This window comes from Aeromonas molluscorum 848 (genome assembly GCF_000388115.1).
Taxonomy (GTDB): Bacteria; Pseudomonadota; Gammaproteobacteria; order Enterobacterales; family Aeromonadaceae; genus Aeromonas; species Aeromonas molluscorum.
In genome coordinates this window covers 57,462-115,132 of the sequence record NZ_AQGQ01000001.1, presented here as the reverse complement: position 1 = coordinate 115,132, position 57,671 = coordinate 57,462, and the positions used below count along the sequence as shown (strand labels likewise).

The window sequence follows — 57,671 nt, the reverse complement described above, 5'->3', positions numbered from 1 at the left end:
CTGACCGAAGACAAGCTGGCCATCTTGCAGTTCGGCGGCGGTTGCAACGGCTGCTCCATGGTCGACTACACCCTGAAAGAGGGGATCGAGAAGCAGTTGCTGGAGAAATTCCCGGGCGAGCTCAACGGCGTCAAAGATGCGACCGAGCACAGCCGTGGCGACCACTCCTACTATTGATAACGACGGCATGAATGCTCCTGTGTTCATGCCCGTGATTAAGTGAAGCGCACAACCCCCTCTGCGCCCACGATGAAAAAAGCCCCGCCAAATTGGCGGGGCTTTTTACTACCGGATGATCAGGATTCAGCCAGAGATCACTCGTCGCGCTTGTCACGGCTGAGCAAGGCGATGGCAGCCTCTTTCGGATTCCGACCCTGATAGAGCACCTGGAAGATCTGCTCGCAGATGGGCATCTCGACCCCATAACGGGCCGCCAGCAGATGCACTTCCTTTGTGTTGCGATAGCCTTCCACGACCTGACCTATCTCGGCCATGGCGGTATCCACCTCTTTACCGGCCCCGAGCGCCAAACCGAAGCGGCGATTGCGGGACTGGTTGTCGGTACAGGTCAGCACCAGATCGCCGAGCCCCGCCATCCCCATGAAGGTCTTGGCATCGGCACCCAGGGCAGCGCCCAGACGCTGCATCTCGACCAGACCCCGAGTGATGAGCGCGGTTCTGGCGTTGGCGCCAAAGCCAAGCCCGTCCGAGAGACCGGCACCGATGGCGATGACGTTCTTGACCGCCCCCCCCAGTTGCAGACCGATGAAGTCCGGATTGGTATAGACCCGGAATGAACGGCCACAGTGGAGCAGATGGGAGAGATCGTCGGCAAAATCGTCATGGGTCGAGGCGACCGAGATGGCTGTCGGCAGCCCGGCGGCCAGCTCCTTGGCGAAGGTAGGGCCCGAGATCACCGCCAACGGCATGGCATCTCCCAGCACTTCCCGCGCCACATCCTGCAACAGGCGGCCGCTGTCCGGCTCCAGCCCCTTGGTGGCCCAGGCGATACGGGTATCGGGGCGCAGGAAGGGTTTGAGCTCGGTCAGCACCTGGCCAAATACATGGCTCGGCACCACCAGCAGCAACACGGGGGCGGCCTGCACAGCCTGCTCCAGATTGGCACTCAGTTGCAGCATATCTGGGAAAGGCACATCCGGCAGGAAGGCCTTGTTGCAACGATCGGCTTCCAGCACGGCGACATGAGCCGGATTATGGCCCCATAGCAGAGTCGGATGACCGTTACGGGCCAGAGAAATGGCAAGGGCGGAGCCATAGGACCCCGCCCCCAACACCGAAATCGCGATCGGGTCGGCCATTGATCAGGCTTCCGCTGTTGCCTGTTGCGCCTGAGCCTGTGCCATATGCTGGGCAAACAGGGCATCGAAGTTGACCGGAGCCAGGTTCAGCTGCGGGAAGGAACCCTTGCTGACCAGGTTGGCCACGGCTTCGCGGGCATAAGGGAACAGAATGTTCGGGCAGAATGCGGCCAGGCAGTGTGCCAGCTGTGGCTCAGGCAGGTTGCCGATGCTGAAGATACCGGCTTGCTGCACTTCACACAGGAAGGCGGTCTCGGTTTCCAGTTTGCAGGTGACGGTCAGGGTCAGTACAACCTCGTAAACACCGTCAGCCAGGACACTGGTCTTGGTGTCCATGTCCAGCTTGACGTCCGGTTGCCACTCTTTCTGGAAGATGTGCGGCGTGTTCGGCGCTTCGAAAGAGACATCCTTGGTGTAGACACGCTGGATGTGGAATTCAGGTTGTACTTCCTGGTTGTTGATTTCGTCAGCCATTCTTTTGATTCCTTTGATAAAAATGTTGGGCGCACGCCCTTAATCAGCGTTTTTTGGTCACCGGCAGATTGTCTGCACGCCATTGGGCCATGCCACCGCTGAGCACATATACCTGCTTGAAGCCGGCCTTGCTCAGCTGGCGGGCCGCGCCACCAGCGGTCATCCCCGACTCGCACACCACTATGATGGGGGCATCTTTATGCTTTTCAACCGCGCCCAGATTATTGGCCTGGATCTGGCTGGCGGGCAGGTGTTGAGCACCGGCCAGATGGCCCTTGGCATATTCGTCCTGGCTGCGGGTATCAACCACGATGGCATTCTCACGGTTGATAAGCAGTGTTGCACCGTGGTTATTCACCGTTTTTACCGGAGAGAGGCTAGCGCGCACTGTGGTGTAGATCAGGGTGCCTGCCAGACCCAACCACGCCGCCGACAACAGCGGGTTGCGGGTCGCAAAATCCAAATACTCTTGCATCTTTTACTATCCAAAGACCGAGACAAGTGGCCGAGTATACATGGGCCCCCTGTGAAGATCAGCCATCTTGGCGGCAAAGCGAGAGCGGGCTCCCATCAAGACGCCGCGCCAGGCCACCTCTCCCTCGAGGGAGCAGAATCCGGACAATGATGGGGGCATGGTGGCCATCTTCGGCAACGAGATAACCCTCGATAGACAAGCTGACAACATGCCGAAACGGCCCGGTAACAGTGAAAAACCAAGAGGGAGAGACGCTTGGGGATCAGGTGACTATTTCGGCAGATGTAGTAATATTACGCTAGTTTCGATTCCCCAGTTCATTCCTATCCGAGAGGACATAGCTTTATGTCAACAGCGAAGAAACCCCTGGTTTTGGTCATCATGGACGGTTGGGGCTACAGCACCAAGCAAGAGCACAATGCCGTTGCCGCCGCCAAGACCCCGAATCTGGACCGCCTGGCCCATGACTATACCAGCACCCTGATTTCCGGTTCCGGCCTGGATGTGGGCCTGCCCGATGGCCAGATGGGCAACTCCGAAGTGGGCCACGTCAACATTGGTGCCGGTCGCATCGTCTATCAGGAGCTGACCCGCATCTCCAAGGATATTAGCGAAGGCACCTTCTTCAACAATGTTGAACTGGGCAAGGCCGTCGACAGCGCCGTCAGCAACGGCAAAGCCGTGCACATCATGGGCCTGATGTCTCCGGGTGGCGTACATAGCCATGAAGAGCACATCATGGGCATGATCGAAATGGCTGCCAAGCGTGGCGCCGAGCAGATCTACTTCCACGCCTTCCTGGATGGCCGCGACGTACCGCCGCGTTCCGCCCAATCCTCCATCGAGCAGTTCGACGCCCTCTTTGCCCGCTTGGGCAAAGGCCGCTTCGCCTCCATGATCGGCCGTTACTTCGCCATGGACCGCGACAACCGTTGGGATCGCGTGCAGCAAGCCTATGACCTGATGACACAGGGCAAGGGCGAATTCACCGCCGACAACGCCAGCGACGCCCTGGCCGCCGCCTATGCCCGCGACGAGAACGACGAGTTCGTCAAGGCCACCCGCATTGGCGCAGCCGCTCCCATGCAAGACGGCGATGCACTGATCTTCATGAACTTCCGTGCTGACCGTGCCCGCGAAATCACCCGCGCCTTCGTCGATAGCGATTTCACCGGCTTTGCCCGCGAAGCGACCCCTGCCCTGAACTTCGTGATGCTGACCGAATACGCGGCCGACATCAAAGCCGTCTGCGCCTATCCGCCCACCGCCCTGGTCAACACCCTGGGTGAATGGCTGGCCAAGCAGGGCAAGACTCAGCTGCGCATCTCCGAAACCGAGAAGTACGCCCACGTCACCTTCTTCTTCAACGGTGGCGAAGAGGCTTGCTTCCCCGGTGAGGATCGCGAGATCGTCGCCAGCCCGAAAGTGGCCACCTATGACCTGCAGCCGGAGATGAGCTCGGAAGAGCTGACCGACAAGCTGGTCGGCGCCATCAAGAGCGGCAAGTACGATGTCATCATCTGCAACTACCCCAATGGCGACATGGTCGGCCACACCGGCGTGTTCGATGCCGCAGTCAAAGCCTGTGAAGCCGTTGACCACTGCATCGGCCGCGTCACCGAGGCCCTGGCTGAAGTCGGCGGCGAATGCCTCATTACCGCCGACCACGGCAACGCCGAGAAAATGCTGGACGAAGAGACGGGTCAGGCTCATACCGCCCACACCAACCTGCCGGTTCCACTCATCTATTTCGGCCGCAAGGCAGAAGTGGCACAAGACGGTAAATTGTCCGATCTGGCCCCGACCATGCTCACCCTCATGGGTCTGCCTGTGCCGCCGGAAATGACTGGCAAGCCCCTGATGATTCTGAAATAATCCTGCCCCATGCGGGGATGCGGATATTTTTCACTCAAAACCAGTCGCGTCTGCCTGTTGGCAGGCGCGCTGTTTTTTGCGTTTGGCCCGGCCCCAGTGTCGGCGGCCAACGAACTCGGTCAGATGCAGTCCCAGATAAAGGATCAGCGCAAGACCATCAAGCTCAGCAAGGGCGAACTCGCCAAGCTCAACAACCAGTTGAAGCAAGATGAGCAATCCATTTCCGCAGCGGCCGCCAAGCTCAACGAAACCAAGCGGCAACTGCAGCAGAATCAGCGCAAACTGGTCAAACTGCAACAGAACAAGAGTCAGTTGGAGCAAGAGGCCAAGCATCAGAAGCAACTGCTGGCCAAACAGGCCGAGAGCGCTTTCCAGGCCGGTAATCACGACTATCTCAAGCTGCTGCTCAATCAGCAGGATCCGGCCAAGATCAGCCGCTCCCTCGACTATTACGACTACCTCAACAAGGCCCGCATCGAGGCCATAGATGCCCTGCGCGCCACCCGTACCAAGCTCGCCAAGAACCAGCAAGCCACCCAGCAGACCGAACAGGCACTGCAAAGCCTGCTCGGCGAGCAACAAGAGCATCACCAGACCCTGCTCGCCAGCCAGCAGAGTCGCGCCAAGGTGCGCAACCAGCTACAGCAATCGGTTCAGAACGATGAGCTGAAGCTCGACAAACTGGTCAAGGCTGAACATGCCCTCAAAGCCAAGCTCGAAGAACTCAGACGCAAGCGGGAAGAGCAAGAGCGTCGGGAACGGGCCGAGCGGGAACGTCTCGCCAAGCTCAAGGCCGAGCAGGAGCGCCAGCGTCGTCTGGAGGCGCAACGCCTGGCCGCCGAACAGAAAAGAATTGCAGAACAACAGCGGAGCGCGGCCCAACAACGGCAAGTCGGCGAACAGCAACGGCTCGCCGCACAGCAGCAGCAAGTCGCCGCACAACAAAGCAAGGTGGCACAGCAGCAAGCCGCCGCACGCAGCAGCGCCAAGGCAAGCACTGGCGCCTACGGCGGCCTCAGCACCGGCGGCAATCTACGCTGGCCGGTACAGGGCCCGATCCTCATCTCCTACGGCTCCCAGCGCACCGCTCAACTCAAGTGGAAAGGCACCCTGATCGGGGCCAATGAAGGCACCCAGGTCAAGGCGGTCGCACCGGGTCAGGTGGTCTACGCGGACTGGCTGGACGGCTTCGGCATGCTGCTGGTGATAGATCACGGCAAGGGCTACATGAGCCTATATGGTCATAATCAGTCGCTGCTACGCCAGACTGGCCAGAAAGTGGAGCAGGGGGAACCCGTCGCCCTGGTCGGCGACAGCGGGGGTCAGGACAGACCTGGCCTCTACTTCGAGATCCGCTACCAGGGCGAGGCGATCAACCCTAGCAAGTGGCTGGCTCGTCGCTGAGATCGATGCATCCGTACCAACAAAGAGCCCGCGACTGCGGGCTCTTTGTTGTCGGTCACTCACCAGGCAGGCCTGGGCGAAATGTTGAAAAATGACTGAATGGCGAGACTCAGGGGAACACTTGAATGCCGAGGGTCTCCAGCAGGCCCTGCTGCTGGTACTCACTGATCTGGGCTCCCTTGAGATCAACCCGGCGCAGATCCAGGCCGGGCAGGTCGCAGCCACGCAGGTCGCAGTCGGTGAGCCTGACGCTCTGCCAGTCAAATTGGCCAAACTCCCCATGGCTCAGATCCGACCCCACCAGGGAGGCGCCGCTCAGGTTCGCGTTCTGCCAGCGATTGTTGCTTAGCTCACAGCGCTCCAGTAGACAGGACTCCAGATTGGCAAAGCTGAAGTTGTTGCCGGTCAGATAAGCCTCGCAAAAGTAACTCTTGGGGGTGATCTGGTTGGCGAAGCTGGCCTGGGCCAGATTGATGCCCACCGCTTGGCAGTCGCGCATCGCCAATCCCAGGCACTGGCTACGGCTGAGATCCGCCAAGGTCAGATCGCAACGCAGAAAACTGGCCTCCCGCAGATCGCAACCCTGCAGCTGGCAGTGCTGCTCCGTCTCCCTGTCGTAGAAGCGACACTCCACGAAGCGGCACTCCCGCAGATCCAGCCAGGAAAAGTTGCACCCCAGGAAGACACAGTGCTCGAATTGTTCCCCCTCTACCTCATCGGCCTCGAACCTGTGCCCCTGGAAGGTCTTGCCCTTCACCATGATTCTCTCCTTCTCACCGGCGTCATATGCTGACTTTTTTGCGCAAAAACGATAATGTTACAGGTAACATTATCCCGGGATCCCATCATGAACGACAGCCGTAAACGCCGCCCCACCCTGCAGGACATTGCCGATCTGACCGGAGTGACCAAGATGACGGTGAGCCGCTACCTGCGCGATCCCCAGGCCGTGGCCGACGCCACCCGGGAGCGGATCGCCGCCGCCGTCGAGCGGCTCGGCTACATCCCCAACCGGGCCCCGGACATTCTCTCCAACGCCACCAGCCGTGCCATCGGCATACTGATACCCTCCCTCTCCAACCAGGTGTTCTCAGCCCTGGTGCGTGGCATAGAGTCGGTGACCCGGCCCGCAGGCTATCAGACGCTGCTGGCCCACTACGGTTACAGCCCTGAGCGGGAAGAGGAGCAGGTGGCCTCCCTGCTCTCCTACCATGTGGACGCCCTCATCCTGTCGGACAGCCTGCACACCACCCGGACCCGCAAGATGATAGCCACCGCCGGTATCCCCGTGGTGGAAACCATGGATCTGCCGGAGCAGCCCATCGATCTGGTGGTCGGCATGGATCACAGAGCCGCAGCCCGGGCCATGGTAACAGAGATGCTGAGTCGAGGGCGCCGCCGCCCCATCTACCTGGGAGCCCGGCTCGATGTGCGTACCCGGCTGCGGATGGAGGGTTATTACCAGGCCATGGCGGAGGCTAATCTGCCCGGTCGCCACCTGCTGACCGAGCGCGCCTCCAGCTTCACCCTGGGGGGCGAGCTGCTGGATCAGGTCCTGGCCGAGTACCCGGATCTCGATGGCCTTTACTGCACCAACGACGATCTCGCGGTCGGGGCCCTGTTGCGCTGCCAGGCGCTGGGCATAGCGGTGCCGGAACGGCTCGCCATCGCCGGCAGCAATGCCCTGGACATTGGCCGCGCCATGAGCCCCAGCCTAGCCAGTATCATTACTCCCCGTGAAGCCATAGGACGCGAGGCCGCCACCTTGCTGATGGCAAGGCTCGCTGGCAACCCCGTGCCCCAGACCCGGATCGATCTCGGCTTCTCCCTCTATCAAGGTGAAAGCCTGGGCTGACCCCCTTCGCCTCCTCACCCGCAGCAGGTGCCGGCCAAGCGTGGCCGTCGACAGCCAGAACAAGCGAGGCCACCCTAAGGTGGCCTCGCTTGTGGGTGCCGTCATGGACCCGGGAACATTGGCTCTTGAACAACTGCGGCTTAGCGTGTCACCAAGGCGACCGCCTCAAGGGAGAGCCGGGTCACCTCTTCCCAGTTGCCACTCTTGACCGCTGCCGCTGGCAGCATCCAGGAGCCGCCGACAGTCGCGACGCATTTGAGCGCCAGATAGTCGTCCACGTTGTTCGGGCCAATGCCACCTGTGGGGCAGAAGCGGATCTGCGGCAGGGGCGCGGCGATGGCGGCGAGTGCCTTGGTGCCGCCGTTGGCTTCGGCCGGGAAGAATTTGAGATGGTCATAACCCGCTTCCAGTGCTTGCATCACCTCGGAGGCGGTGGCCACCCCCGGGATCAGCGGCACCGTGCCGCTGGCTGCATGAGCCAGCAATGCCGGTGTCATGCCCGGGGAGATGACGAAGCGGGCCCCGGCAGCCACGGCGGCATCGAATTGCGCCGGATTGAGCACTGTCCCTGCCCCCACCATGGCTTCCGGCATCTCCCTGGCTATCAGGGCGATGGCTTCCAGCGCCACCGGGGTACGCAGGGTGATCTCGAACACGGAGATACCACCTGCCAGCAGCGCCTTGGCCATGGGCAGAGTCTGATCCAGTTCGTTAATGACCATGACAGGCACCAGCGGAGAGGCGGCAAACACCTCGGCCGGGGTCAATTTCCAATTTTTCATCGTCTTTTCCTTATTCGGCTCGTCATTACTCGAAAATGGTGGCGCCGCACTCGGCGCTCGATACGGTGCGGCGCATCACGCTGAACAGTTCACGGCCCCACCCCTCTTGTTCAAGGGTGAGATCAATCTCGGCCTGGGTCCGGCCAGTCAATTCGGTCAGGCAGTCAAGGCGGCCAGTCTCTGCATCCAGACGCAGCATATCGCCGTCCTGCAACAGGCCGATGGCGCCGCCATGCAGCGCCTCCGGCGTGACGTGGATGGCGGCCGGTATCTTGCCGGAGGCGCCGGAGAGGCGACCATCCGTGACCAACGCCACCTTGTATCCCGCCTTCTGCAAGTTGCCGAGCACAGGCATCAACATGTGCAACTCGGGCATGCCGTTGGCGGCAGGCCCATTGTGACGCACTACTATGATGGCATCCTCATTGAGCTCACCCGCCTGATAGGCGGCGGCCACGGCATATTGGGAAGAGAAGATCCGGGCCGGTGCCTCGACCACACGGTACTCGGGCGCCACGGCGGAGACCTTGATGACGGCGCGCCCCAGATTTCCGTCGAGCACCTTGGTGCCGCCACTGGCCTGGAACACCTGGCCGGTCGGTGACAGCACGCTGGGGTCAGTGCTCTCGCCCACCGGATGCCAGGTCAACTTGCCGTCGTTCAACTGTGGCGCGGTGAGGTGATCCTGCAGGGTACCGAAGGTGGGGGTGGCGTCCATGTTGAGCAGATCCAGCTCGGCCAGACGGCGCATCAAGCCGGGCACGGCACCCGCCTGCTGGAAGGCGTTCACGTCGGCCGGGCCATTGGGATACATGCGAACCAGCAGCGGCACCACATCGGAGAGATCGCTCAAATCATCCCAGGTCAGCACCAGACCCGCGGCGCGGGCCAGAGCCACCATATGAATGCTGTGGTTGGAGCTGCCTCCGGAGGCGAGCAGAGCGACCAGACCATTGACCAGGGTGCGGGCATCCAGCACTTCGCTCAACGGACGGTAGACGGGCGAACCCGGGATCAGGGCGCTGATGCGGCGAGCCGCCTCTGCGGTGAGGGCGCGGCGCAACTCGCTATGGGGATGGACGAAGGCGGAGCCCGGCAACATCAGTCCCATGGCCTCGAACACCAGCTGGTTGGTATTGGCCGTGCCGTAGAAGGTGCAAGTACCAGGCGCATGGTAGGCGCCGCACTCCATCTCCAGCAGCGCCTCACGGCCCACTTCGCCTGCGGCATACTGCTGGCGCACCTTGACCTTGTCATCGTTGCTGATGCCGCTCGCCATGGGGCCGGCGGGCACGAAGGCGGTGGGCAAGTGAGCGTGGGAGAGGGCACCCATGATCTGACCCGGGGCTATCTTGTCGCAGATGCCGAGCAGCAGGGTCGCATCGAAGGTATTGTGGGACAGCGACAGGGCGGTGGCCTGGGCGATGAGATCCCGGGAGAAGAGCGACATGTCCATCCCCGGCTGCCCCTGGGTCACGCCGTCGCACATGGCGGGCACGCCGCCGGCGACCTGGGCGCTGTGGCCAAGGGCCGCCAGGGTTGCCTTGATCTCGTCCGGATAATCTTTATAGGGTTGGTGGGCGCTCAACATGTCGTTGTAGGCCGTGACGATGCCGACATTGGCGCGAGTCATGTCGAGGATGCGCCCCTTCTCATCCGTACTGCAGGCGGCCACGGCGTGGGCCAGGTTGCCGCAGGCCAGGGCGGCGCGGGTCTTGCCTTGCTCGGCCTGACGGGCGATGCGGGCCAGGAAGCGCTCACGACGGCTGGCGCTGCGCGCCTCGATCCGGGCCGTGACCTGGGTGATTACCTTATGGGTCATGCTGTTTCCTCCAGGGCGTGAACGGCGCGTGCGATCACCTGATCCAGGCTGCCGTCTATGTCGATACGATGAACTCCGACTTCCCCGTCCGGGCGCTCCAGGGTATCGAATTGGCTTTGTAACATGGACTCCCGCATGAAGTGGCCATGGCGGGCCTTCATCCGGGTCAGGATGAGATCGTAACCACCGTCGAGGAACAGGAACTTGACCGCCTGATTGCCCTCGCGGATCTGATCACGGTAGCAGCGCTTGAGGGCGGAGCAGACGATGATGCCCACTTCGTTCTTCTGCTCCAGGCTGTAAGCCGCATCGCGGATCCGCTCCAGCCAGGGGGCACGATCCTCATCGTTGAGCGGGTTGCCACCGGCCATCTTCTGGATGTTGGCTCTGGGGTGCAAGTCATCGCCATCGATGAACTTGGCTCCCAAGGCTTCGGCCACCTGGGCCCCCACGGTAGACTTGCCGCTTCCGGACACGCCCATCACGATAATGCTCTTACCCGCCATTGTTTGACCTCTATCCCATTTTTCAAAAAACGTGCTGTCGATGGGTTCTAACTTACCACGTTACCGGTAACATGTTACCGGTAACAACGAGAATTGTGAAGTCTGCCACAGACTGAGCATACCCAGAGACACCCGGACTTCTGCAGTTAAGTCCTGGCTATATACATAAATAAATCAACCACATATAGCCTGCCGATGGATCGGCAAGGTGTCGATACTGAACTTGGTATAAGGAACGCATAAGAATGTCTGACCTCTCCCTGATCATGACGGCCGCGGGATCCATCCTGCTGCTGCTCTTCCTGGTGATGAAGGCCCGCCTGCACGCGGTTGTCTCACTGATCTTGGTCTCCATGGTGGCTGGCCTCGCCGCTGGTATGAACCCGGCCGACATCGCCGCCACCATACAAAAAGGCATGGGCGGTACCCTGGGCTTCGTCGCCGTGGTGGTTGCGCTTGGCGCCATGTTTGGCAAGGTGATGGAAGTCACCGGTGCCCTGGATCGCATCGCCCATACCCTGCTCAACAAGTTCGGGGTGGACAGGGCCAACTGGGCCATCGCCCTGACTGGTTTCGTCTGTGCCCTGCCGCTGTTCTTCGATGTGGCCGTGGTGCTGCTGATCGGGGTGGCCTTTGCCATCGTCCGCCATGGCGGCGGCAGCGTGGTGAAAATTGGTATCGCCCTGCTGGCCGGCATCGCCACCTGTCAGGCGTTCCTCATTCCAGCACCTGGCCCCATTCTGGTGGCATCGCAGCTGGGGGCCGATTTTGGCTACATGATACTGTTCGGGCTGATCGCCGCCGTGCCTGCACTGATCCTGGCCGGCCCCCTGTTCGGCAGCTTCATCAGCAAGCTGGTCGATGTGCCCTTGCCGCTGGATGCCCAAAGCAGCATTCATGATCACGGCGACAAGCTGCCCTCCTTCGGCCTCGCGATGGGTCTCATCGGCCTGCCGCTGCTGCTGATCGGCCTCAAGACCATCGTCAGCCGCTTCGTCGAGGCAGGCTCCAGCCTCCATGACTGGCTGGAGTTCATCGGCCACCCCTTCACCGCCATCATGGTCGCCTGCCTGGCCGCCTTCTATCTGTTGGGAATGCGCCGCGGCATGAGCCGAGACGAAGTGATGAACGTCTGCTCAAGCGCCCTTCAGCCCGCCGGTATCATCATCTTGGTGACCGGGGCTGGCGGTGTCTTCAAGCAGGTGCTGGTGGATTCCGGCGTGGGGGCCGCCTTGGGCAACATGCTGGCCGGATCGGGTCTGCCCATCGTCGCGCTGGCCTTCATACTGGCCGCCGCAGTGCGGGTCATCCAGGGCTCAGCCACCGTCGCCATGCTGACTGCCTGCGGCCTGGTACTGCCCATGCTGGAGCCCCTGGGGCTCAACGGTGCCCAGCTCGCCGCCATCACCATCGCCATCGGTGGCGGCTCCATCGTGTTGTCCCACGTCAACGACTCCGGATTCTGGTTGGCGAACCGTTATCTGGGGCTCACCGAGAAGCAGACCTTGCAGACATGGACCTTGATGGAGACCATCATCGGCACCACGGGCGGCGTGGTTGCCATGATCATTTTCAGCCTGCTTTAAGCACAAGCATGTCAATAAAAGGCCTCCATCTTGAGGCCTTTTTCACCTTTCTGATGATTGTTGCTTTGGCTGAAGGGGTGAGATTGCTAGAATCGCCTATTCGTCGCCCCGAGTGGAACGCTTAACTCAGTGATATCAGGTTTCTCTATGCATTCATCGGCCCATTATCGACACCTGCTGGCGAACTTGCCCCAGATTGCCGTCGCCGCACAACAGTTCCAGACACTTTACAGTGCCCGGGATTTCAAGAGCCGGATCCTTTCGCTCATCCAGCACGCCCGCCAACGCATCTATCTGGTCGCCCTCTATCTGCAAGATGACGAGGCTGGCCGCGAAATCATGGCTGCCCTCTACGCTGCCAAGCAGCGCAATCCCGCCCTCGACATCAAGCTGTTCGTCGACTTTCACCGTGCCCAGCGCGGCCTGATCGGCAAAGGCAAACAGGGGGGCAACCATCTGATGTATCAGGAGATGGCTGCCCAGCATCCGCACCAGATCGAGACCTACGGCGTACCGGTCAAGGGGCGCGAGCTGCTGGGGGTACTGCATCTCAAGGGCTTCATCTTCGACGACACCCTGCTCTATTCCGGTGCCAGCCTGAACGACATCTATCTGCATCAGCAGGAGCGTTACCGCTTCGACCGCTATCACCAGATAGAGAGCACCGAACTGTGCCGCGCCATGGTCAACTACGTGGATGACCAGTTCGTCGCCAATCCTGCCGTACAGCGCCTCGACAGGACAAAGATCCCGACAGCCAAGCAGCTCAAGGGCCCCATCCGCCGCTTCAAGATGAGCCTGCGCCAGAGCCAGTACCGTTTCAATACCAGCAAGGCCGATGCCCAGCAGATCGCCATCACCCCGCTGACGGGTCTGGGCAAGCGCAACAACCTGCTCAACCGCACCATTCGCAATCTGGTGCGCGCCACCGAGCGGGAGATCTTTATCTGCACCCCCTATTTCAACCCGCCCAAGGAGCTGAACAAGGACATCGAGTCCCTGCTCAACCGGGGTTGCAAGGTGACCTTCGTGGTGGGTGACAAGACGGCCAACGACTTCTTCATCCCCCCGGGCGAGAAGTTCAGCACCATAGGCGGTCTGCCCTATCTGTATGAGACCAATTTGCGCAAGTTCGCCGAGCGCAATCAACATCACATCGATGCGGGGCGGCTCAACCTCATGCTGTGGCGCCACGAGCGCAACTCCTATCACCTCAAGGGCATCTTCGTCGACGAGGAGTGGGCCCTGCTCACCGGCAACAACCTCAATCCCCGCGCCTGGGCACTGGATCTTGAGAATGGCTTGCTGATCCAGGACAGGGATCATCAGCTGGCCGAGCAGTTTGCCGCCGAGAAGGCCAACATCCTGGCCAATACCAGCCGCATCGGCAACTTCAGCCAGGTGGAAGAGCCCAAGGACTACCCGGAACAGGTGCGCAAGCTGCTGGCCCGGATCCACAGGGTCAAGGCACACCTGTTGTTGAAACGCATTATCTGATCCCCTGCCCATCCTGCGCCCAACACCAAAGGCCTGCCGTTTTCGGTAGGCCTTTGTCATGGCGGCTGGCCACTTGTCGCTGCAACGCGGCTTGCACCGAAACCTCAATAGCCCCTATCATCTGGACATATTTACAGTATTCGCGGGCATCTAATTGATGAAATTGGATAAAATTCCTCTCGATAGCCTGAAGGGTGTCGGCAGCAAGATGCAGGAGAAGTTCGAACGGCTCGGACTTGCCACCGTGCAGGATCTGCTGTTCCACCTGCCCCACCGCTACGAGGATCGCACTCAGGTGTGGCCTATCGGCGATCTCATGCCCGGCCTGCATGGCGCGGTCGAGGGTGAGATCCAGGATACCCAGCTGGTGATGGGCCGTCGCCGCATGCTGGTGTGTCGCATCAGCGACAGCACCGGCTCCCTCACCCTGCGCTTCTTCAATTTCACCGCAGCCCAGAAGAACAGCCTGGCCCAGGGCCGCCTCATCCGTTGCTTCGGCGAGACCCGCCCGGGCAAGTTCGGTCTGGAGATGACCCACCCCGAATACAAGCTGCTCGGCGAGGAACAGGCCGGTCAGACCGAAGAGGCGCTCACCCCCGTCTATCCCGCCACCGAGGGGCTGCGTCAACTCACCCTGCGCAATCTCACCGATCAGGCTTTGCTATTGCTGGCGCAACACGGGGTAGAAGAGCTGCTACCCGCCGGTCTCTACCCGCAGCAGACGGATCTGGCTGCCGCCCTGCAACTGCTGCACAGGCCACCCCCCTCGGTCGCCCTGGATCAGCTCGACAGTGGTCAGCATCCGGCTCAGCGCCGTCTGGTACTCGAAGAGCTGCTGGCCCACAACCTGTCGATATTGAAAGTACGCGCCCAGGCCCAGACCCAGCGGGCCCACGCCCTGGCGCCAGCCCCCGAGCTGGTCAAGCAGCTGCTCGATGCCCTGCCCTTTAGCCCCACCGGTGCCCAGAGCCGGGTAGTGGCCGAGATAAGCCACGATCTGCAGCAAAGCCATCCCATGATGCGGCTGGTGCAAGGGGACGTGGGCTCGGGCAAGACGCTGGTTGCGGCCTTGGCGGCGCTACAGGCCATCGGCAGCGGTTGCCAGGTAGGCTTGATGGCGCCAACCGAGCTGCTGGCCGAGCAACACGCCATCAACTTCAATCACTGGCTGGCCCCTCTGGGTATCCAGGTCGGCTGGCTGGCCGGCAAGCAGAAGGGCAAGGCAAGGGAGGCTCAGCTCGCCGCCATTGCCGATGGCAGTGTGCGCATGATTGTCGGCACCCACGCCATCTTCCAGCAGCAGGTGGTATTCGAGCGCCTCGGGCTGGTCATCATAGATGAACAGCACAGATTCGGGGTGCACCAGCGCCTCGCCCTGCGCGAAAAAGGGGAGCGGGAGGGAGTGCATCCCCACCAGCTGATCATGACCGCCACCCCGATACCCCGCACCCTGGCCATGACCGCCTATGCCGACCTCGATACCTCCATCATCGACGAGCTGCCGCCGGGTCGTACCCCGATCACCACGGTCGCCCTGCCGGACAGCCGCCGTGGCGACGTGATTGATCGGGTCAAGCTCGCCTGCGAGGAGGGCAAGCAGGCCTACTGGGTCTGCACCCTGATCGAGGAGTCCGAGGTCCTCGAATGCCAGGCCGCCGAGGATACAGCCACCGAGTTGCAGACACTGCTGCCCGGCCTGCACATCGGTCTGGTACACGGCCGGATGCGTCCCGTCGAAAAACAGCGGGTCATGGAGGAGTTCAAGGCGGGCATATTGCAACTGCTGGTCGCCACCACTGTCATCGAGGTGGGGGTGGATGTACCCAATGCCAGCCTGATGATCATCGAGAACCCGGAGCGACTCGGGCTGGCCCAGCTTCATCAACTGCGGGGCCGGGTTGGCCGAGGATCGGTCGCCTCCCACTGCGTGCTGCTCTATCACGCCCCTCTCTCCAAGACGGCCCAGAGCCGGCTCGGGGTATTGCGGGAGACCAATGACGGCTTCCTCATCGCCCAGCGGGACCTCGAACTGCGCGGCCCCGGGGAGCTGCTAGGTACTCGCCAGACCGGACTGGCGGATCTCAAGATAGCCGATCTGGTGCGCGACCAATCGCTCATTCCCCAGGTGCAGAAGCTGGCTCGCTATCTGATGGATCAGCATCCGGGCCATGTCGAACCCCTGATCCGCCGCTGGCTAGGCCTGCGGGATCACTACTCCAATGCCTGAACCCGGAGAGCCCCACACCAGGGGCTCCCTCTGCTGCCACTTAATCTGATGCCAAGGAGGCTGTGACTCATGAATGCCTGGTTACGCGCCCTGCTCTACTTTCTCGCTTTCCTGTTGCTGTTCGTCTGGATGGGGTTGGGGCTGTTCGATGCCCAGCGCGCCAAGGATCCCATCGCCAACTGGCTCAGCCGCCAGACCGGTGAACCCGTTGCCATCGGCAAGCTGGTATTCAACCCGCTTCATCCCTACACCCTGCTGGCGGAGCAAGTTAGCTATGGCGAGGCAGTCAAGTTTGACAAGGTCTATATCGAGGTCGACAGCATAGACTGGCTCAGCCGGGATGTGCGCCTTGCCCATCTGGACCTGATCAAGCCCAGCATTCGCTGGCCACTGCCTAACCAGCTGCCAAGCCTGCCGCTGCGCTCCCTCATTGTGCAAGACAGCAAGATAGACGGCCTCAACCTCATCAGCGATGAACTCAAGCTGCAAGGGGCCAGCGCCACCCTGAGCAACTGGCAGCTGCTCAGCCCGGGCCAACCGGTGCTGGCGGATCTCTCACTCAACATCAACCGTCTGGAGACGCCCAAGCTGACCCTGACCCGCCTGGCACTGGCTGGCAAGCTGCAGGGCCAGGTAGTGACCACGGATCGACTGGTAACTCAGCTGTTTGATGGTGTCGCCGAGGCTGCCGTGGTGCTGGACTGGCCCGCCCGCAGTCTGCGCCTGCAGGATCTCAAGGCCAGGGGATTGCGCATCGAGCTGGCCGATCTTGGCGACCAACCCTGGCCCCTGCGCCGGGTCAGCCTGGATCGCGGTGACTTCCAGCATGTCAGTCTCAACTCCCTGACCGACGAATTTTCCCTCAATGACTTCAATGGCGAACTGAGCCAGTTCGAGTGGCAGGCAGGCACCTCGCCCAGCGGCCAACTGCTCGGTAGTCTGGGGGATGCGGGGCGTGGTTTGTTCCAACTGGAGAATATCGAGGGGCAGCTGAGCTTCTCCGGCCAGCAGATCAACGCCACCCTCAAGGGGGAAGGTTATGACGGCAGCTTCGACACCATGTTCAGCCTGGATCCCGAACGCCAGCAGCTGCGTCTGCGCCAGCTGACCCTGACCGGCATGGACATCAGCCTGCCACAGGGGTGGTGGCAAGCCTGGCAGACTGCGCGGCCGACCCGGCTCGAGATAAGCCAGCTTCATTTCGACAGGCTGAGGGTGCTCTCCTTCGATGATGCCCTGCCACTCTCCCTGAGCGGCTGGAACCTGAACCTGGAGCAGCTGGCCCTGGATGGCCGACACCCCCTGGCCCTGAACGAACAGGGGCTGCTCAACAGCGACTGGATAGAACTGGCCTGGGACGGCCTCTCGGCCCGCAACGGTCAGTTGGCCCTCAGCGCGACTCCCGGGCTCTGGCAGCTGAGCAAGCTCAGCAGCCAGCTGCCCGATGAGGGCAGCCTGACGGTCAGTGGCCAGTGGAGTACTCAGGCGCAACCCACCTCCAGCCTCACCCTCAAGGCAGTGCAGCTGGATCTGGAACAGTGGGGCAAGTTGCTCCACAGCCCGCTCTCGTTTGCTGGCAAGGCAGATCTCGACTTGAACCTGCAAGTCAGCTTGCCAGACTGGCGCACCAGCCTGAACGGCACCCTGAGTCTGGATGCCAGGGATCCCTTCTGGGACAAGGTGAAACTGGATCCCCTGCTCGATGAGTGGCTCGCTCAAGCCGCTCCCCCGGGCCTGAGCCAGGACGCGCTTTGGCAGGCCATGCAGGGGGGGGATACTCCCTTCTACCAGGGGGTGCTGGCCGCTAACATTCAAGGTGGCAAACTGCAACTGACCCGAGGCGGCGCCTCTACCATTACCCACTTGCTCGCCTTGAGCGGCGGTCTGGATCTGGGTAGCGAGCGATGGCAACTCGACGTAGGCGTCCTCAATCGAGAGGGGTGCGCCGAGCTCATCGGCCAATGGCGCGGACCGCTCGCGGCCCCCGAGCTCGCCTGGCAGTTCAGCGCAGGCAAGGCAAGCTGCGACTGGCAGGCTGGGGTCAGCTACCCCGCTCAGGGCCGCGACACGCCAATCCATCGCCCCCCGGCGCCCTCCCCCGGCAAACCGGCCGCGGCGGGCTCAAGTGACTGATCTTTGATGCCGACTCTTCTACCATGCCCATCAATACAAAGGCCTCCCTTGGGAGGCCTTTTGACGGCTGCAACGATGGTGGCGCGCTAACTGCGCTTGGACGGCTGCACCACATAGCGGCCGAGAAACTCGGCGGCGAGCTGGCTGCCGCTGAACAGTTTGATCTTGAGGCTGAACTTGGCTGATTTCCCCTCCCGCAGCGGTTGCAGCACGGCGGGCATCCCCTCACGGGCAACTCTGGCCTCCGGCTCCTTGGTGACGGGGCGGTAATACTTGATATCACCTTCCGCCAGCACGGTATCGCCGACCAGCCCCTCTTCCTTCAGCTGCAACCAGATCAGGCCCCAGCCCGCCAGCACGCACTGGCTGTAGATACTGCCGGCGAACATGGTGTCATGGACATTGAGATTGGCGGCCAGATTGGCCTTGAGATGGAAGGTCTGGCCATCATAGTGGGTGATGTGCACACCCATCTTTTCGCTGATGGGTATACCACGCGCCCAGCGGGTGGTGAGGTCCTGGCACCATTGGGGTCTGTATTCTATGGTCTGCAGCGGGCTCAGGGATTTGATCATTTGGCGGTGAGGAATACGACCGAAAGAGACCGGGCCCTCACCCACCTCAAGAAAACCACATCTGCGATAAAACTCTACCGCCTCCTGGCGGGCATTCATCACCAGCCGTTTGACCTTCTCTTCACAGGCAAGTTGTTCCAGATCCGCGACCATACGCATCCCCAATCCCTGACCACGGTACTCGGGCAGCATGGCCATGAAGCGGATCTGGGCCTCGTCTCCACCAACGAACAAGCGGCCCACGGCGATGGGCGTACCATCGGGGGCCAGCATCATGCGATGGATGGCGACTGAGTCATATTCGTCTCGCTCGGAACCAGGGGGGAAGTTGAAAGGCTTGCGCAGCAGTTCCCAGCGCAGCTTGTAGTAAACATCCAGCTCTGACTCTGTTTGAGGGGTTACCACCCGGTACATAGCTACATCCTTGAGTTACACTGGTCGAAAGCCATCTTGCCGTGCAATTTCATGGACTTCAATCTACAGACGTATCAGGCCGAACAGTTATTGCATCTGGGAGTCAGTCCGAGCCGCCGCATTTGCGTCCAGCAAAATAGCGATCATCGCTGGCTGGAGATAGATGGCGTGGTGCAATCCGCCATGGTGCGTGCCGCCCCGCAACGGCTCTGTCTCCCCCACCAGCAAGCCATCGCCGACCTGCTGCCGACGAAAGCCGAGCGCATACTTGAACTGGGCCTTGGTGGCGGCGATATCGGCCGCCACCTGCTGGCTCGCTGGCCAGAGGCACAACTCGACAGCGTGGATCTCGACGCCGAGGTGATAAGCCTCTATCGCGACTTCTTCATGACGACGGGAAGTGCGGAGCGCCAGTGCCTGCATCAGGCCGATGCCCTCGCTTTCCTGCTCGAACAGGGCGCTGACTACGATCTGGTCCTGGTGGATCTGTTCAGTCAGGACGGCAACCCGCCCCTTCTTTTCACTCCCCACTTCTATCAAGCCCTGGCGAGTCGACTGCGCGGTGAACTCATCATCAATCTGCTGCCCAGAACCGGGCGAGAGCTGGATCAGGTATTACTGTTGGTCGAACGCTGGATAGGCCAGACAGCGTTGAGAGGGGTGCCGGGTTGCATCAACCAGATAGTCCATGCCCGCAAGGCTTGAGCACCCGAGCCTACACCTGCAGCCAGAAGGTGACGGGGCCGTCGTTGAGCAGTGCCACCTTCATGTCCGCGGCGAACCGTCCGGTCTCGGTCCTTAGACCTGCGACTCTGGCTTGGTCGATAAAGTATTCATAGAGCCTCTTGGCCTCGTCTGACCTGGCGCCACCCGAGAAGCTGGGCCTCATCCCCTTGCCGGTGTCCGCCGCCAGGGTGAACTGGGATACGACCAGCAGGCTGCCACCCACCTGAGCAACATTGAGATTCATCTTGCCCTGCTCGTCACCGAAGATGCGATAGCCGCTCACCTTGTGCAGCAGCTTGTCGGCCTTGTCCTCATCATCACCTTGCTCGACCCCGAGCAATACCAGAAAGCCCTGATCTATGGCGCCAACGACCTCACCCTCAACGGTAACGCTGGCCTCGCTAACCCTTTGAATCAATGCAATCACCCGCGACTCCTTTGCCTGGTACAGGTTGAAATGAAACGACCGCCTCGGGGCGGTCATCCATGTTACCAACAACAGGCTGGCTCAGCCCAGCTCCTCAATCACCGGCTTCTCATACTCCCCGAGACAGGCAGTGGTCTCGGCGCCGAGCAGAACAACCAGCCAGCTCAGATAGACCCAGACAAAGAGAATGGGAATAGTGGCCAGGGCACCATAGATGGCCTGATAGGAGGGGAAGTTGGTGATGTAGAGCGCGAAGCCACGCTTGGCCAGCTCGAATAACACGGCGGCCACCATGGCGCCGACCAACGCGTGGGAGAGCCGAACCTTGCAGTTGGGTACCACAGTATAAATAAGCAAAAAACCAATGACGGAGAAGAGGAAGGGCAGACCCCGCAGCAGCCAGTAACCGACCCCGAACAGCGCCTCTCCCTGGAAGATACGCAGCGAAATGATGTAGGAGGAGACGGCAATGCTGGCCCCGATGAGCACAGGGCCCAGGGTCAGTATCATCCAGTACATGGCGAATGCCTGGCCGAGTGGCCTGCCTCGGGTGGATCGCCAGATGTAGTTGAGGTTCTTGTCGATGGCCGAGATCAACATCAGGGCCACCACCACCAACGCCCCTATCCCCACGGCGGTGGTGTTGGTGGCATTGGCTACGAAGCCATCTATGTACTGCTTGAGGGCATCCCCCGCCGTCGGCACGAAGTTGGCGTAGACGAACTGCTCCATCGCCTGCTTGAGCCCTTCAAACACCGGAAACGCAGACATCATGCCGAACACCACGGCTATCATGGGCACCAGGGAGAGCAGAGTGACATAAGCAAGATAGCCTGCGGTGACCGTCAGCCTGTCTTGTTGAAAACGGCCCCAGACGAAGTGGGCGAAATGACGGCCATCGTGGCGCAAGAACGCAGAAGCGTGCGCCAGCTGCCGACGAAAGTGATGCTGCATATTAACTTCCTACGAGACAGATTCTGCCCCCTATTGTGTCAGACTCATCGCCAGATTGCCCGATCCCAGCAAAATGAGTCCTGTTTCCTGCCTCACTGCGCCGCCCCTTGTGGTTGCTTGCAGGATGGCCGCCACCTCAACATCACCAGCCGTCTTCTGAAGCCATCCCCGGCATTCGCCCATAAAAAAATCCGAACACCAGGGTGTTCGGATTTTTATTCATCCACCATCAAGCCAAGTTATCGGCCTGATGGGAGAGAGATCAGGCGCGACCGGAGCGCTTGCGATCCATCTCGGTCAACAGTTTCTTACGAACACGTATTGCCTTGGGAGTGATCTCGACCAATTCATCGTTGTCGATGAATTCGAGGGCCTGTTCCAGGGTCATGCGGATCGGCGGAGTCAGCACTTGAGCTTCATCGGTACCGGAGGCACGCATGTTGGTCAGCTGCTTGCCCTTCAGGCAGTTCACTGTCAGATCGTTGGAACGGGAGTGAATACCGATCACCTGGCCTTCGTACACTTCGGTAGCGTGACCGATAAACAGACGACCGCGGTCTTGCAGACCAAACAGGGCGAAGGTCAGGGCCTTGCCGGTTGCGTTGGAGATCAGCACGCCATTCTGACGCTCGCCGATGCTGCCACCCTTGTGCGGACCGTAATGGTCGAAGGTGTGGTACAGCAGACCGGTACCGGAAGTCATGGTCAGGAACTCGGTCTGGAAACCGATCAGGCCACGGCTCGGGATCATGAAGTCAAGACGGACACGACCCTTGCCATCCGGAGTCATGTTGGTCATCTCGCCTTTACGCAGGCCGAGCTGCTCCATGACAGAACCCTGGTGGGCTTCTTCCACGTCGACAGTCACAGTTTCAAACGGCTCGTGCAACACGCCATCCACGGTGCGCAGGATAACTTCCGGACGGGATACCGCCAGCTCGTAGCCTTCGCGACGCATGTTTTCGATCAGGATGGAAAGGTGCAGTTCACCACGGCCGGAAACGCGGAACTTGTCCGGATCTTCGGTCTCTTCCACGCGCAGGGCCACGTTGTGGACCAGCTCCTGGTTCAGACGCTCCATGATGTTGCGGGAGGTCACGAACTTGCCTTCTTTACCGGCGAACGGTGAGGTGTTGACCTGGAAGGTCATGTTCACGGTCGGCTCGTCGACGGAGAGTGCCGGCAGGGCTTCAACAGCATTGTTGTCACAGATGGTGTCGGAGATTTTCAGCTCGCCCAGACCGGTGATGGCAATGATGTCGCCCGCTTGCGCGTCAACAACTTCGGTACGGGACAGACCCAGGTAGCCAAGTACCTGACCGACTTTGCCGGTACGGGTCTTGCCGTTGGCACCAACGACGGTGACTTGCTGGTTGGTTTTGACGCGACCACGGCTGATACGGCCGATACCGATGACACCCACGTAGGAGTTGTAGTCCAGCTGGGAGATCTGCATCTGGAAGGCACCGGCAGGGTCACCCTTCGGCTGCTCTACGTTGTCAACGATGGCCTGGAACAGGGGTTCCATGTTGTCGGACTCAACGTTTTGGTCCATGGTGGCCCAACCGTTCAGTGCAGAGGCGTAGACAACTTTGAAGTCCAGCTGCTCATCGGTGGCACCCAGGTTGTCGAACAGATCGAAGACCTGATCCATTACCCAGTCAGGACGAGCACCCGGACGGTCAATCTTGTTGATGACGACGATCGGCTTTAGACCCTGGGCGAATGCTTTTTGGGTGACGAAACGGGTTTGCGGCATAGGGCCGTCAACGGCATCCACCAGCAGCAACACGGAGTCAACCATGGACATGACACGCTCTACTTCACCACCGAAGTCGGCGTGACCCGGAGTATCAACGATGTTGATGCGGTAGTCTTTCCAACGGATTGCAGTGTTCTTGGCGAGAATGGTAATACCACGTTCTTTTTCCAGATCGTTGGAATCCATCAGACGCTCTTGACCATCAGTGGTACGGTCGAGGGTTCCAGACTGCTGCAGCAGCTTATCAACCAGGGTAGTTTTGCCGTGGTCTACGTGCGCAATAATCGCAATATTGCGTAAATTCTCTAACATTCTCGCCTCAATCACCGGGTAAAATTGGGCGCTAATTGTACTCTCGCCTTTGTGATCTGCCTAGCAGAATCGCAGTAGATTCACGCACGGCAATGGATCTGGATCATAGACCCGAGCCACCAAGCCTGTTTAGATGGGGATCCTGCCCTCTTGCACTTGTTTGGCGCACCAAAACGATCCCCAATAGCACCAAGTTGGTGCAATATGGCGCAGAACCAGCAGATTTTGGGACGCCAAGATGCGGCAACTGCCCTGAAATCATGCTGTCACAAACTTGGCACGATACTCGCTTATGTGAAATCGATGACGAATTCACCCAAAGAGTTTTAACACCGGAGGTTACTTAGCATGTCAGCTCAGAACGTAATGGCCTTGATCCAGGAACATGAAGTCAAGTTTGTCGACCTGCGCTTTACCGACACCAAGGGTAAAGAGCAGCACGTTTCCATTCCTTCCCACCAGGTCAACGAAGAGTTCTTCGAAGACGGCAAAATGTTCGATGGTTCCTCCATCGGCGGCTGGAAAGGCATTAACGAGTCTGACATGGTGCTGATGCCGGATGCGGCCTCCGCCAAGCTGGATCCGTTCACCGAAGAGACCACTCTGAACATCGTCTGTGACATCCTGGAACCGGCCACCATGCAAGGCTACGATCGCGACCCGCGCTCCATCGCCAAGCGTGCCGAAGACTTCCTGAAGTCCAGCGGCATTGCCGATACCGTCCTGTTTGGACCGGAACCCGAATTCTTCATGTTCGACAACATCACCTTCTCGAACACCATGGGCCACAGCTTCGTCAAGATCGAATCCGAAGAAGCCGCCTGGAACTCAGGCACCGCCTACGAGCACGGCAACAAGGGGCACCGTCCCTTCGTCAAGGGTGGTTACTTCCCGGTTGCACCGGTTGACTCCTCCCAGGACATCCGCGCCGCCATGTGTCTGGTGCTGGAAGAGATGGGCCAGGTCGTCGAAGCGCACCACCACGAGGTGGCTACCGCCGGTCAGAACGAGATCGCCACTCGCTTCAATACCCTCACCCTGAAGGCTGATGAAGTCCAGGTGCTGAAGTACGTGATCCACAACGTGGCCCACGCCTACAACAAGACTGTTACCTTCATGCCAAAACCCATGTTCGGTGACAACGGCTCCGGCATGCACTGCCACCAGTCCCTGGCCAAAGATGGCGTCAACCTGTTCGCTGGCGACTTGTATGGCGGCTTGTCCGAGATGGCCCTGCACTACATCGGCGGCATCATCAAGCACGCCAAGGCCATCAACGCCTTCGCCAACCCGACCACCAACTCCTACAAGCGTCTGGTACCAGGCTACGAAGCGCCGGTCATGCTGGCTTACTCTGCCCGCAACCGTTCCGCTTCCATCCGTATCCCAGTCGTACCGAGCCCGAAAGCCCGCCGTATCGAAGTGCGCTTCCCGGATCCGGCCGCCAACCCTTACCTGGCCTTCGCAGCTCAGCTGATGGCCGGTCTGGACGGTATCATCAACAAGATCCACCCGGGCGATGCCATGGACAAGAACTTGTATGATCTGCCGCCGGAAGAAGCAGCAGAAGTGCCGACCGTTGCCGGCTCTCTGGACGAAGCCCTGGCTGGTCTAGACGCGGACCGCGAGTTCCTGACCCGCGGCGGCGTGTTCAGCGACGACTTCATCAACTCCTACCTGGAGCTGAAGCAGCATGAAGTGGACCGCGTACGCATGACCCCGCACCCGCTGGAGTTCGAACTGTACTACTCTGTCTAACAGATACAGTCAGAACCCAATGCATACAAAACCCGCCTCATGGCGGGTTTTTTCTCTGATAGGCTTTAAGCGGGGTCCCACCAAGGAGAGATGGATGAGAATGAGCCGCTATGCCGGGTTCTTGCTGCTGGTCTGCCTGAGCGCCCAGGGTGCCAAGATCTACTCCTGGATCGACAATCGGGGGATCACTCACTACACCAGTGCCCCTCCCGCCGGCCAGCAAACCCAGGAGATCGATCTGCGAGTCGCGCCTCTGGTTGGCACAACCACCCACTCGGTACAGGTCGATAATTACAACCACCTCATTGGCGCCGATATCAAGCAGGCCGAACTAACCATCTCCCTGCTCTCCCCCGAACCAGACAGCACCCTGCGCGACAACACCGGCAACATAGTGTTCGAAGCCCAGGTCACCCCCGCCCCGCCGACCCAATACGACTTACGCCTGTTGCTCGATGGCAAGGAGCAGGGCCGGGCTCACAACACGCTGATGATCCGCCTAGAAAATCTGGATCGGGGCACCCATAGGGTGCAGCTCGAGCTACTGGCAAAAGACGGTACGATCCTTGCTAAATCAGATGTTGTGACTTTCTATCTGCACAGAACCAGAGCCAATCAGGCAGCCAACCCGGGCCCTGCGCCTCATAAAGGGTGATCCTCTGCACCTATGCGGGTAGACTGAATGCACTATATTGGTGCATTGCCGGTATGTAGCACCGTTTTAGGGAGAAACCTGTGCCAGTCCGCTCGGATCAAGCCAAGACATTACTCGACAACCTGCTGACCGCCGTCATTCTGATGGACGAGCGCCTCTGCATTCAGCACGTCAATCCTGCGGCTGAGCAGTTGCTCTCCCTCAGTCAACGCCGGCTGATCGGGCTGGAACTGCCCCATCTGCTGGAGCACATCTCCCTCGACTTGCAACGCTTTCGCCAATGCCTCATCTCGGGGCAAGGCTTCACCGACAGTGAAGTGACGCTCGTCGTGGAAGGAGAGCCCCGCCTGGTCGAACTCAGTGCCAGCCCCCTGGCCGACCATGAGCAGCGCTTGATAGTGGTTGAGCTGCGCAAGATCGATCAGCAGAAGAAGATCAGTCAGGAGTTGCAGCAGCATGCCCAACAACAGGCGGCCAGGGAGTTGGTGCGCGGTTTGGCCCACGAGATCAAAAATCCGCTCGGGGGACTGCGGGGGGCCGCCCAATTGCTGCAAAAGGAGCTGCCAGACCCTGCCTTGCGCGAATATACCGGCATCATCATCGAGCAGGCTGACAGGTTGCGCTTGCTGGTCGATCGCCTGCTCGGCCCCCAGCGTCCCGGCCGCCATCAGGTTCACAACGTCCACTCGGTACTGGAACAGGTACGTCGTCTGGTGGAGTTGGAGCTGCCCGGCGGGATCCGCATAGAACGGGACTATGACCCCAGCATTCCTGAATTCGAGATGGAACCTGATCAGCTGCAACAGGCCTTCCTCAACATAGTGCGCAACGCCGCCGAAGCACTGGTCAGCCAGACGGGCCTCATCAGCCTGCGTACCCGCACCGTGTTCCAGATCACTATCCACGGCCAGCGTTACCGGCTCGCCGCCGAGATCAAGATCATCGACAACGGCCCCGGCATCCCGGATGCCATCCGTGACACTCTCTTCTACCCCATGATTACCGGCAAGGAGGGCGGCACGGGGCTCGGACTCTCCATCGCCCAGAACCTGATCGATCAGCACAAGGGCCGCATCGACTGCATCAGTTGGCCAGGGCATACCGAGTTCACCGTTTATCTACCGCTTCGCAAATAAGGGAACTTCATGACCGCAAAAGTATGGATCGTCGATGACGACAGTTCGATCCGCTGGGTGCTGGAGCGCACCCTGGGCAACGAGGGTTTCGAGTGCGAGAGTTTCGCCGATGGCGAGGCCCTGCTGCACTCCCTGGAAGCACGATCTCCCGATGTGATCCTGTCCGACATCCGCATGCCCGGCATCGATGGCCTCAGCCTGCTGGAACAGATCCATCGTCGTCAGGCGGACTTGCCCATCATTATCATGACCGCCCATTCGGATCTCGACAGTGCAGTCAACGCCTATCAGCGTGGCGCCTTCGAATACCTGCCCAAGCCGTTCGATATTGAAGAGGCGGTCACCCTGGTGCGCCGCGCAGAGAACCACCTCAAGGAGCAGCGCACCAAGCGCAAGACTCGGCCGCAGGATGCCGCCAGCAGCCCGGAGATCATCGGTGAAGCCCCCGCCATGCAGGAGGTGTTTCGCGCCATCGGCCGGCTGTCACGGTCCAGCATCTCGGTGTTGATCAACGGCCAGAGCGGCACCGGCAAGGAGCTGGTCGCCCATGCCCTGCATCGTCACAGCCCGCGTTCCCACAAGAATTTCATTGCCCTCAACATGGCAGCCATCCCGAAAGATCTGATCGAATCAGAGCTATTTGGCCATGAGAAAGGAGCCTTCACCGGGGCCAACAACATACGCCATGGCCGCTTCGAACAAGCGGATGGCGGCACCCTGTTTCTCGATGAAATAGGTGACATGCCACTGGATGTGCAGACCCGGCTGCTGCGGGTACTGGCCGATGGTCAGTTCTATCGGGTTGGCGGCCATCAGCCGGTACAGGTGGACGTGCGCATCATAGCCGCCACCCACCAGAACCTGGAGAAACGGGTCGCCGATGGCGAATTTCGGGAGGATCTGTTCCACCGCCTCAACGTCATCCGCATCCATATCCCGGCCCTCAAGGAGCGCCGTGAAGACATCCCCCAGCTGGCTCACCACTTCCTGCTGCGAGCCGCCAAGGAGCTCAACGTGGAGGCCAAGAGCCTGCACCCGGATACTCAAGTGTTCATCAGCCGACTGCCCTGGCCCGGCAACGTGCGTCAGCTGGAAAACGTCTGTCGCTGGCTGACCGTCATGGCCTCGGGACAGGAGGTATTGGTCGCCGATCTGCCCACCGAGCTGCTGACGCCGATCACCAGCGTCGCCGAACCGGGTCAACCCGCACTCGCCGGTGGCTGGCAGCAACAGCTGCGCGACTGGGTCGCCGCCAAGCTGGCTCTGGGTGAGATAGACATACTGGCCGACGCCATGCCGCAGTTCGAACGGATCATGCTGGAGACGGCGCTGGAGCATACCCATGGCCACAAGCAAGAGGCGGCGCGCCTGCTCGGCTGGGGCCGCAATACCCTCACTCGCAAACTCAAGGAGCTCGATTTTTCCTGAGTATCGGCCGGCCCCCAGCCACAAGGGGGCCCCGCCATTTACCAGTCTCATCCCCCTTGTCTACCCCATCCAGATCCCAACCACAACCATGCCAGCGCGCAACGGCTCCCATCCGGGCTGAACAACGGCACACATGAATGCGCCGTCTTTCTATGCCATTCGAAAGACGGCGCTAGATGTTGACGCGGGTCAGGCTGACGTCGGCCTTGGTGACTCACTGACAGGGTGGATGACCCTCAGCGATAAAACATAACCCTCATCCCGCCTGAAGGTTCAATACGCCTTGCTGCCCAGCAAGTGACCATCGATGGGCGACGGCAACCCGTACTGGGAGTACTTGCCATGAAACGCCTTGGTGGTCTGCTCGAGGTCGCCCTTGAATCTGGGATCCTGGGGCCGCGCCTGGCTATTGATATAGAGGGACACATTCCAGGCCTGCTGGTCGCTCAGACTGCCACCCCGAGAGAGCGGCATGTTGCTCTTGATGAAGGCGGCGGCCTTGTCGACACCGTGCATGCCAGCTCCCCAGTTGTAACTGTCTCTCCCCCACAGTGGCGGGAAGACGTAGCGCTCCGCCACCTTCTTGCCCTCCCCATCGGCGCCGTGGCAATCGGCGCAACGTGCACCATAGAGGGCCTGGCCTCGCTTGAAATCGGGCGTTTCCTTGGCAGCAGACTGGTTGGCGAAGTGGCTGGCGGCACGTTTTATCTGCTCGTCGCTGAGTTGATAAATGATGGGATTCATGAAGTCACTGACCCGCTTTCCGCTGCGAAATGCCTGCAACTGCTCGGTCAGGTAAGCCTCTGACTGCCCCCACAGATTGGGAATGTTCGGCTCCTTGGGTACACCGTTCAGGCCGTGGCAGGTAGCACAAATCCGAGGAACATCTTGAGTGGCTTGCTCCGCCAGGGCCGCCAGGGCCGCCAGGGGCAACAGACTGCTGCACAGCAACATGAGCGAGAGTGGTCTCTTTATCGGTACAGGATCCTTCCTGAAAATAACAATATCGTTATTAATGACATCTAAGGTCGCACTCTCCCATGGCAAGAGGCAGTCAGTCGGTCTGTGTCTCTTTGCGCCGCGCAGACATGAAAACGCCAGCCCGAGGGCTGGCGTTTTGACAACGGATGAGACCACTGACCTCACTGCGATATGGTGAGACCATCGCTGTCTGCACCCAGGCTCAACAGCTTGCCAGGGACAACCCGGCCACTGAGCAGGGCCTGGGCCAGCGGGTTTTCCACCTTCTGCTGGATAGCCCGCTTGAGGGGGCGCGCCCCGTAGACGGGGTCGAAACCGGCATGGACCAGCTTGGTCAGCAGTTCCTCGCTCACCTCCACCTCGAAGCCCTGGGACTCCAGACGACCCATCAGGCTCTTGAGCTGGATGCGGGCGATGGACTTGATATGATCCTCGCCGAGCGGGTGGAACACCACCGTCTCGTCGATCCGGTTGATGAACTCCGGCCGGAAGCTGCGGGTGAGCAACTCCATCAGCAGGGCTTTCATCTCCTCGTAATCCTTCTCGGCATAGTGCTCCTGGATCAGATCCGAGCCGAGGTTGGAGGTCATGATGACCACGGTATTGCGGAAATCGACGGTACGACCCTGACCATCGGTCAGGCGACCATCGTCCAGCACCTGCAACAGGATGTTGAATACATCCGGATGCGCCTTCTCCACCTCGTCGAGCAGGATCACCGAGTAGGGACGACGGCGTACCGCCTCGGTCAGATAACCGCCCTCCTCGTAACCCACATAGCCAGGGGGCGCCCCCACCAGCCGGGCCACACTGTGCTTCTCCATGAACTCGGACATGTCGATGCGCACCATGGCGTCCTGGGTGTCGAACAGGAACTCGGCCAGCGCCTTGCACAGCTCGGTCTTGCCCACCCCGGTCGGCCCCAGGAACAGGAAGGAGCCGATGGGGCGATTGGGATCGGACAGCCCGGCACGGGAGCGACGGATGGCGTTGGAGACGGCTTCCACCGCCTCCTCCTGGCCGATCACCCGGCTATGCAGCTTATCCTCCATCCGCAGCAGCTTGTCGCGCTCCCCTTCGAGCATCCGCGCCACCGGGATCCCGGTCCAGCGCGCCAGCACATCGGCGATCTCCACGTCGGTGACGCGATTGCGCAGCAAGCTGGTCTCCTGCATCTCGGCCTGGGTGGCGAGATCGAGCTGCTTTTCAAGCTCGGGAATGCGGCCATATTGCAGCTCTGACATCCGGGCCAAGTCACCGGCGCGACGGGCCACCTCGAGATCCTGACGGGCCTGCTCCAGCGCCGCCTTGATATGCTGAGTACCGGCCAACGCCGCTTTTTCGGCCTTCCATATCTCTTCCAGCTCGTTGTATTCGCGCTCTTTCTCGGTCAGCTCCTGACTGAGCAACTCCAACCGCTTGCGACTGGCATCATCATCCTCCTTGAGCAACGCCTGCTGCTCGAGTTTGAGCTGGATGATGCGCCGCTCCAGCCTGTCCAGGGATTCTGGCTTGGAGTCGATCTGCAGGCGGATGCTGGCCGCGGCCTCGTCGATGAGATCGATGGCCTTGTCAGGCAGCTGGCGATCGGCGATATAGCGGTGCGACAACTGGGCCGCCGCGACGATGGCCGGATCCGTGATCTGCACATGGTGGTGCAGCTCGTAACGCTCTTTCAGACCGCGCAGGATGGCGATGGTGTCCTCCACCGAGGGTTCCTCCACCAGCACCTTCTGGAAGCGGCGCTCCAGGGCGGCATCTTTCTCCACATACTGACGGTACTCATCCAGGGTGGTTGCACCGACGCAGTGCAGCTCCCCCCGCGCCAGAGCGGGTTTAAGCATGTTGCCCGCATCCATGGCCCCTTCGCCCTTGCCGGCGCCGACCATAGTGTGCAACTCGTCGACGAAGAGGATGACGTTGCCCTCCTCCTTGGCGAGGTCGCTCAGCACCGCCTTGAGCCGCTCTTCGAACTCACCGCGATACTTGGCACCTGCTACCAGCGCCCCCATGTCGAGCGACAGCACACGCTTGTTCTTGAGCCCTTCCGGCACCTCACCGTTGATGATGCGCTGAGCCAGCCCCTCGACGATGGCGGTCTTACCGACACCGGGGGCGCCGATCAGTACGGGGTTGTTCTTGGTGCGGCGTTGCAGCACCTGGATGGTGCGGCGGATCTCTTCGTCCCGCCCGATCACGGGGTCAAGCTTGCCTATCTCGGCACGCTCGGTGAGATCGATGGTGTACTTCTCCAGCGCCTGGCGATTCTCCTCGGCGTTGGCATCATCTATCTTCTTGCCGCCGCGCACCTTGTCGATGGCCTGTTCAAGCTTCTCCTTGGTCAGCCCTTGGCTGCGCAGCAGCTCACCGAGGTTGCCCTTCTCATCGAGGGCAGCCAGCAGGAAGAGTTCAGACGAGATGAACTGATCCTTACGTTGCTGGGCCAGCTTGTCGCAGACATTGAGCAGGCGACCCAGGCCGCTGGAGAGCTGAACGTCACCTTCGACACCGCTCACTTTGGGCAGGCGATCAAGCTCTTCGCCGAGGCGTGAGCGCAGGGCATTGATGTCAATCCCGCACAGCGTCAGCAAGGGACGACTAGACCCACCATCCTGATTGACCAGCGCGGTCATCAGATGGACGGGTTCGATAAATTGGTGATCACGACCCAGTGCGAGGGACTGGGCATCGGAAATAGCGACTTGGAATTTACTGGTCAGGCGATCGAGGCGCATTGCACTCCTCCCTTTGAAACAGACGCCGCCATGGCGGCAACAACAGAACTTTCTGATAAGGAAGATGAGGTCTGCGGCCACGATTTCAAGGGGAGAGGTTGTTTATTTTTTCCCCACCCCGGGTGCCAAGGCAGACCCGCCCCCTCGGCAGGGAGCGGGCCTGAACACGACGCCAGCCAGATCAGCGATGCCATGGAGCCGGTTTGACCCTCGCGGCGCCAGGAGTAAACGCGCTCACTGATGGCGGTGGGCGCCCTAAGCGTCACCCAGCCAGATCAGCGAGGCCATGCGGCCGGTTTGGCCATCACGGCGATAGGAGTAAAACCGTTCACTGTCACTGAAGGTGCAGTGCTCACCCCCATAGACGGCCTTCACACCGGCGCGGGCCAAGCGTAGCCGGGCCAGCTGGTAGATATCAGCCAGCCATTTCCCGTCGTTGGCGGATGGCATGAACGCGACAACCGCCTGGGCCTGCTGCGCCATGAAGGCATCCCGCACCTCGCTCCCCACCTCAAAGGCACTGGGCCCTATGGCCGGGCCCAGCCAGGCGAGTATCTCGGCCGGATCGCAGTTCATCCCTTTGATGCTGGCCTCCAGTACGCCCCCCTGCTCATTGCCTAATAAGCCACGCCAGCCAGCATGAGCGGCCGCCACCACAGTACCGGCCCTGTCGCACAGCAGCACAGGCAGACAGTCCGCCGTCATGACGATACAGGCCAACCCGGCGTCATGGGCGCAGGCGGCGTCGGCATCCGGCACAATATCGTATTGATTGCTGACCTGATGGACGGCGGTGCCATGCACCTGATTGAGCCAGTTGAGCCGACCCGGAATACCCATTTCCTGCTGCAAGCGAGCACGGTTTGCATCGACCAGCAGAGTCTCATCCCCGACATGACTCCCCAGATTGAGACCGGCAAAAACCCCTTGGCTGACCCCGCCATCCCGGGTGGTGGAAAAGGCCCGGACCCTCGGCGGGGCAGGCCAGTTCGGTATTATCGTCTCCATAACTGACTCCTTATGAATCATGCAAAAATGCCATAAAAAACGGGGCACCCACTGGATACCCCGCCCTTAACACTCCCCTGGCCCAGCCCGTATCAACCGGCTGGGCCGCCGACGCTTAGCCCCAGATCAGATCATCTGGGTTGGCCAAGGTATCGGCACGCATAGCCTCCATCAGCTCCACCATGTCCTGAGGAGTGGAGGAGTGCCACTGCATGACCTCGCCCGTGATGGGGTGAGCCAGTTGCAGCATGGTGGCATGCAAGGCCTGACGGTGGAAGCCGCGCAGCGCAGCAGTCAGCTCAGGCGTACCGTTACGCAGCAGACGCATGCGGCCACCATAGGCGGGATCGCCAACCAGAGGGTGCTTGATGTGCGCCATGTGTACCCGGATCTGGTGAGTACGACCGGTTTCCAGTCGCAGTCGCAGGCGGGTGTGGCCACGAAACTTCTCATGCACCCGGTAGTGGGTCACGGACTCACGGCCATTGGGAATGACTGCCATGTGGGTACGCTGGGTCGGATGACGACCTATGGGCGCATCCACGGTACCGCCCGCGGTCATGTGCCCTATGGCCACCGCTTCATATTCACGGGTGATCTGGCGGGCCTGCAGCGCCTCCACCAGATGAGTCTGCGCCGGGATCGTCTTGGCAATGACCATGAGGCCAGTGGTGTCCTTGTCCAGACGGTGAACAATGCCGGCGCGGGGCACTTCGGCTATGTCGGGATAGAGGTGCAGCAGGGCGTTGAGCACTGTGCCGTCCGGCGTGCCAGCCCCCGGATGAACTACCAGACCTGCCGGCTTGTCGATCACCAGAATATGCTCATCTTCGAACACGATGTTGAGCGCTATATTCTGGGCATCCCAGCGGGTGTCGTCTGCCAGTTCGACCGTGACATGGACCTGCTGCCCCGAGATGACTTTCTCACGCGGGGTGTTGGCAACCTGACCATCCAGGGTCACTCGGTCTTGCAGGATCCACTCCTTGATCCGGGTACGGGAGTAGTCGGGAAATATTTCTGCCAGAGCCTGATCGAGTCGCTGCCCGAATTGGTGATCCTGGAATTCGCCTGTCAATTCAATATGCTGGCTCATGTATGGTCTCTTGAGCGGGGGTTTCAATTCGAAATAATCCGGCTATTCTAGCTTTTCTTTTAGCCAAGCATAACGGATACTTTGCCAATTTCGTGGAAATGGACCGGATGTTGTTGATGGGAAAGAAGTCTCACCTGCTGATGTCACTCGCCTTGGTCGCTACCCTGATCACTGGCTGTTCCAGCACCAAACCCAAGGTACCCGACGAACCGCCGGAGACCCTGTACCAGAAAGCACGCCTCAAGCTGGATGCCGGTAACTATGTGAATGCTATCGAGTTATTGGAAGCATTAGACTCTCGTTACCCCTTTGGCGCTTACTCTAATCAAGTGCAACTCGACCTCATCTATGCCTATTACAAGCAGGATGATACCGCCCAGGCGACCGCCAATATCGACCGCTTTATCCGCCTCAATCCGGCGCACAAAAATATAGATTACGTTTTCTATATGCGTGGCCTAACCAACATGGCGGGCGATTACAATTTCTTCCAGGATCAGCTCGGCATAGCCCGGGATGACAAAGACCCCTCCTACGCCCGTCAAGCGTTCCAGGATTTCAAGACACTGCTGCAGAACTACCCGAACAGCAGCTACGCTGCCGATGCCCGGGCGCGCATGATAGGTCTGAAAAACCGCCTCGCTCGCTACGACCTGAGCGTGGCCAAGTATTATGTGAAACGCGATGCGCTGGTTGCGGCCGCCAACCGCGCCAAGCAGGTAGTTGAGACCTACCCGGATACGCCGGAGACCGAAGAGGCGCTGGAGATCATGATCGAGTCCTACGACACCCTCAAGATGCCAACCCTGGCCCAGCACGCCCGTGAGGTGCTCGGCAAGAACTACCCGGAAAACCGGCACGCCAAGAGCTGATAGTCACTCTTCCAACAAAAACCGATGGCCCAGGCCATCGGTTTTTTTTCGCCCGTCGGGTCTCGGGCGACCCAACGTGGCCCTGCAAAAGCCGATCAGGCAAACAGCTGATGCTCGGCTCACAACAGGGTCAGTTGCGCTGCTTGGCCCGCATGATGTTGATGATCTCTATATCGGTATCCAGCATACCCTTCTTGGAGAGCTGGCCCAGGTTGGCAATGGTCTGATCCACGTCATCCGAGACGATACCCTCACTCTGGGGCACTCGCAGGTTGTTGATCGCCATCAGGGAGGATTTGACCGCCGCTGAGGTAGAGGTCGACACCTTCATGGAGCAGGCACTGCCCGCGCCGTCGCAGATGATGCCGGAAACATCGCCAATCATGTTATTGATACAGTGGCTTATCTGTTCGAACTTGCCCCCCAGCAACCAGGTGATGGCGGCACCCGCCCCCATGGCAGCCGTGCTGGCAGCACACAGGGCAGAGAGCTTGTTCTGATACGTCTTGATGTAGATGGCCACCAGGTGGCTCATCACCAGCGCCCGGATCAGCTGCTCCTCGCTCGATGCGAGGAAGCGGGCGGCGGCGACTACCGGCATGGTGGCGGCGATGCCCTGGTTGCCCGAGCCCGAATTGGACATGGCGGGCAGCATGGCGCCGTCCATGCGCGCATCCGATGCAGCAGAGGAGAGTCGCATGGCCAGCGTCATCAGATCGTCGGAGAGTAACTTGCGCTCCACCTGATCGGTTAGCATCTTGCCGATACTCAGGCCATAACCCTGCAACCCTTCGTCAGCCAGGGCCTGGTTCATGCTGGCCGCCTCGCCAATGAAGGTGATATCGGCCAATGGCACGTCGAGAGAGAACTCGACTATCGCCTTCAGGGTCAGGGCGGGTCTGGTCGATTTGGCTGGCTGGATCTGCACCCCGGGGGCACTGGCTTGCTCCATCAGAACCTCGCCATCCTTCTCCATCAGCACGATGCGCGTGTGATCCGTGCAGATCACTACCCGGGCACTGTGACCATCAGCCTCCGCCAGCACCTCGGCGTAGAGCACATCAGGCACATCCTTCACATCGACCTTGATGAGGGGCAGCAGCGCCTTGGCTTGCTCCACCTGCGCCGGGGTGAGGGCCTTGAGCACTTCCAGCCCCCCATCGGGGTTGCCCCCCGTGATCCCCACAGCCGCAGCCACAGGCAGGCCTATCATGCCGGTGCCGGGCACACCGACCCCCATGCCGTTCTTGAACAGATTACCACTGACCCAGACGCTCAGCCGCTGCGGCGGCTGGCCCAGCAGGCGGCGGCAGTTGGCGGCAGCCAAGGCCACCGACATGGGTTCGGTACAACCCAGGGCCGGCACGACCTCACGCTTGAGCAGGGCAATAAACTCGATCCATTGTGGCTTCATCTGCAAATGCTCCATGGTCTGGCGCGGCGCCTCTTCTATTTCTGTGAATACTAATTATTGCGGGGAAACTAAAATTTAGTTGATAAACCCCGACGTGATGGCAGGCATTATGCCCGACTTTTGAACGATTGCCACAGCCAAGCCCGGGGAATAGTGGCGGGTTAGCGTTGCAAAAACAGGCGTGAGGGCCGAGTGGCTATCAAGCCTCGCAACCCACGTTGACAAGGCCATCATGGCCGCACCGCCGCGAATCTGCCAACCCACAAGCCGATTAAACCAAGGCGGAGCAGGATCCGACATCGCAAGAAAGCCAGACAGCAGGCACAGAAAGGGGGCCTTGGCCCCCCTTGAATACTGCTATGACGTTGAGGATCAGAGTGCCTTGAGGATAGCCTCGACGCTGGCCTTGGCATCGCCAAACAGCATCTGGGTATTGTCCTTGAAGAACAGCGGATTCTGGACACCGGCATAGCCCGTGTTCATGGAGCGCTTGAAGCCGATGACGTTCTGCGCTTTCCACACTTCCAGTACCGGCATACCGGCGATGGGGCTGCCCGGATCTTCCATGGCGGCCGGGTTGACGGTGTCGTTGGCACCAATCACCAGCACCACATCGGTGTCGTTGAAGTCGTCATTGATCTCGTCCATTTCCAGCACGATATCATAGGGGACCTTGGCTTCCGCCAGCAGCACGTTCATGTGGCCTGGCAGACGACCGGCAACCGGGTGGATACCGAAGCGCACTTTGACGCCACGATCCCGCAGCTTCTGAGTGATCTCGGCCACCGGATACTGCGCCTGTGCCACCGCCATGCCGTAGCCCGGGGTGATGATGACGGAGCTGGCATTTTTCAGCATGTCAGCCACGTCCTCGGCGTTGGTCTCACGGTATTCGCCCATCTCCTGGTCAGCTGTGGATGCCACGCCGTCGGAGCCGAAGCCACCGGCGATCACTGAGATGAAGGAGCGGTTCATCGCCTTGCACATGATGTAAGAGAGGATGGCACCGGAGGAGCCCACCAGGGCACCCACCACGATCAGCAGGTCGTTGGAGAGCATGAAGCCCGCCGCCGCCGCCGCCCAACCGGAGTAGGAGTTGAGCATGGAGACCACGACCGGCATGTCGGCGCCACCGATGGAGGCCACCAGATGCCAGCCGAACGCGAAGGCGATCAGAGTCATCAGCACCACCGCCATAGTGGAACCACCGGCGTTGACGAAGTGCACCATCAGCGCCAGCGAAACCAGCACGGCCAGCAGGTTCAGCTTGTGGCGGTGTGGCAGCATCAGCGGCTTGGAGGAGATGAGGCCACGCAGTTTGCCGAACGCCACTATGGAACCGGTGAAGGTCACGGCACCGATGAAGATACCGAGGAAGACTTCCACCAGGTGGATATTCAGCATGGCGCCGGTGAGGTGCTCAGCCTGAGCGGCACTGGCCGCCTGCTCGAACGCCGCCCGGGCCGCGGCCAGGGTCGCATCCAGGTTGGAGCCGACAGAGACCACAACGGCTGCCGGAGCGGATGGATGCAGATCGATGAAACTGTTGAAGCCCACCAATACCGCCGCCATACCGACGAAGCTGTGCAGCACGGCCACCAGCTCGGGCATCTCGGTCATCTCGACCTTGAGTGCCAGACGCACGCCGATGGCGCCGCCGATGACCATGGCCAGGATGATCCAGTGCACACCACTGGTTTCCGGGTTGAGTACGGTGGCGACGAGGGCAATGGCCATCCCCGCGATACCGAACAGGTTGCCATGCTTGGCCGTTTCTTGCTTCGACAGTCCGGCGAGACTGAGGATGAAGAGCACGGCGGCAACGATATAGGATGCTGTTACCAGTCCTTGAGACACGTTAAACCCCCTTAATCCTTACGGAACATCTTCAGCATGCGCTGAGTCACGGTGAAGCCACCGAAGATGTTGATACTGGCAATCAGCACGGCGACAAACGAGAGCGCGGTGACGAGTGTCGAACCCTGACCAATCTGCAGCAAGGCGCCGACCACGATAATGCCGGAGATGGCATTGGTGACCGACATCAGCGGCGTGTGCAAGGAGTGAGATACGTTCCACACCACGTAGTAACCGACCACACAGGCCAGGATGAATACGGTAAAGTGGGACAAGAAGGCGGCGGGTGCCACGGATGCTACCCAACCGAAGGCGGCGATGCCAAGAGCACCAAACACGAACTTCTTGTTGGATGGCTTTTTGGCTTCAGCTTTCTTGAGCGGAGCGGCGGCCGGTTTTTGCGGCGTGGCAGAGACGGCGATGGCGGGCGGCGGGAAGGTCACTTCACCGGCCTGGATCACTGTCATGTTGCGCTGAACCACGTCTTCGAAGTCGATGGCAACCTGGCCGTCCTTCTCCTTGCACATCAGCTTCATCAGGTTGACCAGGTTGGTACCGTAGAGCTGGGAGGATTGGGCAGGCAGGCGGCCGGGCAGGTCGGTGTAACCTATTACCTTGACGCCGTTGGGGGTCACGAACAGCTCGGTCGGCTTGGTGTATTCACAGTTGCCACCGGTTGCCGCAGCCAAGTCCACAATGACGGAGCCCGGCTTCATGCTGTCAACCATCTCCTTGGTGATCAGCTTCGGAGCCGGACGACCCGGGATCAGGGCTGTGGTGATGATGATGTCCACTTCCTTGGCCTGCTGGGCAAACAGCTCCATCTCGGCCTTGATGAACTCATCGGACATCACCTTGGCGTAACCGTCGCTTGAGGCACCATCTTCACCGCCGAAGTCCAGCTTGAGGAACTCCCCACCCATGGATTCGATCTGTTCGGCCACTTCCAGACGGGTATCAAAGGCGCGCACTATGGCGCCCAGGGAGCCGGCTGTACCGATGGCAGCCAAACCGGCCACACCGGCACCGATCACCAATACCTTGGCGGGTGGAACCTTGCCGGCGGCGGTGATCTGGCCGGTGAAGAAGCGACCAAACTGGTGCGCGGCTTCGACCACGGCGCGATAACCGCCGATATTCGCCATGGAAGAGAGGGCGTCAAGGGACTGGGCACGGGAGATCCGCGGCACCATGTCCATCGCCATCACATTGATGTTGCGCTCGGACAGCTTCTTGACCAGCTCGGGGTTTTGGGCTGGCCAGATGAAGCTCACCAGGGTGGCGCCATCTTTAATTTCGGCGATCTCGGCATCGGTCGGCGCATTGACCTTGAAGATAAGGTCGGCTTGCCAGACGCTCGGCACCACGCTGGCACCGGCAGCCTCGAAGGCGGCATCATCGAAGCTGGCCAGCTGACCTGCGCCAGTCTCGACCGCAACTTCGAAGCCGAGCTTTTTCAGCTGCTCAACGGTGGCCGGGGTCGCTGCGACCCGGGTCTCACCGGCGAGACTCTCTCTCGGTATTCCAATCTGCATGACTATTCCCTGATGGTTAATAAATAATCGCGTTCTAGTGTCTCATCTCTCGCGAAACAAGGCGCGGCCAAATTGCAGGCCAAGGACTCTTTGTTATGAAAATCAGCAGGCTCTTCCGCAACCTCCTGTCATGGTCAGGCCCCCACTTTTCAGGTGCGAATGTGATTAGTATCAAATTTTGGAGTTTTATTACAACCGCCTTACTCCGACGGTAGGAACAGATTTCATCCTACCCCGAGTAGCGATTAAAAAAAACAAACCAAATTAGCCACTTATAACAGTAAAAAAGACCATTAAAAGTGATCCAACCAGTCAAAAAAAATGTTTTGCCCTGTCTCTAACTTAGAGCAATTTGTTCCAACAAAAACCGCGGCTCGACCCCTGCTGGCCACCAAGGGCCCAAAAACAACAATTATGCAACAGGAACCGATACCGGAACCCCATGTTGCGCCTCATCCCATCTGGCGCCAAATTGATTCTTGCGGTCGGGACCATCGCAAGATCCCATCGCGGATACAGGCTCTGGGTTGCATAACCCGCCATGCCGCCAGACTTCGGATCCCGAGCCCCTGCTGGCCAGCACCTGCCGACATGGAAAGGGCTGCCATCGGCAGCCCTTTTTGCATCTTTTTACCGCATCACTCAGAGCTTGAAGCGTCCCAGCTCCTGGGCCAGCCGCTCGGTCAGCGACTTGAGCTCGGCGGCCTGGGCCGCCTCTTCGCCCGCCTGCTCGGCCAGCTCCTGAGAAACGTGGCGGATATTCTCGATATTACGGCTGATCTCGCTGGTGACCGAGGTCTGCTCTTCCGCCGCCGCCGCTATCTGGGTTGCCATGTCGCTGATGGTTCCTATGGCCTCATTGATCCGCCCCAGGCTCTGGTTGGCAGACTCCGCATCCTCAACGCTGGTACCTGCCAGCTGGCGACTGGCTTCCATACCGCTCACCGCACGACGGGTGGTCTGCTGCAACGTCTCTATCATCTGTTGAATTTCATCGGTGGAGTCGTGAGTGCGCTTGGACAGAACCCTCACCTCGTCGGCGACCACGGCGAACCCCCTGCCCTGCTCACCCGCCCTGGCCGCCTCTATGGCGGCGTTGAGGGCCAGCAGATTGGTCTGCTCGGCGATGCCGCTGATGGTCGCCAATATGCCGCTGATCTTCTGGGCATGGGCATCGAGCTCGTGAATGATTTGACTGGCATCGGCCACCTCATCGGCCAAGCCAGTGATACTGCGCTGACTCTGGCCCACCTGGGACTGGCCAGCAACAGCCAGCTTGACTGCCTCCCCCGGGGTGGTCGCGGCAAACTCGGCATTACCGGCTATCTCCTGGGTGGCCGATGCCATTTCGGTCACGGCCGTGGCAACCATGACGATCTCGTCCTGCTGCTGACGCACCTGCTGGCTGCGGGCCTGGGCACCGGCCGCCTGACTGCGAGACTGTTCGGCCAGTTGCTGACCCACCTCCCGCAGCCGGCTGACGATACCGTGCAACCGGGCCACAAACTGGTTGAAGCTGCGGGCCAGCTGGCCAACCTCGTCCTGGCTGCGAGTCTGGATCTGGACGGTGAGATCTCCCTCGCCATGGGCAATGTCATTGAGGGCTCTTGCCACCCGGCCCAGATCCTGGAACAGGTATTTGAAGGTGCTGGTCAAAACCAGACTGAACAGCAGCAAGAGACCGCCGCCTATCATCACCAGTTGCCACAACAGGCTGTCGAGAGGCGCCAGCAGCACATCCCGTTTCATGACCATGGTCAGCAGCCAGTCGGTATGGGGAATGGCACGTACCAGCACCATGCTGGCCTGACCGTCTATCTCGACCTCCTGCAGTGACCCCTGCTGACTCATGAGCTGCAGATGGCTGACATCCAGATTGGCATCCAGATCCTGACTCCGCTTCAGGGTCAGCGCCTGGTCGGGATGGGCGACGATGAGGCCGTTCTTGTCCAGCAGCATGGCGTAACCATCTCCGTGCACCTGCATGGCCAGCACATCCTTGATCAGCTTGTCCAATGCCAGGTTGGCACCGACCACTCCGGCCAGCTTGCCTTGCTGCATCACAGGCGCGGCCAGAGTGACCACCAGTTGCTGCATGGTGACGCTGACATAGGGCTCAGTGATGATGAGGCCGCCCGCCTTGACCGCATCCTGATACCAGGGTCGCTCTCTGGGGTCATAGTCCCCCTTGTTGAGGGCCGGGTCGTTGCGGGTCATCACCCCCTCGGTCGAGCCATAGTAAGCCAGCCCGAAGCCCCCGGAGCGCAAGGTCTGCTGCAGATGAGACACCAGATCCGCCGCCGGATAGCTCGCTATCACATCCACCTGAGCACTGAGGCTTTCCCGCCTGTCCTGCATCCAGTTGCCTATCCCTTCCGCGTAGGCACCGGCGTAGTTGCGTGCCTCACTATCAATGGCACTCAGTGTCTGACTTTTCAGGCTGAAGTAGACGGTCGAGCCCAGCAGGCAGACGGTCAGCACGACGACCCCCAAACTGGTCGCCAGCAACTTGCCACGCAGAGAAAGCTTCATGGAATGTCCTTAATCGCTATTCGTGTCGTGAAGAATAAAACGGCATGCTTTGTAAGGACTATATCGACGGCGATGGTGCAAGCATTAAACAAAGGACACCATTAATGAATTACATAATAAGCGGCGACCGATCCAATGACGGGGTTCAAACGGACTTTATGATATTGGCAGGGAGGTGTGGAAATATGCGGCGAGGTGAAATCGTATTGGGGCACGGACGATGAAGGCGTGCTGATCAAGGACAGGTCAATGGGCTGGCGGGGAGAGAGGCTCGGGATCAATCAGCCAAGAACCATATTTCAGGCGTAAAAAAACCGACTCATGAGTCGGTTTCTTCGGAAAATGGCAGGGGCGGCAGGACTCGAACCCGCAACCATCGGTTTTGGAGACCGCTGTTCTACCAATTGGAACTACGCCCCTGCAACAAACGAGACGAATTATACAAAGCGGAGATCAAAGGTAAAGGCTTTTTTTTAGGATTATGGCGTGATTGCTCGATTGCTGTACAAGAGTGTTCATTTTAGCGCACCTGGCTGGTTAACTGCCTGTATTTACAGCCCCGTCTGGCTAGGAAAGCAGCAAAATTGGGATTAGGGTAAGAGAGTGATCAGGGAGGTAGCAAATGCTCAACTATCGACTATTACAGCAATTGGCACCGCTCAACTTCCGGGATGAGTGCAAAACAGAAGCCCTGCCCGACTATCTGGCCCGGGTCGGCCCTCTGGCTCCCTTCATTCCTGAAAACGTGCTGGCTCAGTGGTTGTATCGCCATTGGCGCGGTTTCGAGTCCAACTGGAGCTTTATCGATCTGGCCCGTCACCACTTTGAGCTGCAGAGCTGGCCCAGGGAGCGTCTGCTGCAGATCGGTTCGCGCCACATGGAGGCGATCGAACGCTGGCAGGAGCTGCTCAGCCACAACAGCTACGTGCGCCGCTCCTGGCTAGGTGACTACATGCTGCACCAGGGTAGCTGGCCCGAGCCCATCATAGTGCTGGCGACCGATGAGCAGAGCCTGTATCCGGACGGCCGAGCCATGCCTGTCCCTTATTGTCTGCTGGAGGGGCATCATCGGTTGGCCTATTTGCGGGCCATGGTCCTCGAGGGTGCCCAACTGCAACCGCTACACCAGGTCTGGCTTTGCCGCCCCATTCGCGACAGTTAAACGTTTTTCCACCGTAAAAATGCCTAAAAAATAAATTTTTGACAATTGAAAATCCAACTCTATAATCTATCCGGTTTTGAAAAAGGTCGGGATATGTTGACGCAGTCACACACTCAGAGAATCGCCTCGCAGCCGGGTGGAATGCACCAGCGTCGAGTCGTTGTTTTCGTCTCCCGGCCCACAGATCCCCAATTATTTTTAAAGAGAGCCCCTGTTTCAGGGGCTTTTTTTTGTGCCAGAAAAACCTCATAGATGCCAAAGGGAACGCAGACGATGACCAATCCTCTCTATAACAAACACGTCATCTCTATCTCGGATCTGACCCGCGCCGAGATGGAACTGGTGGTCGAGACCGCTCAGCGGTTGAAGGCCGAACCCAACACCCAACTGTTGCACAACAAACTGGTCGCCAGTTGCTTCTTCGAAGCCTCGACCCGCACCCGACTGTCATTCGAGACGGCGGTGCAGCGTCTGGGCGGCAACATCATCGGTTTCGCCGATGGCGGCAACACCAGCGCCAAGAAGGGCGAGACCCTGGCCGACTCCATCAAGATCATCGGCTCCTACTCGGATGCCGTGGTAATGCGCCATCCCAAGGAAGGGGCAGCCCGCCTCGCCTCCGAGTTTTCCCGCGTGCCTGTCATCAACGGCGGTGACGGCTCCAACCAGCATCCGACCCAGACCTTGCTCGATCTCTTCTCCATCCGCGAGACCCAAGGCAAACTCGATGGCCTGAACGTGGCCTTCGTCGGCGACCTGAAGTACGGCCGCACCGTTCACTCCCTGGCCCAGGCCTTGAGCCTGTTCAACTGCCGCTTCTTCTTCATCTCCCCCGAGGCGCTGGCAATGCCGGACTACCTGTGTGAAGAGCTGGAAGAGAAAGGCATAAGGTTCAGCGTGCACGAGACCATGGAAGAGGTGATGCCGGAGCTCGACATCCTCTACATGACCCGCGTCCAGAAAGAGCGTTTCGACGAAACCGAATACAAGCACATGGCCGCCAAGTTCGTGCTGGACCTCAGTACCCTGACCGGTGCCAAGCCAGACATGAAGATACTGCACCCCCTGCCCCGGGTTGATGAAATAGACGTTGCCGTCGACCAGACCCCCCATGCCTACTACTTCCAGCAGGCGGAGAACGGGGTCTATGCGCGCCAGGCACTGCTGGCACTGGTACTGAACGAAACCGTTTAAGGAGCACGCCTTGGCCGAGAAGAATCAACGGCCAGCGGCAATCCGTCACTCTATCGTGCGCCAGACACTGGTGCTGAATGAATTCGTCTGAGGGGAATATCATGCCTGACAAGAATCAACTGCAAGTCGAAGCCATCCGTCACGGCTCCGTCATAGACCATGTCCCTGCCGGTCAGGGCATCAAGATCCTGAAGCTGTTCCAACTGATCGAGACCCAGGAGCGGATCACCGTCGGCTTCAACCTCAAATCCGGCGCCCTGGGCAAAAAGGACCTCATCAAGATTGAGAACACCCGGCTGACCGAGCAACAGGCCAACCAGCTGGCGCTGTTCGCCCCCAATGCGACGGTCAACATCATCGAAAACTTCAATGTGGTGAAGAAACATCAGCTGGCTCTGCCGGAGTTCATCACCGGGGTCTTCCACTGCCCCAACTCCAACTGCATCTCCCACAACGAGCCCGTGGACAGCTACTTCAGCGTGCGCGAGGTCAAGGGCGCGGTACGGATGAAGTGCAAATACTGCGAGAAGTCCTTCACCCAGGATATTGTCAGCGAGCGTTACTGATAGCTCCGCCACCTGACGAGCGCTGAAATGGATCAGTGATTGGGCCCCAAGGGGCCCATTTTTGATACGGGTCACAGCCCACCGCTGTCGATTAGCTATAATTTACCATCTCAACCATGGTTAGCCCCATGGATCCACTAGCCGATACTTTTTTGTCAGTCGATCCCACCAGTGTCTTTGCACCCTGACAGAGATTTCGCTGATGACAAAGGCAAAGGACATCCATCTTGGTCAAGACCCATTTCCACCCGGTGGAGCAGGAAACCGACACGGCTCAGCTCGATGCCTGCCGCCGAATCATTGGCCAGCACTGCTTCAGCACCCAGGAAGAGATCCGCAACGAGCTTGCCAAGCAGGGCTTCACCGACATCAGTCAGTCCACCATCTCCCGGTTGCTGCGTCGCCTCGGCGTGGCCAAGGCCCAAAACGCCAGCGGCAAGAAGATTTATACCCTGGTAGAGGATCAGCTAGAGCCGGCCGGTTGCAGCCGTTCTGTGCACGACATGGTCCGTTCCGTCGACCATAACCGTCAGCTGGTGCTCATTCACACCACCCCGGGCGCCGCGACCGTGGTGGCTCGCCTGCTGGACCGTCATGCGAACCCCGAGATCATGGGCGCCGTCGCGGGCAACGATGTGGTGCTGGTCGCGCCCCGCCACATCAGTCGTACCCGTCAGGCCCACGAAGCCGTACTGCGTACCCTGGCCCAGGCACGCTGACCCCTCTCTTGCCCAAGATGAAGAAGAGGCGACCTCAGGGTCGCCTCTTCTTCATCTATTCCATTGCCGGGGATCCAGCCGCTGATGCGACATCCCCGTGGTTGCACAGCGCCCAAAACAACAGGGAGCCCATGGGCTCCCTGTTGCGACATCAATGATCATCTTGCTCAGAGAGCGGCTCCCAGGCTCAGACAGGCCATGATCAGCACTGTCAATATGCCCAGCAGGGGGGCGACCCACTTCAGCCAGCGTACATAAGGCACCTTGGCAATGGCCAGGCCACCCATGACCACGGCGGAAGTCGGCGTCACCAGGTTGACGATGCCGGAAGCGGATTGGTAGGCGGTAACCACCAGGTCGCGGCCCACGTTGGCAAAGTCCGCCAGGGGCGCCATGATCGGCATGGTCAGCACGGCCAGGCCAGAGGACGATGGCACCAGGAAGGAGAGCACCACTTCCAGGGCAAACATGACGTTGATGAACACCACGTTGGACAACCCAGCCACCAACCCTTCGGCGCTGTGCAGTATGGTGTGGGTGATCATGCCGTTATCCATCACCACTACTATACCGCGAGCGATACCTATGATGAGGGCCACGCCGAGCAGGTCGCGGGCACCGTCGATGAAGTTGGAGGTCAGTTCTTCCTCACTCATACGGGCAATCAGGCCCACTATGATGGCAGCAGCCAGGAAGACGCCGGAGATCTCGGCCATCCACCAGCCCAGCACGGCCACCCCGTAGATCATCACCCCGAAGGAGGCAGCAAAGATGCCCAGCACTATTTTGCGGGTCAGGGTAAAGGTCAGCATTTCGTCACCCTTGCTACCAAGGAAGTGAGCGCGGTTCTCTTCCCACTTGTCGGCAACCACGGATTTGCTGGGATCGTTGCGCACCATCTTGGCGTAACGCATCACGTAGGCAACGCAGATGAACCAGCCCACCACCAGCATGGCGACACGCAGCCAGATACCATCGGTGAAGGAGATACCGGCGGCGTTGGCGGCAATCACGGTGGCGAACGGGTTGATGGTGGAGCCCAGGGTACCGATACCGGCACCGAGCAATACTGTCGCTGCGGCCACCAGAGGGTCGAAGCGGGCCGCCATCATCACGGGCACCAGCAAGGTGTAGAAAGGCAGAGATTCTTCAGCCATGCCGTAGATGGTCCCCCCTGCGGCGAACAGCGCCATCAGGATCGGGATCATCCACTCCTCACGGCCACGCAGCCGGTAGGTTACTCGCTCGATACCGGCATCGATGGCGCCAGTCTTGGTGACTATGCCAAGGAAGCCACCGATGATCAGAATGAAGAGGGCAACGTCGATGGCGCCCGCTTCATAGGATTGGTGATTGTAGAGACCATCGATAGGTGCCAGCAGCACGTCGACTATCCCCTGGGGATTGCCGTCGACCAGCTTGTAGGTACCGGCTACCGGCACTTCCTTGCCGAGAGCTTCATTCATGGTCATGTCATATTTGCCGGCCGGCACTATCCAGCTCAGGGCGGCAACAAAGGCGATCAGCACAAACAGTATGGTGTAGGCTGATGGGAACTTGAATTTGGTCATGGTCCAACATCCTTCTGTGGGGTGGTATCCATGCAGGCTGCGGGTAGGGGTTAGAGGTATTATTCCGCTGTCACATGGTTGAAAAACCGGGGGTTTCCCCCCGGTACCACTACCGCGACCTTAGTCGCCCAGCGTAGCAACCATCACTGCCTTGATGGTGTGCATCCGGTTTTCGGCCTCGTCGAACACGATGCTGTGCTCGGATTCGAACACGTCCTCGGTCACTTCCAGACCTTTCATTCCGTACTTGTCAGCCACTTCCTTGCCCATGGTGGTCTCATCGTTGTGGAACGCCGGCAGGCAGTGCATGAACTTCACATCCGGGTTCTTGGTGGCATTGATGACATCCATGTTGATCTGATAAGGCGTCATCAGTTTCACCCGTTGATCCCAGGCTTCCTTCGCCTCACCCATGGAGACCCAGACATCGGTGTAGAGGAAGTCGGTGCCCAGCACGCCCTCTTTCACATCTTCGGTCATGGTGATGCGGGCGCCGGTCTCTTCGGCAATCAGGCGGCACTTGGCGACCAGATCCTCTTCCGGCCAGAAGGCTTTCGGAGCGACCAGGCGGATATCCATGCCCATCTTGGCGGCGCCAACCATCAGAGAGTTGCCCATGTTGTTGCGAGCATCACCCAGGTAGGCGAACTTGATTTGATCCAGACGCTTGCCCTTGCCGTGTTCCAGCATGGTCATGAAGTCGGCCAGGATCTGGGTCGGGTGGAACTCATTGGTCAGACCGTTCCAGACAGGGACACCGGCATGGGCACCCAGCTCTTCCACGATCTCCTGGCCGTAACCACGGTATTCGATACCGTCATACATGCGGCCCAGCACGCGAGCGGTGTCCTTCATGGACTCCTTGTGACCAATCTGGGAACCACTTGGCCCAAGGTAGGAGACTTGCGCGCCCTGGTCGAAAGCTGCCACTTCAAAGGCGCAACGGGTACGGGTGGAGGTTTTCTCGAAGATCAGCGCGATATTCTTTCCGCCCAGATGCTTACGCTCGTAGCCACCATATTTGGCTTTTTTCAGGTCGATGGCCAAGTCGATCATGTATTGGATTTCGCGCGGGGTGAAGTCCAGCAGTTTCAGGAAGTTACGATTACGCAGATTGAAAGCCATGATGAGTTCTCTCTTATTTTGTTCAGACCAATAGTAGGCAGTGAAGTTGACTAGGCTGGGATGGCCAGATTGGCCACTATGCTGGTACCGGCCTCACCCTTGAGGATGGCCAGACCATCTTCCAGGCAACCTATACCGACGCGACCCTGGGTCGCTCTTACAAATTCGCAGGAAGCTTCTATCTTTGGCCCCATGGAACCTGCATCGAATGGGATACCAGCCAGATCATCAGGACTGGTGGTGCGCAGCGGATGTTGGGTCGGTTTGCCCCAATCCAGGTAGACGGCATCGGCATCGGTGAGGATCAGCAGGGCATCGGCCTTGATCTGCTTGGCCAGATAGGCGGCAGACATGTCCTTGTCGATGACGGCTTCCACCCCGGTCAGACGCTCGCCATCCCAAGTCACGGGAATGCCACCACCACCGGTACAGATGATGAGGTGCCCCTGAGCGATCAGGGTCTCGATGGCATCGCCTTCAACGATGCGCTGGGGCAGCGGAGAGGGCACCACGCGGCGGAAGAACTTGCCGTCTGCCTTGACGCTCCACTGCTTCTCGGCGGCCAGGGCGCGGGCCTCGGCTTCGGAGTAGACGGGGCCGATATATTTGGTCGGATTGGCAAAGGCCGGATCCTTGGCATCGACCTGCACCTGAGTCAGCAGCGCGGTGACGTTGCGGCTCGGCATCAGATTCTTCAACTCCTGGATCAGCATGTAGCCGATCATGCCCTGAGATTCTGCACCCAGCACATCCAGGGGATAGGGAGCGACCTTGGTATAGGCGCTGTTTTGCAGGGCGAGCAGACCCACTTGTGGGCCGTTGCCATGCACCAGCACCACATTGTATTCCTGGGCTATCTGGGCGATGGTCTTGGCGGCGGTGGCAATATTCTTGCGCTGGATATCCGCTTCAAGGGGCTCACCACGACGGAGCAGGGCATTCCCCCCCAGGGCGACGACGACAGTTGGTTTTTTCATAGTGGTTAATCTCGATGCTTTATTTGTGTGGCGCCAGCCTCTGCCGGCGCCACGCCGTCTGGTTAGATGCCGTCACGTTCCATCGGGCAGCTCATGCAGCGGGCGCCACCGCGGCCACGTCCCAGCTCTTCGCCCGGGATGGACAGCACAGTGATGCCGGCCTTGTCGTATTTTTCGTTGGTGTAGGTATTGCGCTCGTAGCCGACGACCACACCAGGGCGCACGGTCAGTACGTTGTTGGCATCGTTCCACTGCTCGCGCTCGGCCTCGAAGCTGTCGCCACCGGTGGTGATGAGCTTGAGCTGATCCACACCCAATGCTTTCTCGATGGCCGTCACGAAATAACCCTCCTCCTTGATCTTCATGCCGGTATTGCCATCCGGGGTCAGACTCCAGCAGTTCACATCTTTGCGAATGACTTCCGGGTAGACGGAGAAGGTGTCTATGTCCATGTGGGTCATGACGGTGTCGAGGTGCATGCAGCTACGGTGTTTCGGCAGTTGCATGGCGATGACTTGCTTGGCCTGACCGTGCTTGAACAGGCTGCGGGCCAGATGCTCGACCCCTTGTGGCGTGGTGCGCTCGGACATGCCAATCAGCACGGCGCCGCGACCGATGACCAGGACGTCACCGCCTTCGATGGTGGAGTTGTCATAGTCATGATCCTCATCACCGAAGTACTTGATGAAATCCTGACCGGCGAACTGCGGATGCCAGCGGTAAATGGCCTTCACATGGTTGGTTTCCCGGCGACGGGCAGCCTTGGCCATGGGGTTGATGGAGACGCCACCGTAGACCCAGCAGGAGGTGTCACGGGTAAAGAGATGGTTGGGCAGCGGCTCTATGATGAAATCGGTCGGGGCGTGCATGCCGACTACCATGTTGACGCCATTAAACGGCATCTCGGAATAGGTGAGACCGCCGGAGAGGATCCGCGCCAGTTCGCGATGTGGCATATCCGACAAGAAGCAGCGGACATCATTGGCAAGTGCTGAGCCGAGGCGATAATCGGAGACCTGATGTTGCAGCAGCCAGGCTTTGGCTTCCGGCACATCCAGGGTTTCGGCCAACAGATTGGTCAGCAGGAAGACTTCGACATTCTGATCGCGCAGTACTTGGGCGAACTTGTCATGCTCTTCACCAGCCCGCTCGACAGAGAGGACATCATCGAACAGCAGGTCCTGACAGTTGGAAGGTGTCAGACGTTTGAGACTGAGATTGGGGCGATGCAACATGACACGACGCAGTTGGCCAACTTCAGAACCTACATAAAATTTGCTCATGGTTATATTCCGTCTTTCTGGGGTCCATGCGAGTGATTGAATAGACTCCTTCTATTCTTTCTCATGGCCAAGGCGGGATATTCTTTTTGTAGGGTACTTGGCTTGTATTCTATCCTGCCTCTGCCTTTCGAGTTAGAGATTAGGTCTGTAAAAGCATGAAAAACCAGACTTAGATCACATGCAACCACAACTGAATAAAATGCAGCCCATTTGTTTGATCCCATCGACATAACCAGCAATTAAGCTTCGGACTACTTAGCATAACCATTCATTATTATAGGACTTTATTCCTTTTCCCCGCCTCATGCTCGTGCTGTAAACTCATATTCCACAAGCACCAAAAAATACATTTTACAATCAAATACAATAACTTAAATAAATGCGTCATCAATAAATGGCTTTATATGCAAGTGTTTGCATTTTTCACATCGTCTTGAGGGAACATCATCGCGATAAAAAGTCATACCGCCATGATTTCATGCATAGATATTTTATTGTTCTGGATCAAGACAAGTGACTCAGGATAGTGGGGAAAGGGCTGTCAGCCCCAAGATCCATGGGCCTGTCCGGCTGGCTATGCAATAAAAACGCATCTTGCGGCTTGTCACTCCAGTGACGTCGTCTTTCACTGTTTTGAAACTTTTTTCATTAGTTGAATTTATGAAAAATCCTTGCAGTGGGGGTTTGCTCAACTTAACTAGAAAAGTGATCCGGATCACAACGGTATCCATATGACGTTAACGCTTCCGTCATAAATGTCATCAAGGAGAGCTCCATGAACATCAAACCCCTGCTTCTGCTTGCTGCACTGGTTCTGCCCATGACGCCAACCCTGGCTCAGGCAGACGGTGCCCCCGCCATACCTATGGTGGTATGCCATGTGGACAACATGCCGCAAATGCTGGTACCCGAATACGTCTGCATCTGGCGCGGCGGCACGCAACACTACTAAGCAGCAATGCAAGGGAAGGCCCGCCTTCCCTTGCTTCTTTACCCCATCTCCCTATAGCCATGCCCGCTTCACTGACGCTTGCTCGCCCTGCCGACCGGCAGTCACCATCCTCCCGTCTGTAACCCCTCTCCTCTTGTCACTATGGCGGCAGATAACAGAAGGGACTGCGCTGGCCAGCTTCTCCACTTTTGCAGGCAATGTCTGGGGCTGGCCTAGCTCCCCGCCCTGACAGTGCTGAGTTCGTGTCCGGGAGACAAGCCTCTCCCCCACATTCAGGGCTGCATCGGGGGCCCTCGCCGCCATGATCAGTGCCAACAGACGCGGAGCCTGCGGCTTAATCCATTCGGATGAGTTCGACTGAGACTGGTTTGAGCTTCTTGTGAGATATTCGCCATTGAAGGTGTGAGCGATAAGCCAAAAACCAGACAGGCATAGTCGGATTGACACATCTTATAAACCGCAATAAAAAACGATATGCAATTGATTTAAAACAACAATTAACTAGAGTTGACTTAATAGAAAAGCAAGGGGGTAAAACGTTTTTCAAGATCGCGTTGTTAGCCAGTCGAAAATCCTTATAGTTACTCCTGCACGGACGCAGTCGAAGTCAATCAGGAAGATTGGCTGCCAGGGTTGGGCAAATGGACTCACCACAGGATGTGGTAAAGGACACCTCCCAGGATGGAGAAAGTGCGACGGGAATGGATGACTCGTCAGGCCATGATGGCTAAAGGACACCCCAAAGGATTGGGAAGGGGAAACCTAAAGGAAGAGGTATAGTCAGGGATTGCAGGGAGCAACTTCGTTCACGGATATGAACGATAAGACTATCGGGGGCGACGCATGTCGCCCCCATCTTTATGGGTTTTCGCCACAGATACCCAACCCCGTAGCAAGAGGCGACTTTCGCCGCCCCGCTCATCTCTGCGTAATTAAACCCACTCTGCTGGCTACGCCAGGCGAAAATGCGCCACGATCTGGCCCAACCTGTCATAGGTCTGCTTCATGGCCCCCGAACTGGCGACGGTGGCCTCACCATTGCCCTTGAGCTGACGGATCACTTCGGCGATGGCACTCATGTTGCGATTGATCTCCTCGGCGACCGCACTCTGTTGCTCAGCGGCAGTGGCGATATGAGTGATTAGACCATTGATCTCCACCACCTCGCCCATCATCGTATCCAGAGACTCGTTTACCCGAGTCGTGTTCTCGGCCGCGCTCTGGCAACGTTGCCTTGTCATGGACATGGCCTCCACCACCCCAGTACTGCCGCGCTGCAAGCGGGCCAGCATGGCCTGTATCTCCGCCGTGCTCTGCTGGGTTCGGGCCGCCAGCGAGCGAACTTCGTCTGCCACCACGGCAAAGCCGCGCCCTTGCTCGCCGGCACGCGCCGCTTCGATGGCGGCATTGAGGGCCAGCAGGTTGGTCTGCTCGGCGATGCTGCCGATAACCCCCAGGACAGAACCAATTTGCTGTACTTCTTGCTGCATCGCTTGTACCGAGCACGATGTCGCTTCCACCTCATCTACCAGAGCCATGACGCTGCGCATAGCGGTATCCACCACCTCCCGCGAAGCCATCGCCAGTTGCTCGCTCTGGCGGGTCAAGGTGGCGGTATCTGCGGCGCTGCGGGAAACGGAGACGGCGGTGGCGCTCATCTCGTTGACTGCGGTGACAACCTGCTCCGTCTCGCTAACATGGGTCGCCAACAGCCGTTGCGCGGCCAGGGTCTGCCCGGTCAGGCCGCCTATCTCGCGGTGCAGTTGACCGCTTGCCTGTCTCACCTCCAGCATCATCTCCTGCAACTGGGCGATGAAGCGATTGATGCCCGCCGATATCTGGCCGAGATCGTCTTGGCTGGCCACCTGTAAACGCCGGGTCAGATCGCCATTCCCCTCGGAGAGGGCCAGTACCAGTCCTTTCAAGGAGATAATGGGTCTATAGGCCAGATTGAACGCCAGCATGGCCAACGCCATCACCACCACGGCAACCCCGAGCAGGGCCAGGGTGATCTTGCCGTTGATGGCCTGGGTCATGGTCTGGATATAGGTCTGGTCGATGAAGCCGGTCAGTCGCCACGGCTGACCGCGAATGTCCAGTTCATGCACCTTGGGGAGGGACTCACCATCCGGTTTGTCGCTATAGAGCAGTTGCCCCTGGCTATCGGCCAGTTCGAAGTGACGGCCTTCGCCGCCCATTCTCTGCAGCAGGGCACTGAACTCGCTCATATCGAGGTAATAAATGTAGGCAGAATCATCGCCGCGCGGTACCAGGATGGAGATGGCTGGCTTGCCCTCTATCTGTTGCAAGCCGCTGACCTGGATCTGGTTACGAGCCTGGGGGATCAGCTGGCGTAGCGCCTCGACCCGGGCCGGCTCCTTGATGACACCATTGCTGTCGAAGGCCATGTCCCCAATCACCTTGACGATGTTGAGGAATCCCGTCTCCTCCAGGGTTTTCTTGACGTTGGTCACCCCGAAGTTGAGGTTGGCAGCCAGCACTATCTTCTGATTGATGTCCCCCGCCAGCTTCTCTTTGACCAGAGTGATCTGCTCATCGATGTTGTGGCTTGCCTGGTCACGGATGTAACCGCTGATGAAGTGATTGACGCTCACCCAGGAGGTGGCGACCGTGATCAATATGGCCAGAAGCAGAAGTGCATATATCTTGATCTTAAAAGCCATGGTACCTCCAAAAGAAAACGCAGGCCGAACCTGCGTTTTCTAACTGCCAATGTGCTTACTTCTTCTTGGCGTATTTCATCGAATCCAGCGCCACCGCCAATATGATGATGCCGCCCTTGATGATGAACTGCCAATAAGGGCTGACGCCGATATAGGTCAGGCCGTAGTTGATCAGGGTGAAGATGAGCACCCCGGTGATCACCCCGGCGACCGTACCCACACCACCGGCAAACGACACCCCGCCCACCACACAGGCCGCAATGGCATCAAGTTCATACATGAAGCCCAGGTTGTTGGTCGCACTGCCAACTCGACCCGCTTCCAGCATGCCGCCAAAGGCATAGAAGACACCGGCCAAGGCATAGATCATGACCAGGTTGACGGCCACGTTGACGCCGGAGACCTTAGCGGCTTCAGGGTTGCCGCCGATGGCGAAGATGTTCTTGCCAAAGCGGGTCTTGTTCCACAGTACCCAGACGAAGACGCTGGCAATGGCCGCATAGAAGGTTAGGTAAGAGAGCTTGAAGCTGCCTATCCGGATAAATCCCTGTGCAAAGCTGGAGAAGCGGGGGTCAAAGCCTGCCACTGGGGAGGCTCCCACAGAATCAAAGTAGAGCGAGTTGATGCCATAAACGATGATCATGGTGCCCAAGGTGGTGATGAAGGGCGTCACGTTCAGGTAGGCAACGATCAAGCCGTTGACCAGGCCTATCAGAGCACCCACGGCGCACACCAGCAGGATCACCATGGGGATGGGCACCTCCCCCAGGGCGGGGAACACCTTGTTGACGTTGGTCAGCGACTGCAACATGGTGGCGGCGATAAGCGCCGCCAGACCGACCTGACGACCGGCCGACAAATCGGTGCCCTGGGTAATGATGATGCCCGCCACACCCAGCGCTATGATGACCCGCACCGAGGATTGGGTCAGGATGTTGCTGAGGTTGGTGAGGCTCAGGAAGGATGGTTCCTTGATCACGATGATCATGAGCAGCACCAGCAACACCACATAGATGCCGTTCTCTTTGAGCGCCTGCATCAGATTGAAATTTTTAGCCGACTCCATAAATGTCTTCCTATCTCTAGAGGTACAGAGATGCCAGGCGCAATATCTCGCTCTGGTCAGTTTCTTTGGTATTGACGATCCCGGCGACCCGGCCATTGCTCATGACCATGATGCGGTCCGTGATCCCCAGCAGCTCAGGCATCTCTGAGGAGATGATGATGATGCCCTTGTCCTTCTTGGCCAGCTCCAGGATGAGCTGGTAGATCTCGAACTTGGCACCCACGTCAATGCCTCGGGTCGGTTCATCCAGCATCAAGATTTCCGGCTGAGTCAGCAGCCAGCGGCCGATAATGACCTTCTGCTGATTGCCCCCGGACAGGGAGCCGATCTGTGTCTGCTGGGTCGGGGTCTTGACCCGCATGGAGTCGATGACCCACTGGGTATCGCTCTTCATCTTGGTGTTGCTGAGCAGCCCCATGGATCCCTTGTAGCTGTCCATGTTGGCGATCAGGGAGTTGAAAGCGATGTCGAGGCGCGAATAGATACCGGTGGAACGGCGCTCCTCCGTCACCAGGGCAAAACCATTCAAGATGGCCTCGTGGGCGGTGTGATTGGCCACGACCTTGCCATGGATCTTGATCACTCCCCCGCTGTGATCGCGGATACCGAACAGAGTCTCGACGATGTCGGTGCGCTTGGCCCCCACCAGTCCGGCGATGCCGAGGATCTCCCCCTTATGCAGGTTGAAGGTCACGTCCTGAATGGAGGGCTGGTTCTTGGCCGTCAGATGTTCAACCTCGAGGATCACCTCTTTGGGCTGATTGGTTTTTTCAGGGAAGCGCTGGGTCAATTCACGGCCAACCATCATGCCGATGATCTGGTCCATGGTCATGCCCTTGAGCGGCTGGGTCGCCACCCACTGTCCATCCCGCAATATGGTGATCTCGTCACATAGCTGGAAGATCTCCTCCATCTTGTGAGAGATGTAGACGATGCCGCAGCCCTTCTCTTTCAACTTGTTGATGATCTTGAAGAGATGGTTGACCTCTTTCTCGGTCAGGGAGGAGGTCGGCTCATCCATGATGACGATCTTGGCATCGTAGGAGAATGCCTTGGCAATCTCGATCATCTGCATCTGGGAGACGGAAAGCGTGCCCACCTTGACCCGTGGGTCTATATCAATATCCAGCTCGTCGAAGATGTGCTTGGTGTCTTCATACATCTTGCCATGGTCGACAAACCAACCCTTGGTGGGGTAGCGGCCGAGCCACATGTTGTCCATCACGGTGCGTTGCAATACCAGGTTCAGCTCCTGATGCACCATGGAAACGCCATTCTCCAACGCCTCTTTGGAGGAGGTGAAGTTGATCTCTTGTCCCTTGAAGAAGATCTTGCCCTGATCTTTCTCATAGATGCCGAACAGGCATTTGAGCAGCGTAGATTTACCTGCCCCGTTCTCGCCCATCAACGCATGCACAGAATGAGGACGGACCCGTAAATTGACATTATCGAGTGCCTTGACGCCGGGAAAGCTTTTACTGACGTCAATCATCTCCAACAGCCATTCTGATTGTTGCTGTGTTGTCATATCAGCCATCACATCTGGTTGAAAAAAGGGCAAGGGGATCTCCCTTGCCCTGGAGGAGGGATTACTCGAATTGAGACAGGTTGTCTTTATCCACACCCACATAGGCAACACGGACGACCTTGTTGTCGATATTCCACTTGGTGCCTTCACCGGCCGGTTTGCCTTCAGCCAGGTTCTTGGTCAGCTCGAAGGTGGCCTTGGCCTGGTTGGCCGCATCGTTCAGCACTGTCCCCGCCATGGCACCGCTCTTGACCATGGCCAGCGCCTCGGGCAACGCATCGACACCGAATACCGGGATGGCTGACTTGCCTTGTGCCTTCAGCGACTCGACGGCACCCATCGCCATGCCATCGTTGTTGGCGATGACCACTTCAATCTTGTTGGCGTTGGGGCCGGAGATCCAGGCATCCATCTTGTCTTTCGCCATGGCGGTATCCCACATGCCGGTATCCATGTGCAGTTGATCCGTCTTGAGACCGCCATCATTCAGGGTCTTGATGACGTAGGTAGTACGGGCTTCCGCATCCGGGTGGCCCGGCTCGCCCTTGAGCAGCACGAACTGGATGACGCCATCTTTGTTCAAGTCCCACTCAGGGTGAGCTTTCCAGTGTTTGGCGATCAGCTGACCCTGGATGATGCCTGACTCCTTGGAGTCGGTGCCCACGTAGTAGGCCTTGTCATAGCTGGCCAGATCGGCAGCACTGGGTTCCTT

The 57,671-nt window shown here is 59.2% G+C and carries 46 protein-coding genes and 1 tRNA gene (2 of these 47 cut by a window edge); 19 read left to right on the top strand and 28 right to left on the bottom strand.

Annotation, left to right across the window (positions count from 1 at the left end; translation table 11 throughout):
* Positions 1–177, top strand: the 3' end of a protein-coding gene (nfuA, locus tag G113_RS00505; protein WP_005890814.1) for a Fe-S biogenesis protein NfuA. Its footprint begins 402 nt before the window's first position; only the last 177 of its 579 coding nucleotides appear in the window; its start codon lies off the left edge, out of view; its stop codon occupies positions 175–177.
* Positions 178–314: 137 nt separating this feature from the next.
* Here the strand turns inward: nfuA and gpsA are convergent, their stop codons facing one another.
* From gpsA to G113_RS00490, 3 genes are read right to left on the bottom strand one after another with little or no spacing between them, the layout of a single operon-like run.
* Positions 315–1,319: an NAD(P)H-dependent glycerol-3-phosphate dehydrogenase gene (gene gpsA / locus G113_RS00500; RefSeq protein ID WP_005890812.1), complete on the bottom strand. Its 1,005-nt coding sequence runs from the start codon at positions 1,317–1,319 to the stop codon at positions 315–317.
* Between the two features lie 3 nt (positions 1,320–1,322).
* Positions 1,323–1,793 (bottom strand): protein-export chaperone SecB, encoded by a 471-nt coding sequence (gene secB, locus G113_RS00495; protein ID WP_005890810.1) that lies wholly within the window; start codon positions 1,791–1,793, stop codon positions 1,323–1,325.
* Between the two features lie 43 nt (positions 1,794–1,836).
* Positions 1,837–2,268, bottom strand: coding sequence for a rhodanese-like domain-containing protein (locus G113_RS00490; protein WP_005890807.1), 432 nt, complete (start codon positions 2,266–2,268; stop codon positions 1,837–1,839).
* A gap of 345 nt (positions 2,269–2,613) precedes the next feature.
* Between G113_RS00490 and gpmM the strand changes: the two genes are divergently transcribed.
* Together gpmM and G113_RS00480 are read left to right on the top strand one after the other, a co-directional pair.
* On the top strand, positions 2,614–4,143 hold the full coding sequence (gpmM, locus tag G113_RS00485) for a 2,3-bisphosphoglycerate-independent phosphoglycerate mutase (RefSeq protein ID WP_005890805.1): 1,530 nt from the start codon (positions 2,614–2,616) through the stop codon (positions 4,141–4,143).
* Positions 4,144–4,152: 9 nt separating this feature from the next.
* Entirely contained in the window at positions 4,153–5,547 is a 1,395-nt protein-coding gene (locus G113_RS00480) for a peptidoglycan DD-metalloendopeptidase family protein (RefSeq protein ID WP_005890802.1), read from the top strand.
* Positions 5,548–5,656: 109 nt separating this feature from the next.
* On the opposite strand, the gene G113_RS00475 is transcribed toward G113_RS00480, so the two are convergent.
* Complete coding sequence (locus tag G113_RS00475; protein ID WP_005890799.1) at positions 5,657–6,307, bottom strand: Qnr family pentapeptide repeat protein; 651 nt, start codon at positions 6,305–6,307, stop codon at positions 5,657–5,659.
* Between the two features lie 87 nt (positions 6,308–6,394).
* On the opposite strand from G113_RS00475, the gene G113_RS00470 reads away from it, so the two are divergent.
* Entirely contained in the window at positions 6,395–7,402 is a 1,008-nt protein-coding gene (locus G113_RS00470) for a substrate-binding domain-containing protein (RefSeq protein WP_005890796.1), read from the top strand.
* A 140-nt stretch (positions 7,403–7,542) separates the two neighbouring features.
* On the opposite strand, the gene G113_RS00465 is transcribed toward G113_RS00470, so the two are convergent.
* From G113_RS00465 to G113_RS00455, 3 genes are read right to left on the bottom strand one after another with little or no spacing between them, the layout of a single operon-like run.
* Positions 7,543–8,184 carry a bifunctional 4-hydroxy-2-oxoglutarate aldolase/2-dehydro-3-deoxy-phosphogluconate aldolase gene (locus G113_RS00465; RefSeq protein ID WP_005890793.1) on the bottom strand — a complete coding sequence of 214 codons (642 nt, stop codon included), beginning with the start codon at positions 8,182–8,184 and terminating at the stop codon, positions 7,543–7,545.
* Between the two features lie 25 nt (positions 8,185–8,209).
* Positions 8,210–10,006, bottom strand: coding sequence for a phosphogluconate dehydratase (edd, locus tag G113_RS00460; protein WP_005890790.1), 1,797 nt, complete (start codon positions 10,004–10,006; stop codon positions 8,210–8,212).
* Positions 10,003–10,512 (bottom strand): gluconokinase, encoded by a 510-nt coding sequence (locus tag G113_RS00455; RefSeq protein ID WP_005890787.1) that lies wholly within the window; start codon positions 10,510–10,512, stop codon positions 10,003–10,005. The genes edd and G113_RS00455 overlap by 4 nt, the downstream gene beginning before the upstream one ends.
* A 245-nt stretch (positions 10,513–10,757) precedes the next feature.
* Between G113_RS00455 and gntU the strand changes: the two genes are divergently transcribed.
* From gntU to G113_RS00435, 4 genes are all read left to right on the top strand, one after another.
* Positions 10,758–12,098: a gluconate transporter gene (gene gntU / locus G113_RS00450; RefSeq protein WP_005890784.1), complete on the top strand. Its 1,341-nt coding sequence runs from the start codon at positions 10,758–10,760 to the stop codon at positions 12,096–12,098.
* A gap of 147 nt (positions 12,099–12,245) precedes the next feature.
* Positions 12,246–13,595 (top strand): CDP-diacylglycerol--serine O-phosphatidyltransferase, encoded by a 1,350-nt coding sequence (gene pssA / locus G113_RS00445; protein WP_005890782.1) that lies wholly within the window; start codon positions 12,246–12,248, stop codon positions 13,593–13,595.
* Positions 13,596–13,752: 157 nt separating this feature from the next.
* On the top strand, positions 13,753–15,822 hold the full coding sequence (gene recG / locus G113_RS00440) for an ATP-dependent DNA helicase RecG (RefSeq protein ID WP_005890779.1): 2,070 nt from the start codon (positions 13,753–13,755) through the stop codon (positions 15,820–15,822).
* A gap of 69 nt (positions 15,823–15,891) precedes the next feature.
* Positions 15,892–17,955 (top strand): AsmA family protein, encoded by a 2,064-nt coding sequence (locus G113_RS00435; protein WP_005890775.1) that lies wholly within the window; start codon positions 15,892–15,894, stop codon positions 17,953–17,955.
* An 86-nt stretch (positions 17,956–18,041) separates the two neighbouring features.
* Here G113_RS00435 and G113_RS00430 read toward each other — a convergent pair whose 3' ends face one another.
* Positions 18,042–18,944, bottom strand: a complete 903-nt coding sequence (locus tag G113_RS00430; protein WP_005890772.1) for a bifunctional GNAT family N-acetyltransferase/hotdog fold thioesterase — start codon at positions 18,942–18,944, stop codon at positions 18,042–18,044.
* 51 nt (positions 18,945–18,995) lie between these two features.
* Between G113_RS00430 and G113_RS00425 the strand changes: the two genes are divergently transcribed.
* Positions 18,996–19,649: a spermidine synthase gene (locus G113_RS00425; protein WP_005890770.1), complete on the top strand. Its 654-nt coding sequence runs from the start codon at positions 18,996–18,998 to the stop codon at positions 19,647–19,649.
* Between the two features lie 10 nt (positions 19,650–19,659).
* Here the strand turns inward: G113_RS00425 and dtd are convergent, their stop codons facing one another.
* From dtd to typA, 3 genes are all read right to left on the bottom strand, one after another.
* Positions 19,660–20,097 (bottom strand): D-aminoacyl-tRNA deacylase, encoded by a 438-nt coding sequence (dtd, locus tag G113_RS00420; protein WP_005890768.1) that lies wholly within the window; start codon positions 20,095–20,097, stop codon positions 19,660–19,662.
* Positions 20,098–20,178: 81 nt separating this feature from the next.
* Positions 20,179–21,051 (bottom strand): virulence factor BrkB family protein, encoded by an 873-nt coding sequence (locus tag G113_RS00415; RefSeq protein ID WP_005890767.1) that lies wholly within the window; start codon positions 21,049–21,051, stop codon positions 20,179–20,181.
* A 262-nt stretch (positions 21,052–21,313) separates the two neighbouring features.
* Complete coding sequence (gene typA, locus G113_RS00410) at positions 21,314–23,125, bottom strand: translational GTPase TypA (protein ID WP_005890765.1); 1,812 nt, start codon at positions 23,123–23,125, stop codon at positions 21,314–21,316.
* A 348-nt stretch (positions 23,126–23,473) separates the two neighbouring features.
* On the opposite strand from typA, the gene glnA reads away from it, so the two are divergent.
* From glnA to glnG, 4 genes are all read left to right on the top strand, one after another.
* Positions 23,474–24,883, top strand: coding sequence for a glutamate--ammonia ligase (glnA, locus tag G113_RS00405; protein WP_005890763.1), 1,410 nt, complete (start codon positions 23,474–23,476; stop codon positions 24,881–24,883).
* Positions 24,884–24,983: 100 nt separating this feature from the next.
* Complete coding sequence (locus tag G113_RS00400; protein ID WP_005890761.1) at positions 24,984–25,538, top strand: DUF4124 domain-containing protein; 555 nt, start codon at positions 24,984–24,986, stop codon at positions 25,536–25,538.
* 80 nt (positions 25,539–25,618) lie between these two features.
* Positions 25,619–26,674: a nitrogen regulation protein NR(II) gene (glnL, locus tag G113_RS00395; RefSeq protein WP_005890758.1), complete on the top strand. Its 1,056-nt coding sequence runs from the start codon at positions 25,619–25,621 to the stop codon at positions 26,672–26,674.
* Between the two features lie 9 nt (positions 26,675–26,683).
* Positions 26,684–28,102 carry a nitrogen regulation protein NR(I) gene (gene glnG, locus G113_RS00390; RefSeq protein WP_005890756.1) on the top strand — a complete coding sequence of 473 codons (1,419 nt, stop codon included), beginning with the start codon at positions 26,684–26,686 and terminating at the stop codon, positions 28,100–28,102.
* Between the two features lie 273 nt (positions 28,103–28,375).
* On the opposite strand, the gene G113_RS20195 is transcribed toward glnG, so the two are convergent.
* From G113_RS20195 to rluD, 4 genes are all read right to left on the bottom strand, one after another.
* Positions 28,376–29,056 (bottom strand): c-type cytochrome, encoded by a 681-nt coding sequence (locus G113_RS20195; RefSeq protein WP_005890754.1) that lies wholly within the window; start codon positions 29,054–29,056, stop codon positions 28,376–28,378.
* A gap of 188 nt (positions 29,057–29,244) precedes the next feature.
* Positions 29,245–31,818: an ATP-dependent chaperone ClpB gene (clpB, locus tag G113_RS00380; protein WP_005890751.1), complete on the bottom strand. Its 2,574-nt coding sequence runs from the start codon at positions 31,816–31,818 to the stop codon at positions 29,245–29,247.
* Between the two features lie 255 nt (positions 31,819–32,073).
* Positions 32,074–32,826 (bottom strand): peptidoglycan editing factor PgeF, encoded by a 753-nt coding sequence (gene pgeF, locus G113_RS00375; RefSeq protein ID WP_005890749.1) that lies wholly within the window; start codon positions 32,824–32,826, stop codon positions 32,074–32,076.
* A 115-nt stretch (positions 32,827–32,941) separates the two neighbouring features.
* Positions 32,942–33,922, bottom strand: coding sequence for a 23S rRNA pseudouridine(1911/1915/1917) synthase RluD (rluD, locus tag G113_RS00370; protein WP_005890746.1), 981 nt, complete (start codon positions 33,920–33,922; stop codon positions 32,942–32,944).
* A gap of 116 nt (positions 33,923–34,038) precedes the next feature.
* Here rluD and G113_RS00365 point away from each other — a divergent pair, with 116 nt between their 5' ends.
* Positions 34,039–34,794 carry an outer membrane protein assembly factor BamD gene (locus G113_RS00365; protein WP_040318786.1) on the top strand — a complete coding sequence of 252 codons (756 nt, stop codon included), beginning with the start codon at positions 34,039–34,041 and terminating at the stop codon, positions 34,792–34,794.
* 130 nt (positions 34,795–34,924) lie between these two features.
* Here G113_RS00365 and G113_RS00360 read toward each other — a convergent pair whose 3' ends face one another.
* From G113_RS00360 to G113_RS00340, 5 genes are all read right to left on the bottom strand, one after another.
* Positions 34,925–36,208, bottom strand: a complete 1,284-nt coding sequence (locus tag G113_RS00360) for an L-cysteine desulfidase family protein (protein WP_005890741.1) — start codon at positions 36,206–36,208, stop codon at positions 34,925–34,927.
* A gap of 372 nt (positions 36,209–36,580) precedes the next feature.
* Entirely contained in the window at positions 36,581–38,065 is a 1,485-nt protein-coding gene (gene pntB, locus G113_RS00355) for a Re/Si-specific NAD(P)(+) transhydrogenase subunit beta (RefSeq protein ID WP_005890738.1), read from the bottom strand.
* Between the two features lie 11 nt (positions 38,066–38,076).
* Complete coding sequence (gene pntA, locus G113_RS00350) at positions 38,077–39,600, bottom strand: Re/Si-specific NAD(P)(+) transhydrogenase subunit alpha (RefSeq protein ID WP_005890736.1); 1,524 nt, start codon at positions 39,598–39,600, stop codon at positions 38,077–38,079.
* A 642-nt stretch (positions 39,601–40,242) separates the two neighbouring features.
* A complete protein-coding gene (locus G113_RS00345) occupies positions 40,243–42,132 on the bottom strand; it encodes a methyl-accepting chemotaxis protein (protein ID WP_005890734.1) in 1,890 nt (629 codons plus the stop codon).
* A 343-nt stretch (positions 42,133–42,475) separates the two neighbouring features.
* A tRNA-Trp gene (locus G113_RS00340) sits at positions 42,476–42,552 on the bottom strand.
* A gap of 202 nt (positions 42,553–42,754) precedes the next feature.
* Between G113_RS00340 and G113_RS00335 the strand changes: the two genes are divergently transcribed.
* The 4 genes from G113_RS00335 to G113_RS00320 all read left to right on the top strand — a co-directional run bounded on the left by G113_RS00335 (position 42,755) and on the right by G113_RS00320 (position 45,773).
* A complete protein-coding gene (locus G113_RS00335) occupies positions 42,755–43,294 on the top strand; it encodes a hypothetical protein (RefSeq protein ID WP_005890733.1) in 540 nt (179 codons plus the stop codon).
* Between the two features lie 273 nt (positions 43,295–43,567).
* Positions 43,568–44,488 (top strand): aspartate carbamoyltransferase, encoded by a 921-nt coding sequence (gene pyrB, locus G113_RS00330; RefSeq protein WP_005890731.1) that lies wholly within the window; start codon positions 43,568–43,570, stop codon positions 44,486–44,488.
* Between the two features lie 101 nt (positions 44,489–44,589).
* A complete protein-coding gene (gene pyrI, locus G113_RS00325; protein WP_005890729.1) occupies positions 44,590–45,054 on the top strand; it encodes an aspartate carbamoyltransferase regulatory subunit in 465 nt (154 codons plus the stop codon).
* A gap of 227 nt (positions 45,055–45,281) precedes the next feature.
* The gene (locus tag G113_RS00320) at positions 45,282–45,773 is read left to right on the top strand and encodes an arginine repressor (RefSeq protein ID WP_005890727.1); all 492 of its coding nucleotides are present in this window, start codon (positions 45,282–45,284) and stop codon (positions 45,771–45,773) included.
* A 167-nt stretch (positions 45,774–45,940) separates the two neighbouring features.
* Here G113_RS00320 and G113_RS00315 read toward each other — a convergent pair whose 3' ends face one another.
* From G113_RS00315 to arcA, 4 genes are all read right to left on the bottom strand, one after another.
* Entirely contained in the window at positions 45,941–47,344 is a 1,404-nt protein-coding gene (locus G113_RS00315; protein WP_005890725.1) for a YfcC family protein, read from the bottom strand.
* Positions 47,345–47,464: 120 nt separating this feature from the next.
* The gene (argF, locus tag G113_RS00310) at positions 47,465–48,469 is read right to left on the bottom strand and encodes an ornithine carbamoyltransferase (RefSeq protein WP_005890722.1); all 1,005 of its coding nucleotides are present in this window, start codon (positions 48,467–48,469) and stop codon (positions 47,465–47,467) included.
* Positions 48,470–48,519: 50 nt separating this feature from the next.
* Positions 48,520–49,446, bottom strand: a complete 927-nt coding sequence (gene arcC, locus G113_RS00305) for a carbamate kinase (RefSeq protein WP_005890719.1) — start codon at positions 49,444–49,446, stop codon at positions 48,520–48,522.
* A gap of 62 nt (positions 49,447–49,508) precedes the next feature.
* Positions 49,509–50,729 (bottom strand): arginine deiminase, encoded by a 1,221-nt coding sequence (gene arcA / locus G113_RS00300; protein WP_005890718.1) that lies wholly within the window; start codon positions 50,727–50,729, stop codon positions 49,509–49,511.
* A 775-nt stretch (positions 50,730–51,504) separates the two neighbouring features.
* On the opposite strand from arcA, the gene G113_RS21420 reads away from it, so the two are divergent.
* Entirely contained in the window at positions 51,505–51,681 is a 177-nt protein-coding gene (locus G113_RS21420) for a hypothetical protein (protein ID WP_005890715.1), read from the top strand.
* 950 nt (positions 51,682–52,631) lie between these two features.
* On the opposite strand, the gene G113_RS00290 is transcribed toward G113_RS21420, so the two are convergent.
* The 4 genes in view from G113_RS00290 to mglB are tightly spaced (at most 55 nt apart) and all read right to left on the bottom strand, a layout consistent with a single transcriptional unit that may run on beyond the window.
* Positions 52,632–54,365 carry a methyl-accepting chemotaxis protein gene (locus G113_RS00290; protein ID WP_005890712.1) on the bottom strand — a complete coding sequence of 578 codons (1,734 nt, stop codon included), beginning with the start codon at positions 54,363–54,365 and terminating at the stop codon, positions 52,632–52,634.
* Between the two features lie 55 nt (positions 54,366–54,420).
* Positions 54,421–55,431 carry a galactose/methyl galactoside ABC transporter permease MglC gene (gene mglC / locus G113_RS00285; protein WP_005890710.1) on the bottom strand — a complete coding sequence of 337 codons (1,011 nt, stop codon included), beginning with the start codon at positions 55,429–55,431 and terminating at the stop codon, positions 54,421–54,423.
* Between the two features lie 16 nt (positions 55,432–55,447).
* On the bottom strand, positions 55,448–56,968 hold the full coding sequence (mglA, locus tag G113_RS00280; protein ID WP_005890708.1) for a galactose/methyl galactoside ABC transporter ATP-binding protein MglA: 1,521 nt from the start codon (positions 56,966–56,968) through the stop codon (positions 55,448–55,450).
* A 52-nt stretch (positions 56,969–57,020) separates the two neighbouring features.
* On the bottom strand, positions 57,021–57,671 hold the 3' portion of the coding sequence (gene mglB / locus G113_RS00275; RefSeq protein WP_005890705.1) for a galactose/glucose ABC transporter substrate-binding protein MglB. The gene runs 336 nt beyond the window's last position; 651 of the gene's 987 nt are visible here — the last part of the coding sequence; its start codon lies off the right edge, out of view — the gene reads right to left on this strand; the stop codon is at positions 57,021–57,023.

Excerpts from the sequence above, each read along its gene's own strand:
- gpsA (WP_005890812.1), bottom strand. The coding sequence starts at position 1,319 with ATGGCCGACCCGATCGCGATTTCGGTGTTGGGGGCGGGGTCCTATGGC.
- secB (WP_005890810.1), bottom strand. The coding sequence starts at position 1,793 with ATGGCTGACGAAATCAACAACCAGGAAGTACAACCTGAATTCCACATC.
- G113_RS00490 (WP_005890807.1), bottom strand. The coding sequence starts at position 2,268 with ATGCAAGAGTATTTGGATTTTGCGACCCGCAACCCGCTGTTGTCGGCG.
- gpmM (WP_005890805.1), top strand. The coding sequence starts at position 2,614 with ATGTCAACAGCGAAGAAACCCCTGGTTTTGGTCATCATGGACGGTTGG.
- G113_RS00480 (WP_005890802.1), top strand. The coding sequence starts at position 4,153 with ATGCGGGGATGCGGATATTTTTCACTCAAAACCAGTCGCGTCTGCCTG.
- G113_RS00475 (WP_005890799.1), bottom strand. The coding sequence starts at position 6,307 with ATGGTGAAGGGCAAGACCTTCCAGGGGCACAGGTTCGAGGCCGATGAG.
- G113_RS00470 (WP_005890796.1), top strand. The coding sequence starts at position 6,395 with ATGAACGACAGCCGTAAACGCCGCCCCACCCTGCAGGACATTGCCGAT.
- G113_RS00465 (WP_005890793.1), bottom strand. The coding sequence starts at position 8,184 with ATGAAAAATTGGAAATTGACCCCGGCCGAGGTGTTTGCCGCCTCTCCG.
- edd (WP_005890790.1), bottom strand. The coding sequence starts at position 10,006 with ATGACCCATAAGGTAATCACCCAGGTCACGGCCCGGATCGAGGCGCGC.
- G113_RS00455 (WP_005890787.1), bottom strand. The coding sequence starts at position 10,512 with ATGGCGGGTAAGAGCATTATCGTGATGGGCGTGTCCGGAAGCGGCAAG.
- gntU (WP_005890784.1), top strand. The coding sequence starts at position 10,758 with ATGTCTGACCTCTCCCTGATCATGACGGCCGCGGGATCCATCCTGCTG.
- pssA (WP_005890782.1), top strand. The coding sequence starts at position 12,246 with ATGCATTCATCGGCCCATTATCGACACCTGCTGGCGAACTTGCCCCAG.
- recG (WP_005890779.1), top strand. The coding sequence starts at position 13,753 with ATGAAATTGGATAAAATTCCTCTCGATAGCCTGAAGGGTGTCGGCAGC.
- G113_RS00435 (WP_005890775.1), top strand. The coding sequence starts at position 15,892 with ATGAATGCCTGGTTACGCGCCCTGCTCTACTTTCTCGCTTTCCTGTTG.
- G113_RS00430 (WP_005890772.1), bottom strand. The coding sequence starts at position 18,944 with ATGTACCGGGTGGTAACCCCTCAAACAGAGTCAGAGCTGGATGTTTAC.
- G113_RS00425 (WP_005890770.1), top strand. The coding sequence starts at position 18,996 with ATGGACTTCAATCTACAGACGTATCAGGCCGAACAGTTATTGCATCTG.
- G113_RS00415 (WP_005890767.1), bottom strand. The coding sequence starts at position 21,051 with ATGCAGCATCACTTTCGTCGGCAGCTGGCGCACGCTTCTGCGTTCTTG.
- typA (WP_005890765.1), bottom strand. The coding sequence starts at position 23,125 with ATGTTAGAGAATTTACGCAATATTGCGATTATTGCGCACGTAGACCAC.
- glnA (WP_005890763.1), top strand. The coding sequence starts at position 23,474 with ATGTCAGCTCAGAACGTAATGGCCTTGATCCAGGAACATGAAGTCAAG.
- G113_RS00400 (WP_005890761.1), top strand. The coding sequence starts at position 24,984 with ATGAGCCGCTATGCCGGGTTCTTGCTGCTGGTCTGCCTGAGCGCCCAG.
- glnG (WP_005890756.1), top strand. The coding sequence starts at position 26,684 with ATGACCGCAAAAGTATGGATCGTCGATGACGACAGTTCGATCCGCTGG.
- G113_RS20195 (WP_005890754.1), bottom strand. The coding sequence starts at position 29,056 with ATGTTGCTGTGCAGCAGTCTGTTGCCCCTGGCGGCCCTGGCGGCCCTG.
- clpB (WP_005890751.1), bottom strand. The coding sequence starts at position 31,818 with ATGCGCCTCGATCGCCTGACCAGTAAATTCCAAGTCGCTATTTCCGAT.
- pgeF (WP_005890749.1), bottom strand. The coding sequence starts at position 32,826 with ATGGAGACGATAATACCGAACTGGCCTGCCCCGCCGAGGGTCCGGGCC.
- rluD (WP_005890746.1), bottom strand. The coding sequence starts at position 33,922 with ATGAGCCAGCATATTGAATTGACAGGCGAATTCCAGGATCACCAATTC.
- G113_RS00365 (WP_040318786.1), top strand. The coding sequence starts at position 34,039 with ATGGGAAAGAAGTCTCACCTGCTGATGTCACTCGCCTTGGTCGCTACC.
- G113_RS00360 (WP_005890741.1), bottom strand. The coding sequence starts at position 36,208 with ATGAAGCCACAATGGATCGAGTTTATTGCCCTGCTCAAGCGTGAGGTC.
- pntA (WP_005890736.1), bottom strand. The coding sequence starts at position 39,600 with ATGCAGATTGGAATACCGAGAGAGAGTCTCGCCGGTGAGACCCGGGTC.
- G113_RS00345 (WP_005890734.1), bottom strand. The coding sequence starts at position 42,132 with ATGAAGCTTTCTCTGCGTGGCAAGTTGCTGGCGACCAGTTTGGGGGTC.
- G113_RS00335 (WP_005890733.1), top strand. The coding sequence starts at position 42,755 with ATGCTCAACTATCGACTATTACAGCAATTGGCACCGCTCAACTTCCGG.
- pyrB (WP_005890731.1), top strand. The coding sequence starts at position 43,568 with ATGACCAATCCTCTCTATAACAAACACGTCATCTCTATCTCGGATCTG.
- pyrI (WP_005890729.1), top strand. The coding sequence starts at position 44,590 with ATGCCTGACAAGAATCAACTGCAAGTCGAAGCCATCCGTCACGGCTCC.
- G113_RS00315 (WP_005890725.1), bottom strand. The coding sequence starts at position 47,344 with ATGACCAAATTCAAGTTCCCATCAGCCTACACCATACTGTTTGTGCTG.
- argF (WP_005890722.1), bottom strand. The coding sequence starts at position 48,469 with ATGGCTTTCAATCTGCGTAATCGTAACTTCCTGAAACTGCTGGACTTC.
- arcC (WP_005890719.1), bottom strand. The coding sequence starts at position 49,446 with ATGAAAAAACCAACTGTCGTCGTCGCCCTGGGGGGGAATGCCCTGCTC.
- arcA (WP_005890718.1), bottom strand. The coding sequence starts at position 50,729 with ATGAGCAAATTTTATGTAGGTTCTGAAGTTGGCCAACTGCGTCGTGTC.
- G113_RS21420 (WP_005890715.1), top strand. The coding sequence starts at position 51,505 with ATGAACATCAAACCCCTGCTTCTGCTTGCTGCACTGGTTCTGCCCATG.
- G113_RS00290 (WP_005890712.1), bottom strand. The coding sequence starts at position 54,365 with ATGGCTTTTAAGATCAAGATATATGCACTTCTGCTTCTGGCCATATTG.
- mglC (WP_005890710.1), bottom strand. The coding sequence starts at position 55,431 with ATGGAGTCGGCTAAAAATTTCAATCTGATGCAGGCGCTCAAAGAGAAC.
- mglA (WP_005890708.1), bottom strand. The coding sequence starts at position 56,968 with ATGGCTGATATGACAACACAGCAACAATCAGAATGGCTGTTGGAGATG.